Annotated in this window: 48 protein-coding genes (2 of these 48 cut by a window edge); 22 read left to right on the forward strand and 26 right to left on the reverse strand. The window is 58.3% G+C overall.

What is annotated here, in order from left to right; translation table 11 throughout:
* The 4 genes in view from GGR28_RS02145 to GGR28_RS02160 are tightly spaced (at most 52 nt apart) and all read left to right on the forward strand, a layout consistent with a single transcriptional unit that may run on beyond the window.
* Positions 1–1277: the 3' portion of a glycerol-3-phosphate dehydrogenase/oxidase gene (locus tag GGR28_RS02145; RefSeq protein WP_183494065.1), read on the forward strand. 379 nt of this gene lie to the left of the window's left edge; the window shows 1277 of its 1656 coding nt (coding positions 380–1656); its start codon lies beyond the left edge, outside the window; it ends in the stop codon at positions 1275–1277.
* 33 nt (positions 1278–1310) lie between these two features.
* Positions 1311–1775: a hypothetical protein gene (locus GGR28_RS02150; RefSeq protein ID WP_183494066.1), complete on the forward strand. Its 465-nt coding sequence runs from the start codon at positions 1311–1313 to the stop codon at positions 1773–1775.
* Between the two features lie 52 nt (positions 1776–1827).
* A complete protein-coding gene (locus tag GGR28_RS02155) occupies positions 1828–4215 on the forward strand; it encodes an endonuclease MutS2 (RefSeq protein WP_183494067.1) in 2388 nt (795 codons plus the stop codon).
* A 20-nt stretch (positions 4216–4235) separates the two neighbouring features.
* A complete protein-coding gene (locus GGR28_RS02160) occupies positions 4236–5348 on the forward strand; it encodes an Mrp/NBP35 family ATP-binding protein (RefSeq protein WP_183494068.1) in 1113 nt (370 codons plus the stop codon).
* 3 nt (positions 5349–5351) lie between these two features.
* Here the strand turns inward: GGR28_RS02160 and GGR28_RS02165 are convergent, their stop codons facing one another.
* From GGR28_RS02165 to ilvA, 4 genes are read right to left on the reverse strand one after another with little or no spacing between them, the layout of a single operon-like run.
* Positions 5352–6032, reverse strand: coding sequence for a phosphorylase family protein (locus GGR28_RS02165; protein ID WP_183494069.1), 681 nt, complete (start codon positions 6030–6032; stop codon positions 5352–5354).
* Positions 6029–9259, reverse strand: coding sequence for a UvrD-helicase domain-containing protein (locus GGR28_RS02170; protein ID WP_183494070.1), 3231 nt, complete (start codon positions 9257–9259; stop codon positions 6029–6031). The genes GGR28_RS02165 and GGR28_RS02170 overlap by 4 nt, the downstream gene beginning before the upstream one ends.
* 24 nt (positions 9260–9283) lie before the next feature.
* Entirely contained in the window at positions 9284–9544 is a 261-nt protein-coding gene (locus GGR28_RS02175) for a hypothetical protein (protein ID WP_183494071.1), read from the reverse strand.
* A gap of 35 nt (positions 9545–9579) precedes the next feature.
* Positions 9580–10836, reverse strand: a complete 1257-nt coding sequence (gene ilvA / locus GGR28_RS02180) for a threonine ammonia-lyase (protein ID WP_183494072.1) — start codon at positions 10834–10836, stop codon at positions 9580–9582.
* Between the two features lie 58 nt (positions 10837–10894).
* Here ilvA and GGR28_RS02185 point away from each other — a divergent pair, with 58 nt between their 5' ends.
* The gene (locus GGR28_RS02185; RefSeq protein WP_183494073.1) at positions 10895–11830 is read left to right on the forward strand and encodes a carbohydrate kinase family protein; all 936 of its coding nucleotides are present in this window, start codon (positions 10895–10897) and stop codon (positions 11828–11830) included.
* 74 nt (positions 11831–11904) lie between these two features.
* Positions 11905–12411, forward strand: coding sequence for a ribosome maturation factor RimM (locus GGR28_RS02190; protein WP_183494074.1), 507 nt, complete (start codon positions 11905–11907; stop codon positions 12409–12411).
* Here the strand turns inward: GGR28_RS02190 and GGR28_RS02195 are convergent.
* The 6 genes from GGR28_RS02195 to GGR28_RS02220 all read right to left on the reverse strand — a co-directional run bounded on the left by GGR28_RS02195 (position 12408) and on the right by GGR28_RS02220 (position 20686).
* Positions 12408–13406, reverse strand: a complete 999-nt coding sequence (locus GGR28_RS02195) for a T9SS type A sorting domain-containing protein (RefSeq protein WP_183494075.1) — start codon at positions 13404–13406, stop codon at positions 12408–12410. The genes GGR28_RS02190 and GGR28_RS02195 overlap by 4 nt on opposite strands.
* Positions 13407–13500: 94 nt before the next feature.
* Positions 13501–14088: a riboflavin synthase gene (locus tag GGR28_RS02200; protein WP_183494076.1), complete on the reverse strand. Its 588-nt coding sequence runs from the start codon at positions 14086–14088 to the stop codon at positions 13501–13503.
* Between the two features lie 40 nt (positions 14089–14128).
* The gene (locus tag GGR28_RS02205) at positions 14129–16657 is read right to left on the reverse strand and encodes a glycoside hydrolase family 31 protein (RefSeq protein WP_183494077.1); all 2529 of its coding nucleotides are present in this window, start codon (positions 16655–16657) and stop codon (positions 14129–14131) included.
* A gap of 17 nt (positions 16658–16674) precedes the next feature.
* Complete coding sequence (locus GGR28_RS02210) at positions 16675–17532, reverse strand: DUF547 domain-containing protein (RefSeq protein WP_183494078.1); 858 nt, start codon at positions 17530–17532, stop codon at positions 16675–16677.
* 1471 nt (positions 17533–19003) lie between these two features.
* Positions 19004–19513 (reverse strand): thioredoxin family protein, encoded by a 510-nt coding sequence (locus tag GGR28_RS02215; RefSeq protein ID WP_183494079.1) that lies wholly within the window; start codon positions 19511–19513, stop codon positions 19004–19006.
* A gap of 117 nt (positions 19514–19630) precedes the next feature.
* Complete coding sequence (locus GGR28_RS02220; RefSeq protein ID WP_183494080.1) at positions 19631–20686, reverse strand: PorP/SprF family type IX secretion system membrane protein; 1056 nt, start codon at positions 20684–20686, stop codon at positions 19631–19633.
* 61 nt (positions 20687–20747) lie between these two features.
* On the opposite strand from GGR28_RS02220, the gene GGR28_RS02225 reads away from it, so the two are divergent.
* Together GGR28_RS02225 and GGR28_RS02230 are read left to right on the forward strand one after the other, a co-directional pair.
* Complete coding sequence (locus GGR28_RS02225; protein WP_183494081.1) at positions 20748–21608, forward strand: C40 family peptidase; 861 nt, start codon at positions 20748–20750, stop codon at positions 21606–21608.
* Positions 21609–21672: 64 nt separating this feature from the next.
* On the forward strand, positions 21673–23868 hold the full coding sequence (locus GGR28_RS02230; RefSeq protein WP_183494082.1) for a bifunctional alpha,alpha-trehalose-phosphate synthase (UDP-forming)/trehalose-phosphatase: 2196 nt from the start codon (positions 21673–21675) through the stop codon (positions 23866–23868).
* A gap of 9 nt (positions 23869–23877) precedes the next feature.
* Here the strand turns inward: GGR28_RS02230 and GGR28_RS02235 are convergent, their stop codons facing one another.
* Positions 23878–25275 carry a type III PLP-dependent enzyme domain-containing protein gene (locus tag GGR28_RS02235; protein WP_183494083.1) on the reverse strand — a complete coding sequence of 466 codons (1398 nt, stop codon included), beginning with the start codon at positions 25273–25275 and terminating at the stop codon, positions 23878–23880.
* A gap of 243 nt (positions 25276–25518) precedes the next feature.
* On the opposite strand from GGR28_RS02235, the gene GGR28_RS02240 reads away from it, so the two are divergent.
* From GGR28_RS02240 to GGR28_RS02255, 4 genes are all read left to right on the forward strand, one after another.
* A complete protein-coding gene (locus GGR28_RS02240) occupies positions 25519–27303 on the forward strand; it encodes an acyl-CoA dehydrogenase (RefSeq protein WP_183494084.1) in 1785 nt (594 codons plus the stop codon).
* A gap of 47 nt (positions 27304–27350) precedes the next feature.
* Positions 27351–27845, forward strand: coding sequence for a VOC family protein (locus GGR28_RS02245; protein WP_183494085.1), 495 nt, complete (start codon positions 27351–27353; stop codon positions 27843–27845).
* Positions 27846–27867: 22 nt separating this feature from the next.
* Positions 27868–28281: an OsmC family protein gene (locus GGR28_RS02250; RefSeq protein WP_183494086.1), complete on the forward strand. Its 414-nt coding sequence runs from the start codon at positions 27868–27870 to the stop codon at positions 28279–28281.
* Between the two features lie 140 nt (positions 28282–28421).
* A complete protein-coding gene (locus GGR28_RS02255) occupies positions 28422–28769 on the forward strand; it encodes a hypothetical protein (protein WP_183494087.1) in 348 nt (115 codons plus the stop codon).
* Positions 28770–28809: 40 nt separating this feature from the next.
* On the opposite strand, the gene GGR28_RS02260 is transcribed toward GGR28_RS02255, so the two are convergent.
* Both GGR28_RS02260 and GGR28_RS02265 read right to left on the reverse strand, forming a co-directional pair.
* Entirely contained in the window at positions 28810–29652 is an 843-nt protein-coding gene (locus GGR28_RS02260) for a S24 family peptidase (RefSeq protein ID WP_183494088.1), read from the reverse strand.
* Between the two features lie 87 nt (positions 29653–29739).
* Complete coding sequence (locus tag GGR28_RS02265) at positions 29740–30840, reverse strand: endonuclease/exonuclease/phosphatase family protein (RefSeq protein WP_183494089.1); 1101 nt, start codon at positions 30838–30840, stop codon at positions 29740–29742.
* A 168-nt stretch (positions 30841–31008) separates the two neighbouring features.
* Between GGR28_RS02265 and GGR28_RS02270 the strand changes: the two genes are divergently transcribed.
* Positions 31009–33969 (forward strand): PEP/pyruvate-binding domain-containing protein, encoded by a 2961-nt coding sequence (locus GGR28_RS02270; protein WP_183494090.1) that lies wholly within the window; start codon positions 31009–31011, stop codon positions 33967–33969.
* A 17-nt stretch (positions 33970–33986) separates the two neighbouring features.
* Here GGR28_RS02270 and GGR28_RS02275 read toward each other — a convergent pair whose 3' ends face one another.
* Both GGR28_RS02275 and GGR28_RS02280 read right to left on the reverse strand, forming a co-directional pair.
* Positions 33987–34634: a deoxynucleoside kinase gene (locus GGR28_RS02275; RefSeq protein ID WP_183494091.1), complete on the reverse strand. Its 648-nt coding sequence runs from the start codon at positions 34632–34634 to the stop codon at positions 33987–33989.
* A gap of 45 nt (positions 34635–34679) precedes the next feature.
* Positions 34680–35318, reverse strand: coding sequence for a hypothetical protein (locus GGR28_RS02280; RefSeq protein WP_183494092.1), 639 nt, complete (start codon positions 35316–35318; stop codon positions 34680–34682).
* Between the two features lie 189 nt (positions 35319–35507).
* Between GGR28_RS02280 and GGR28_RS02285 the strand changes: the two genes are divergently transcribed.
* Entirely contained in the window at positions 35508–36851 is a 1344-nt protein-coding gene (locus GGR28_RS02285) for a dihydroorotase (RefSeq protein ID WP_183494093.1), read from the forward strand.
* A 235-nt stretch (positions 36852–37086) separates the two neighbouring features.
* On the opposite strand, the gene GGR28_RS02290 is transcribed toward GGR28_RS02285, so the two are convergent.
* Complete coding sequence (locus GGR28_RS02290; RefSeq protein WP_183494094.1) at positions 37087–38487, reverse strand: S8 family serine peptidase; 1401 nt, start codon at positions 38485–38487, stop codon at positions 37087–37089.
* Positions 38488–38490: 3 nt separating this feature from the next.
* Positions 38491–39006, reverse strand: a complete 516-nt coding sequence (locus GGR28_RS02295) for a shikimate kinase (RefSeq protein ID WP_183494095.1) — start codon at positions 39004–39006, stop codon at positions 38491–38493.
* Positions 39007–39124: 118 nt separating this feature from the next.
* On the opposite strand from GGR28_RS02295, the gene GGR28_RS02300 reads away from it, so the two are divergent.
* From GGR28_RS02300 to GGR28_RS02310, 3 genes are read left to right on the forward strand one after another with little or no spacing between them, the layout of a single operon-like run.
* Positions 39125–39601 carry a DUF1573 domain-containing protein gene (locus GGR28_RS02300; RefSeq protein WP_183494096.1) on the forward strand — a complete coding sequence of 159 codons (477 nt, stop codon included), beginning with the start codon at positions 39125–39127 and terminating at the stop codon, positions 39599–39601.
* Between the two features lie 11 nt (positions 39602–39612).
* Positions 39613–39921, forward strand: a complete 309-nt coding sequence (yajC, locus tag GGR28_RS02305; protein WP_183494097.1) for a preprotein translocase subunit YajC — start codon at positions 39613–39615, stop codon at positions 39919–39921.
* A gap of 16 nt (positions 39922–39937) precedes the next feature.
* Entirely contained in the window at positions 39938–40870 is a 933-nt protein-coding gene (locus GGR28_RS02310; RefSeq protein ID WP_183494098.1) for a CdaR family protein, read from the forward strand.
* A gap of 4 nt (positions 40871–40874) precedes the next feature.
* Here GGR28_RS02310 and GGR28_RS02315 read toward each other — a convergent pair whose 3' ends face one another.
* Complete coding sequence (locus GGR28_RS02315; RefSeq protein WP_183494099.1) at positions 40875–42512, reverse strand: caspase family protein; 1638 nt, start codon at positions 42510–42512, stop codon at positions 40875–40877.
* A gap of 380 nt (positions 42513–42892) precedes the next feature.
* Between GGR28_RS02315 and GGR28_RS02320 the strand changes: the two genes are divergently transcribed.
* A complete protein-coding gene (locus GGR28_RS02320; RefSeq protein ID WP_183494100.1) occupies positions 42893–45523 on the forward strand; it encodes a M14 family metallopeptidase in 2631 nt (876 codons plus the stop codon).
* 5 nt (positions 45524–45528) lie between these two features.
* Here GGR28_RS02320 and GGR28_RS02325 read toward each other — a convergent pair whose 3' ends face one another.
* Complete coding sequence (locus GGR28_RS02325; RefSeq protein ID WP_183494101.1) at positions 45529–46227, reverse strand: DUF2490 domain-containing protein; 699 nt, start codon at positions 46225–46227, stop codon at positions 45529–45531.
* Positions 46228–46324: 97 nt separating this feature from the next.
* On the opposite strand from GGR28_RS02325, the gene GGR28_RS02330 reads away from it, so the two are divergent.
* A complete protein-coding gene (locus tag GGR28_RS02330) occupies positions 46325–47113 on the forward strand; it encodes an MBL fold metallo-hydrolase (RefSeq protein ID WP_183494102.1) in 789 nt (262 codons plus the stop codon).
* Position 47114: 1 nt separating this feature from the next.
* Here the strand turns inward: GGR28_RS02330 and GGR28_RS02335 are convergent, their stop codons facing one another.
* Together GGR28_RS02335 and GGR28_RS02340 are read right to left on the reverse strand one after the other, a co-directional pair.
* Entirely contained in the window at positions 47115–47774 is a 660-nt protein-coding gene (locus GGR28_RS02335; protein WP_183494103.1) for a hypothetical protein, read from the reverse strand.
* Positions 47771–48688 carry a hydroxypyruvate isomerase family protein gene (locus tag GGR28_RS02340; RefSeq protein ID WP_183494104.1) on the reverse strand — a complete coding sequence of 306 codons (918 nt, stop codon included), beginning with the start codon at positions 48686–48688 and terminating at the stop codon, positions 47771–47773. The genes GGR28_RS02335 and GGR28_RS02340 overlap by 4 nt, the downstream gene beginning before the upstream one ends.
* Positions 48689–48787: 99 nt before the next feature.
* Here GGR28_RS02340 and GGR28_RS02345 point away from each other — a divergent pair, with 99 nt between their 5' ends.
* Both GGR28_RS02345 and GGR28_RS02350 read left to right on the forward strand, forming a co-directional pair.
* Positions 48788–50500, forward strand: a complete 1713-nt coding sequence (locus GGR28_RS02345; protein WP_183494105.1) for a PA14 domain-containing protein — start codon at positions 48788–48790, stop codon at positions 50498–50500.
* Positions 50501–50557: 57 nt separating this feature from the next.
* Positions 50558–52480 carry a plastocyanin/azurin family copper-binding protein gene (locus tag GGR28_RS02350; protein ID WP_183494106.1) on the forward strand — a complete coding sequence of 641 codons (1923 nt, stop codon included), beginning with the start codon at positions 50558–50560 and terminating at the stop codon, positions 52478–52480.
* 1 nt (position 52481) lies between these two features.
* On the opposite strand, the gene GGR28_RS02355 is transcribed toward GGR28_RS02350, so the two are convergent.
* From GGR28_RS02355 to GGR28_RS02370, 4 genes are read right to left on the reverse strand one after another with little or no spacing between them, the layout of a single operon-like run.
* On the reverse strand, positions 52482–53597 hold the full coding sequence (locus GGR28_RS02355; protein WP_183494107.1) for a beta-ketoacyl synthase N-terminal-like domain-containing protein: 1116 nt from the start codon (positions 53595–53597) through the stop codon (positions 52482–52484).
* Positions 53597–54718: an aminotransferase class I/II-fold pyridoxal phosphate-dependent enzyme gene (locus GGR28_RS02360; protein WP_183494108.1), complete on the reverse strand. Its 1122-nt coding sequence runs from the start codon at positions 54716–54718 to the stop codon at positions 53597–53599. The genes GGR28_RS02355 and GGR28_RS02360 overlap by 1 nt, the downstream gene beginning before the upstream one ends.
* 2 nt (positions 54719–54720) lie before the next feature.
* The gene (locus GGR28_RS02365; protein WP_183494109.1) at positions 54721–56325 is read right to left on the reverse strand and encodes a S26 family signal peptidase; all 1605 of its coding nucleotides are present in this window, start codon (positions 56323–56325) and stop codon (positions 54721–54723) included.
* Between the two features lie 48 nt (positions 56326–56373).
* Positions 56374–56733, reverse strand: coding sequence for a DUF1573 domain-containing protein (locus GGR28_RS02370; RefSeq protein ID WP_183494110.1), 360 nt, complete (start codon positions 56731–56733; stop codon positions 56374–56376).
* 114 nt (positions 56734–56847) lie between these two features.
* Here GGR28_RS02370 and GGR28_RS02375 point away from each other — a divergent pair, with 114 nt between their 5' ends.
* A complete protein-coding gene (locus GGR28_RS02375) occupies positions 56848–57234 on the forward strand; it encodes a hypothetical protein (RefSeq protein ID WP_183494111.1) in 387 nt (128 codons plus the stop codon).
* 221 nt (positions 57235–57455) lie between these two features.
* Here the strand turns inward: GGR28_RS02375 and GGR28_RS02380 are convergent, their stop codons facing one another.
* Positions 57456–57671: the final stretch of an alpha-1,4-glucan--maltose-1-phosphate maltosyltransferase gene (locus GGR28_RS02380; protein ID WP_183494112.1), read on the reverse strand. The gene runs 1713 nt beyond the window's last position; only the last 216 of its 1929 coding nucleotides appear in the window; its start codon lies off the right edge, out of view; it ends in the stop codon at positions 57456–57458.

Below are 57671 nucleotides of genomic sequence, written 5' to 3' on the forward strand. Positions count from 1 at the left end.
TGGCCGACGTAGAGGGGGACGACAAGCGGGTCATGCTGACTAAGGAGGAAACCCGCGAAATGGAGCCCCTGCTCCGCGACGATATCCTCACCGGTGGCGGATTCTATGCGGAATACCGTACGGATGACGCCCGGCTCACCATCGAGAACATCAAGACCGCCGAACAACACGGCGCCCTGGCCGCGAACTACGTGGAGGCGACCGACTTCGAGTACGACGAAGACCACCAGATTAGTGCCGTACGCTGCCGCGACCGGTTCTCGGACCGGGAGTTGACGATCAATTGCGACCACGTGATCAGCTCCGCCGGGCCGTGGGTCGACGACCTGCGCAAGATCGACAAGAGCATGAACAACAAGCGCCTCTTTCTTTCGAAGGGGGTGCACATCGTCGTTGCCCGGGAGCGTCTTCCCCTCGCCCACGCTTGTTACTTCGACGTGGACGACGGCCGGATGCTTTTTGCCATTCCCCGCCTTCGCTGCACGTACATCGGCACTACCGATACCCCGTACAAAGGCGACCCGAATGCCGTGCCCGTCCACCTCGAGGACGTGGAATATTTGCTGCGGGCCACCAACCAGATTTTTCCTACCGTCGACCTGAAGGTTGAGGACGTGGAATCCAGCTGGGCGGGCGTGCGGCCCCTGATCTTCGAGGAGGGGAAGAAGGCAGGAGAGATGTCGCGAAAGGATGAAATATTCGAGAGCGACTCCGGTCTGTTGAGCATCGCCGGTGGCAAACTCACCGGGTACCGAAAAATGGCCGAACGGGTGGTAGACCGCCTGGGCAAGCAACTGCACGACGAGGGGGAGGACCTTGAAAAGAACACCACACGGGCCATTATTCTGACCGGCGGGCCATTTAAGGATTTTGAGGAGGTGCTGACTTACGAAAAGACCATTGCCGGAATGCTGGAGGCGGTAAGTTTAGCCCCCGACCGTGCTGGCTATCTCGTTGCGAATTACGGGAAGCAAAGTCCGGAAATTATCGAGCTGGCCGCCGGGCGAAGTGAGTCTACTGATGTGGGCAGACTGGCTGCTGCGGAGGCGGAGTGGTGCATTAAAAACGAACTGGCCGTGTATCCGCTCGACTGGGTCGAACGCCGGTCGGGCCGTTTGTACTTCGACATGCCCAGCATTGCGCCCATCCTCGACGACGTACTCAACGTGTTTGCCGATGCTTACGGATACACGGAGGCGGATCGGGAGCGGGAACGTCGGCGGGTAACGGAAGCGATCGATTGGGTGAGTACATTCAGTTCGGCAGATAACAATTAGTGGCCCTTCTTGTTAGGCGGTAAAAGCCGTCCTATGACTTCGGAGGTATCGATTTTTGCGCGCCGGGTGGACCCGGTCCTGCAGGCGGGGGTGATCCTGGGGATCGTATTGGTAGTGGATGTTTTTAGTCTCATTATCTCCGGTACGAACACGGTGGGGGTGAGCAATCGCTTCCCCTGGTTGTGTGCCGCCAGCTTCATGCTTTTCTTCGCCCTCTTCAACGCGGTACTTAGTGCGTCCGCTCCGAATACCGCCAGGTACTGGGGCCGGAGTTTGTACAGCTTCATGGGACTTGCCCTGGGGGCGGGGCTGCTGGCCTGGGCCTTTAGTGGACTCACTATCTCCGAGGCCGGGTCTTACCGGTGGATCTACCTCGTTGTCACGGTGGGTTACCTGGTATTTCTGGGGATGATTTCCCTGATCAAGAACGTCGTGAATTTCGCCCAGCGGGAAGAATGGAACAAACCCCGCCTGAAGAACCGTCAGCGGGAGGATTAACCAACCATCGCCCGTTCTGAACGGTTATCTTTCCTTAGTCGCGTTATATTCTATGCAGTTACTCCCCGAGGATACGTTCGAGAAGCTTGAATTTGATAAGGTGCTCACGCTGCTGGAGCGGCAGTGCAACGGCGAGATTGGGCGACAGGCCGCACGGGACCTTATGCCCTCCGTCAAGGTCACCGAGGTTAACCGCTGGCTCGACGAAGTTACCGAGTACCGTCAGGGTACCGATGAGCGAAATATGTTTACGATCGGTGCGTACGACGACATCAGCGAGGAACTTCGTGCCCTCCGCGTGGAGGGCTACGTACTGGTAGAAAGCGGTCTGGCCAAGCTGAACGTACTGCTCCTGCAGGCGAAGCAAATCTTTACCTTTTTCGGTCCCGCCGGTCGGCAATCGGCCTACGAGAATCTATATGCGGTCGTGCGGCAGGTGGATTACGTCCCGGAGCTTTCCGCCGCTATTGAGGCGGTCATCGATGCGGAAGGCAACATCCGGTCGGATGCATCGGAGGAATTATCGCGCATACGGCGGCTCATCGGCAGCAAACAGCGGGAAGTGGAGAAGGCTTTCCGGTCGGTTATCGAGAAGTACCGCCGAGCCGGATACCTGAGTGATACCGTGGAGAGTTTCCGCAACGGGCGCCGGGTGCTTACGGTACCGAGCGAGCACAAGCGGCAGATCAGGGGCATCATCCACGATGAGTCGGCCACCGGTAAAACCGCCTACATCGAGCCCGACGAGGTTATCGGGATCAACAACGACATCTTCGACTTTCAACAGGAAGAGCGCCGGGAAATCTACCGAATCCTACGGGAGTTATCCGCATCCCTGCGGCCCTACGTTGACCAGATAACCGCTTACCGTGACCTGATCGCCTACTTCGACCTCGTGCAGGCCAAGGCCGCACTAGCGCGCCAGATGAAGGCCGAGCGCCCGCGGGTAGGCCACCAGCCGAGTATCGGGATACTCGAAGGTCGTCACCCCCTGCTTTATCTTAAGAACAAACAGTTCGGAAAAAAGACCGTTCCCTTCGACCTTAAACTCAGGGGAAAGAACCGCATCCTGATGTTATCCGGGCCGAATGCCGGGGGAAAATCCATATCGATGAAATCCGTCGGGCTCATTCAATTGATGGTGCAATCGGGGATGCTGGTGCCGGTAAATGAAGAAAGCGAGCTCGGAATTTTTCATAAGGTGTTTGCCGACATCGGCGACCAGCAGAGCATCGAGGATGACCTGTCAACCTATTCCAGTCGCCTCAAGAACGCCCGGGAATTTATCGGTGCGGCGGACGATCGTACCCTCGTGCTGATTGACGAATTCGGATCCGGTACCGATCCGGCCCTGGGCGGCGCGATTGCGGAGGGCGTGCTACAGGGACTCAACGCGCGTGCAGTGTACGGCGTGATTACTACGCACTACAGCAACCTGAAAATCTTTGCCTACAACACCCCCGGCATTGTCAACGGCGGCATGAACTTCAATAAGGATTCGCTGTCGCCCACCTACGAGCTCAAGGTCGGTCGGCCCGGCTCGAGCTACGCCTTCGAAATCGCACAGAAGAGCGGACTCCCGGGCGAGGTGCTCGCTTACGCCAAAAAACGCGCCGGCAAAAACGAACGGGCGGTAGACCAACTGCTCGTAGACCTACAGCGGGAAAAACAGGAAACTGAGGAACACCTACGTGCCCTGGAGCAAAAACAGAAAACGCTGGATGCCCTTACCCGGACGTACGAAGAACTTCACCGCGACATCGAAGTCAGGCGCAAGCGCCTGAAGCTGGAAGCGAAGGAACAATCCCTCGCGGAAACCGCCAAGTACAACAAGGAGATGGAAAACCTCATCCGCAACCTGCGGGAGGAAAAGAAGATCGACGAGGCGAAGGAGCAGGCGAAGGCCCTCCGCGAGGAACGGGAGAAGATCAGCGAACAGGTCACCGACCTAAGGGAAAACATCTACTACCAACCCCGGAGCGGCAAGAAGCAACGGACCGAATTCCGTGAGGGGGATTACGTAAAACTGCGCACGGGCGGTGCGAGCGGGACCATCGAATCAGTAGACAAGAAGCGAGCCATCCTCATCGTGGGTGACCTGCGCCTTACGGCCAATTTGCGCGACCTCGAGCCGGCGGATAATCCCATGACGCTGCGCAAGGAGCGTAGTGTTTCGAGTGACCTGAATGGGGTAGCGGCGTTCAGCAACAAGCTGGACGTAAGGGGGATGCGCTACGAAGAAGTGCTGAATACTACCCAGGCGTTTGTCGACCAGGCCCTGATGTCCAATGCGAGTCAGCTGCGTATCGTACACGGAAAGGGGAGTGGTGCCCTTCGCAGGGCCGTGCGCCAAAAACTTAAAGAATACAACCACGAATTTAGCCTGAGCACCCCACCGCGGGAGCAGGGCGGAGACGGAGTCACGATTGTCGACCTCTAGCCCCGGCCAAAAACTCACCCATGGAATTAAGTAAAATTGCGGCCGCACTCGCGACGGTCATGGACCCGAAGACCGGCCAGGACATCATCACCGCCAACATGGTCCTTCACCTGAAGGTCGAACCGCCGAACGTGTCGTTCACGCTTCAGTTGCCCAAGTTGGATCCGGAATACAAGCAGCAATTGAACTTCGCCTGTCAGGAAGCCGTACTGAACGTCTACCCCGATGCCCAGGTACACGTCCACATGCAAAACCCCGTCGCGGCACCCGGTGCCGGTCAGGCGGGTGGCCCCCAGAAGGCCAATCCGCTGCCCCACGTCAAAAACGTGATCGCCGTTGCCAGTGGCAAGGGTGGGGTAGGAAAGAGCACGGTGGCGATCAACCTGGCACTCGGACTACAGGAGCTCGGTGCGGCCGTAGGACTGCTGGATGCGGATGTTTACGGCCCTTCCGCACCGACGATGCTCGGTCTCCAGGGACAGAAGCCGAAGGTGGAAAGCATTTACGGAAAGCCTAAAATCAAACCGCTGTACGCTTTTGGACTTCCGGTAATGAGCACTGGTTTCGTAGTGGATCCGGAACAGGCAATCGTACTACGTGGGCCCCGACTGGCCGGAATCATTAAGCAGTTCATCGAGGAAACCATCTGGCCCCCGCTGGATTACCTCATCGTCGATCTTCCCCCCGGAACCGGCGATGTTCAGCTCACCTTGGTGCAGGTTGTGAGCGTGACCGGAGCCGTGCTGGTCACCACGCCCCAGGAAGTCGCTCTGGCCGATGCCGTAAAGGCCATGAATATGTTTTTCCTGGAGAACGTAAGCGTACCCGTACTCGGCGTAGTGGAGAACATGGCCTACTTCACCCCGGCGGAGCTTCCCGAAAACAAGTACTACATCTTCGGAAAGGGCGGGGGAAAAACTCTGGCCAAAAAGAGCAACAGTATGCTGCTGGGCCAGATTCCGCTGGTGCAGTCCATCCGGGAGGGCGGCGATAGCGGAGAGCCGGCCATCCTGAACAAAGCCGATGAACTTACCCGGGAAGCCTGGCTTACCGTGGCCCGCAACGTCGCCCGACAGACCGCGCTGCGTAACGAGATGATGGGACCCACACCAATGGTAACCGTGAAGTCGTAACCCCTACTGAATAAAGGGAGCCAGCACCCGTTGGACGGCCTCGTTCAGGTTGGCGATGGCAAGGGGCATATTCCAGGCATCGCGATTACGCGGTTCGACGTAGTTGCTAATGGATCGCAGTTGCAGGGCGGCCACTTCGCACGATATACAGGCATAGAAAAATGCCGCACCTTCCATACTCTCTACCTGTACGTCGGGAAAGTCGGTTTTGATGCGCTGTAGCGAAGTGGCACTCCCCGTTGTGCGATTGACCGTTCCCCCGGCCACGGTAGGATAGGGCAGGATCGCCGAGGGACCAGCTGGAATCAGTACACCGTCCTCACGGAACGGATGGGCGGGAGGAAATCCGAAGGCGGCGGGCTGCAGCAGGGCGCCGTCCCTGTCCTCCGCTCCGAGGTCCATCGTTCGATCACTAACGACATTCACTACCTGCCCCAACTGAAGCGACCGGTCGAGTGCCCCCCCCACGCCGGCCTGAATAGCAAGGTTTACGGGAGCATCGGGCCGAAAGATTTGCCCGAGCGTAAAGGCCGTCGTCATGCTCCCGATTCCTCCGAAGGCTACCGCTACCTCGCAACGGGGAAAGGAGAGCACGTTCTCGCGCGAGCCGGTGGAGCGTTGTCGCAACCACTGGACCGTTGGGAGCACCTCGGGCGGGGTGGCGGCCAGGAGCAGGATCCTCAAAGTACGACTTCGTTCAGGCAGCCGGTGGCTGGAAGGTGCAGGAATGCGGCCGCTACCTTGCCGCCGTGAATGCGTTCAATGAGCTCTGACTGCAGGCGAAGTTCGGCCATTCTAGCGCCCATTTGGGCCTGGTACTGCTTGGGTCCTAGGCAGACGTCCTGGATCAGGACGCACGCTCCACCGGGCATTTCACCGAGAAAGTCGATGGTGCCGCGGTACCGGCGTCCGCCAAGTTCACCCCGCAGGGGCCAATTGCGTACGATGTTGGCGTCCGGCCAATTGCCATCCGTAAACTGTTGAAACGAATTCGCCGCGGCGATCAGCTGGTCGGGGGCCACTTCACCCCCGGGCCTGAAGTTGGCAAGCAGTCCGTAAGCCAATTCTTCCCGAACGGCATCACCCGACCGAGGTCCCGGATCACCGGCGATAAAGCTGCTGATGCACCTGGCATACAGTCGGAGATCGGTTGCCGGGTCGGGTTCTGCAGGATGAAAATAGGCGTAGGTCTCTCCGGCAGTTGAGGAGCCGTAACGCATCACCAAAAACTCTTCGTCGACCAACTGCGAGGTGTACGTCCTGCGCCCCGGCCGCTCCCCTACGAGAAACGGAATGGGCGAATGCACCATGGGCGATCGGGGTTGGCTGGTCGGTTCGGTGTAGTGGCGATTCGTCTTATCCACGTCGTGGCCCGCCCAGCTGAAGGGGGTTTCCGTAGTCGCCGGTTCCAGCACGGTGGTGGTCTTTCCGCCCCGCCCGTACACGCGATCTACCCAGGGAGCTCCCGGTTTGCCGGTCGGCAGGATCAGGTAGTCCCGGGCTCTGGTGAAGCCAACATAGAGCAACCTGGCCTCTTCGGCCAGCGCTTCGGTAACGGCTTGGTCCTTGTATTCACTCTCATCCAGGGCATCCACCCAGGGAATGCCTCCCGACAGTCGGTCGTAGGGATTAACCCAGTAGCGCAACCACCGATCGGCCAGCGGATTGGAGAGGTCCACGGCGGCCTGAGGGTCATCGGGAATTACGGCCCGGCCCCACACGCCGGCCCGAAGGCTCTGGTCGAGGTTGAAGCAAATTACCGCCGGCCATTCCAGTCCTTTACTGCGGTGGTACGTCATTACGTTGACGGCCTCCGGACGTTCCCCGGCGCCCTGTTTGTCCTCCCGCTCGCGCAGGAGTTGGTTGAGGTACAGCAGGTAGCCCCCGAGGGAAGCGGCCCGGTGCTGCCGGTGACAGTTGTCTTCGTACGCCACCGCCAGTCTCCGCAGTTCGTCGATGTTGCTCAGTCGCTGTTCCCCGTCGCCCCAGGCTACCGCGATGCGACGCAGGTCAATCCGCTCGAGCACGATATTAAGAATTTCACTGGTGGAATACTCGGCGGTAATGGCCCGCAAATCCTCTAACCGTTCGAGCAATTCCAGTTCACTTCCCCAGGTGCTTTCGTGCTGTTCCGATTCCAGGTGGGCCAGTCGGTGATCGATGATGTCGGTAAGGCTGTGGCGGCAGCCGAAGAGCATGATCTCAGCTACCGACAGGCTGTCGCCGCCGTTCAGCATATACTTTAGGCAGGCAAGCAGGAGCGTTGCTTCCGCCGTTTCGAGCAATCCGGTGCGGGCGATCGCGGCGGGGATTCCCTGTCCGGACAGTGCCTCCGCAACGGCTACGCAGCCGTAGTTGGAACGGCAGAGAATTGCAATGTCTCCGGCGCGAAGTGGACGTTCCTCGGCACTTCCCTTGGGCAAGATGAGTGGAGGATTTGCCAGCAATTCACGAATGGCCTTTGCGAGCGTAGCCTGCATAAAGGCAATGCTGTGCCTGCCTTTTCCCTCGACCTCGAAGTGCCAGTGTACAAGCCCCGCACGACCCCGCAGTCCGCAACTTTCGGGCGGTGCGAACTTTGACCCCTCCCGTTTTCTGACTGGCTCCAGGGCAACCTCCTCGGGTTTAAATTCCGGAAAGGCATTGACGAACAGGCTGTTGCAGGAGTATACGATGTCTTCCCGACTGCGCCAGCTCTGCGTCTGAATGTTGGCCGGGTCGATCGGTCCGTTGGCATTCATCACGGCGGCCATCAGCCGGGGTTCCGCACCCCGGAATCCGTAGATGGATTGTTTCGGGTCACCGACCCAGATACTTCGCTTGGCGAGCTGGCTTAGCCGTAGAAAGATTGCCAACTGGATCGGTGAAGTATCCTGAAATTCATCGACCATCAGTAGGTCCAATTCGCGGGATAAGGCGGCCCGAACGCTCGGATGGTCGAGCAACTGCAAAACCAGCACTTCCATGTCGGTGTAGTCTATCCGACCCCGGTTCTTCTTGTACCGGTCGTACTCCTCGATGGATGCTCGGGCACAGTCGAACAGCAGATCCTGGTAGTCCTTCAGGTCATCCTGAAAGGCACCGAGCGCGGCGTGTTGTGCCCCGATTTCGACGAGTTCGGCGACCAGGCTGCGGCTCTTCGCGCCGACCTCCCGCTCGTAACGACCCATCTTGGCGTAGTCCAACCACGGCAGGTAGTCGCGGTGCTTCAGGGTCTGGAGGGCGGTGCGAAGGGAAACGGCCGCCGATTCACTCTTTTTCGTTCCGTCGGCCTCATTCGCAAAAATGGCCTCGTAGGTTTCCTTCAGTACCCGCTGTATCCGGGTGTTGTACTGCGCGAGGGTGAGGGTAGGGTGGCGATCGGGCAGGAACTCGGCCAGTTTCTCCCAACTGTTGCGTTTGCTGCGTTCGATGTCCTCCGGGCTGAAGTTGTTTCCCCGAATGATCTCTACCAGTCCCAGGACGTCCTTGCGCCAATTGTATTTTTCGCCATTGCGGCTCAGGGACAGCTTATCGCACAGCAGTTCGATGTGGCGGATCTGTTCGAGGCTGATCACCGCGGCCATGCTCAGGTTGAACAGCCGCTGGTCGTCGCCGTCGGCAATGATGTCGACTTTGGGGCTTACCCCGGCTTCGTAGGCAAATCTCCGTAACAACTTTACTCCCAGTCCGTGAACGGTGCCGATGAGGGCGTTGGTCAGCTCGTTCGCCTCGCGCGTCATTCCCTCGCGAAGCAGTTTTACGCGCACACGTTCCTTCAGTTCCGCAGCGGCCCGTTTCGTAAAGGTGGTGGCGATGATGCCGCTGGGGCGGATGGCTCCGCTGGTCAGCAGATCGGCCATTTCCTGGGTAAGGCGGTAGGTTTTTCCACTGCCGGCACCGGCGGAGATAAGTTTGAGGTTATTCAGCAAGGGAAGTCTGTTGTTCCGGTTTTGTTATTCGGTATCCGCTAAGATGCGTTCCCTAATTTTGGCGAGCTGCTCCATCAGCCAGTCGTCCAGGTTACGGTACCAATCCAGGTGAGGGGAGAGCTTGGTACAGGAAATGCATTCCGTGTCTTTGAACTGTTTTTTGCAACTGGGGCAAATACCGGTGGTTTCGAAGGTGTCGAAGACGGTGCTGCAATTATCGCAGATCCAGTGCTTGTGTCCATCCGGTTCCCAGTCGCACTTAGGGCAGGCTATTTTCACTTCCATACGGTAAGTACAATTTTTGGGGGGCTTCGGGTCGATCAGATCAGCATCTCAAACAAGATTGGTTGATCGTTGAGGTGCTCGTACCGGAGTTTACGGTTCTCCATCCGCTCCAGCAATTTTTCGAAATCCCCCCGTTTACCGAGTTGTATTCCCACCAGGGCGGGCCCCATGGCCCGGTTGTGTTTTTTGGTGTACTCGAAGTGGGTGATGTCGTCCTCCGGGCCGAGGACGTCGAGAAAATCGCGCAGGGCACCAGACCGCTGTGGAAACTCCACGATAAAATAATGCTTGAGCCCCGCGTACATGAGTGCCCGTTCCTGGATTTCCGGCGTACGAGTGATGTCGTTGTTGCCCCCGCTGACCACGCACACGATGTGCTTGCCGGTCAGGTCGCCGAGCTGGTCGAGTACGGCAATGGAGAGCGCGCCGGCGGGTTCCACCACCAAGCCGTCTTCGTTGTACAGGTCGAGCATGACGCCGCATACCTTGCCTTCGTCCACCAACTCTATTTTCTCGAAGGTCTCCCTTACAATGGGAAAATTGTGGGTCCCGACGCGCCGTACCGCCGCGCCGTCTACGAAACTGTCGATCTTGTCGAGGGTGACGATCCTGCCCAGCCGGATGCTGTCGTACATGGCGGGAGCACCGGTTGGTTCCACTCCAATGAGCGTAGTGCGCGGACTCAACTGCCGAAACACGCTGCCCACTCCGGCACTCAGTCCGCCACCTCCGACGGCCATTACCACCATGTCGATGGGCTTGGTGGCCGCATCCAGGATCTCCAGGCCTACGGTGCCCTGTCCGGCAATTGTCTTAGGGTCGTCGAAGGGGTGCACGTAGGTCAGGCCGCGCTCCTCCGCTACCCGCATCGATTCGGAGTAGGCGTCGTCGTAGGTGTCGCCGATGAGCACGACCTCCACGTAGTCTCCACCGAACATGCGCACCTTGCGGACTTTCTGGGAGGGGGTGACGACGGGCATGAAGATGACCCCGTTGACCTGCATGGCGTTGCAGGCGTAGGCAAGGCCCTGGGCGTGGTTTCCTGCGCTCGCACAGACGACGCCGCGTTCTTTCTCCTCGCTACTCAGGGAGGCCATTTTGTTGTAGCTCCCCCGGATTTTGTAGCTGCGCACTTCCTGCAAGTCTTCCCGCTTCAGGTAGATGTCGGCGTTGTACTGCTTGCTCAGCCGGGTGCTGCGCATCAGGGGCGTTTCCAGGGCTACTCCCCGCAGCTGGTGCCGCGCTTTAATCACCTCTTCTACACTGATGAGTTTGACGTCGGTATCTGTCATACGGTAAAGGTACTCAACGCCAAATACTAGTATGGCGGACGCGTATTACCTTCCGGTCATGAATCATCCGGAAATTATTTGCGCGGGCGAGCTGCTTGTCGACCTCATCAGCACCGAATACGCCGTTGATTTTCGATCAGCGGACACCTACCGGCGCTACGCTGGCGGCAGTCCGGCCAACCTGGCCATGAACCTGGCCCGTCTCGGACAGGATGTCGGGTTGGTCGCGAGCGTCGGGACTGACGATGCGGGCGAGCTCTTGCGGCAGGCGGTGGCCGACACCGGCTGCGATACCTCCCAGGTAGCCGCCACCTCCGAACCGACTACGCTGATCATGGTCACCAAATCGCGGCAAGTGAGCAACTTCGAAGCCTACCGGGCCGCCGATAAGGAAATCACCGACGACCAGTTTCCCGCCGAGTACCTGAGCCACTGTAAGGTATTCCACACCACCGCTTTCGCCCTCAGTCGGGAGCCGGCCCGCAGCGCAATTACCGCAGCGGCAACTGCCGTAGTGGCAAACGGAGGGCGGTTGAGCATCGACATCAATTACGCCGAGAAGATCTGGCCCAACCGCCTGGAAGCTCTCTGGGTGATCAGCAACTATGTCGGCCTGAATTCAGACGGCGGCCCCAGCACCCTGGTCAAGTGCAGCGACGTTGACTTCATGCGCTTGTTCGACGAGCCGGTGGAGAGCAACGAAATGGCGGGCGAACGCCTAATGGACCTGGGGGCCGGGGTTGTTTGCCTCACACTCGGGGAGGAGGGCAGCTATCTTTTAGTCGACGGACAGGCCATAGTAACGAAATCTCGCCCCGTCGAGGTCAAGGACACCACCGGTGCCGGAGACGCCTTTTGGTCGGGCTTTCTGGCCGGTCACGTAACGGGGCTCGACTGGGAGGCCTGCGCGCTTACCGGTCGTGGTATGGCCGAACGAAAACTGGTCACCGTCGGTCCACTTTCTGGACCGGTCAAGCTGGAAGACCTTCGGTGATCGCCACCTACCTTTGCGGCCGCAGGCCCCTGAATTGCCCAGCACCCGCGACCCCGCCGCCTAAACAGTAGCTTATGGAAATGGTACAAATCGGCACCACCGGCCGGCCCCACGGCACCCGGGGTGAACTTTCCCTCTTCGTCGATGAAGCATACGAGGACGACCTGGTTGTGGTCAAAGCCGTGCTGATCGGGGAGCCGCCGATCCCGTACTTCGTGGAGCGCTTCCGGCAGGGGGGGAAGCTCACGGTAAAACTCGAAAACTTCGACACCCGCGAACAGGTGGCCCTGCTCTCCAATAAACCACTGTTGCTACCCGCGGACCAGGTAAGTGAGGTCACCGAGGTAGAGGATACGCCGTGGGATGCCATCCTCGGCTACACCATCGAAGCCGACGGGTATCCGCCGCTCGGACCCATCGAGGACATCATGGATCTACCGGAGCACTACCTCGCCGAAGTAACCTACGAAGGAAAAACGGTTTACATCCCGCTGCACGAAAACCTGGTGGTCGGGGTACGTGAAGCGGACTCGGTCCTGGTCATGGAATTGCCGCTGGGGCTGCTCGAGCTGAACGCCTAACGTTTAACCAGCTTGCCGGATTGGCGCCCCTCGGGACCGTCGACGTAGTACACGTAAATGCCGCTCGGCAGGTCGCCCAGCTGCCACTCGACTCTCGTTTTTCCGGAGCTGAGGCGGTAGTCTGCCTTGCGCAACCGCCGCCCCGTGAGGTCGGTGAGGTAGACGAAGTAGTCTCCCGCTACCTGCGCTTCGAAGGTTATCCGGACCTGGGAGCTGACCGGATTGGGTGCCGCCTGGGTGCCGTAATCCGCCGTTAGCGTGTTGCGTAGGGAGGTTGTCACATCCTCAACAGCGACGAATACCGGTATTTCCAGATCGGCACCGTAGAACTGAGCGAAGGTGCCGAAAGCCAGACCCTCATTGGTAAAGAAACCCTGAACCAGGTTGTTGCCGTCCCCGCAACCGACCTGGGTGCCGTAAAGTCCGACGAAATGAATGGTCGAATCGGTGTACGCATTGAAAAATTCAATTCCAATCAGGAAGGAATCGTTGTCTACCGTTACCGGTTCCGAAAAATCGAATAGGGTGAAGTTGATCAACCCGCCGGTCGTATCGCGGTTCAGATCCCTCACCTGCATGGAGTCGCTTTCACCGAGAAAGCCGGTGGGTGTACCTTCCGCATCCACCTCGGAAAACACCACCGCGCGCAGGTAGACATCGAAGGCGGAGCTGTCGGCCAGCACGAAGGGGAACTCGGCGGAGGTAATTTGGAAGGAGGAGGAAGAAGGGTGAACCACCCGTTGCAACTGCAGCAAGTCGCCGAAAATATTGCTCCCGATGATATACCCCGTGTCGGGAATGAAGTAGGGAGATATTCGGCTATAGCAGTCGTCAAGTAAGATGGCCGGAAAAATCGTGTCTGGAACCGCCGCCTTAGTCAGTTGGGGGTGCCGGGCCGGGGTCATGAGTTCTCCCTCGTCGAGGTGCATCGAGCGCTGGGAAAATAAGAGGACGGGAAGGAAAAGAACGAGGTAGAAAAGTAGCGTTTTCATCATGGCGTTTGTTTGCGGGGTTCGGATGAGTTTTTTGGAAGGTCGGCCGTTTATTTTTGCCCGCAAAGCCTTTATTGCCCGTTAAGAAAACTTTTTGCTATTTCCGGTAGGCCGCCATTTGTCGGGCAATGTACTTGCCGATGATGTCGAACTCAAGATTGACCTGGCTGCCGGGGCGCAAATCCCGAAAGTTGGTGTGCTCATAGGTGTACGGAATGATGGCTACGCGAAAGGTGTCGTCGGTAGGTTCCACAACGGTAAGGCTAACCCCATTGACGCATACGCTGCCCTTGTCCACTAGTAAGTCTTCGGTCGCGTACCGAAAGGTAAAGTACCAGCTTCCTCCACTTTCCTTTACCTCGGTACACTCCCCGACGGTATCCACGTGGCCCTGAACGATGTGACCGTCGAGCCGCGCACCCGCCTGCATGGCGCGTTCCAGATTGACGGTACCTCCCACTTGCCAGTCTCCCAGTCGGGTGCGTTGCAGGGTCTCCTGGATGGCTGTCACGGTGTGGGTGTCCTCACCGAGTGCTACGACCGTAAGGCATACGCCATCGTGGGCCAGGCTCTGGTCGATCTTCAACTCGCCGCTGATCGGGCTACGTACCGTGAAGTGGACGTTGTTGCGGTCGTGTTCGATGGCGGTGATCTCTCCCGCCGCTTCAATAATTCCTGTAAACATGCAGTTGATTCTGGCGACTATCCCCTAGGCTGTCGGGCACTTACTCGATGATAATAGTACTGAACTCGCTAGACACAACAACCGAAGCCCCGCGGCGGTCGAATCGGAGGGAGTGGGGGAGTAGTGTTCCGTTTACTTTGACGCTACCCGGCGCATGCGTCAGACCGACCAGGTGCACGGTGACGTTGCGGAAGCTGGCGTTGAATTCCCCCGTAATTTCCTGTTCGATGGTGATGCGGTTTCCCTCCCGGCGGAAGCGGTAATCGCGTTCCGTAAACTGCCCCATTTGGTAACCGTATCCTTCTCCGGCATCCCAGAAGAGCTTCCCGTTCCCTTCGTCGGCAAGGTAGACGGTCAGGTGAAAGGTGTCGAGTTTCTGAATTTCGGCCGTATGCTGCACGGCATCGACGGTGGGCAATACGGCACCGGCGCGGACGAAAATGGGCATGCGGTCCGGGCGTAATTTCACCCGAATTTTGCGCCGACCCTCGTAGTGGTTTCCCGTCCAGTAACTGTACCAGTTGCCGCGGGGCAGGTAGACCTGCTGAGACTTCAGCCCCGGCTCGACCACCGGGCAAACCAACAGATCCCCACCGGCCATGAATTGATCGCCGAATTTCCGGCACAGGGGATCGAGTTGGTCGTAAAAAAAGAGGTTACGCAGCACGGGTTCTCCCGTAGAGACGTGATTGCGAAAGGCGGTGTACAGGTAGGGAATCAGCCGGTACCGCAGCTCGATCGCTTTGCGGTTGTTGTCGGTGTGTTTGCCGCCGTGCACCCAGGGTTCCTGGTCCTGCCGATCGGTCTGTTCGGCCTTTTTTACCTCCTCCGATTCCGTTTCGGCCGCGCCGTCGGTATTGTTGCCCATACTGTGCACGCGCATCAACGGGTGAAAGACCGCCAACTGCAGCCAGCGGGTGAGCAATTCTGGACTGGGGTCGTCGACGAACCCGCCGATGTCGGTACCCACGAAGCTGAATCCGCTGATGGCCAGCCTGAGGCACTGTCGGTTCGCCAGCGCGAGGTGTTCCCAACTGGCAATGTTGTCGCCGGTCCACAGGGACGCGTAGCGCTGCCCCCCGCTGAAACTGGCGCGCGCCAGCAGGAAGGGCCGCTTGGCCGGCAACAGCGACTTCAATCCGTCGAAGGTCGCCCGGGTCATCTGCATTCCGTAGATGTTGTGGGCCTTCTTGTGGTCGCCGGTCAGCCCATCGTAATCGTGGCGGACATCAAGGGGAAACGTTAGGGCGTTCACCTTGAACATTGCCGGCTCGTTCATGTCGTTCCAGAACCCGCTTACGCCCTGCTCCACGTACAATTCCCGGTAAAGGGTGCCCCACCAATCCCTCACGCGGGGGTTGGTGTAATCGGGCCAGACGCACTCCGCGGGCCACACGGGGCCCACCATCTGTTCGCCCGTACTGCGCCGGCAGAAGGCATCGCGCTCGACACCCTGTTGGTAAACAAAGTAGTCGTCGTCCACCCGAATGCCCGGATCGATCATGACCACGGTATGAAAGCCGTCCTGCCGCAGCGCCGCGATCATCTCCTTGGGATTCGGGAAGTAATCCTTGTTCCAGGTAAAACACCGGTATTCGTCCATATAGTCGATGTCCAGGTAGATGGCATCGCACGGGATCCGCTTTTCTCTGAAGGTGGCGGCCAGTTCCTTTACCCGCGACTCGGGGTAGTAGCTCCAGCGGCACTGGTGGTACCCCAGCGTCCAGACGGCCGGTAGTTCCGGTACACCGGTGAGTTCCGTGTACCGGCTGGCTACCTTATCCAGCCGCGGGCCGTTGATGAAGTAGTAGTCGAACTCCCCACCGTCGGTCCATACGGTCACGAGTCCGTCGCGGTTGCTGTTGAAGTCGAAGTGACTGCGGTAACTGTTGTCCACGAATATGCCGTAGCCGTGGCCCTCACGTAGTCCGTAAAAGAACGGGATGGTCCGGTACAGCGCATCCCGCTCCCGCCCGTAGGCGAAGGAATCACTGTTCCAGTTCTCCAGGCAACGTCCGTTCAGATCGGTATCCCACGCTTTGTCGCCCAGTCCGTAAAAGCCCTCGTTCCGGTCGGTGGTAAACTGCAACCGCATTTGGTCCAGTCCCTGCATGAGGGTGTAACGCGCGTAGAAGGGGGCGGCATACTCGTGCAGCACCAGTCCGCTTTCCCGGTCGCTGACCCGTACCGAGGCATCCGCGTGCGCCACCCGCACAGCGAGCGTAGCCGTCCGAATGGTGGAGGCCTCTTCCCCGCGTTCGAGGGTAACCGTAGCATCGTGGGGCCGGGCGCCGGTGGTGCGGGCGTAACTAAAGTTAGTCGGCGTCGCTCCGTAAGTATAGACAAATCGGACCACGTTCTCGCTCCACACCTCGATGCGTAGGGCTACTTCCCCGTCTCCCGGTATGGTGAATGTCTGGGCGGTGTGTTCAGTTACCCCACAGAGCTTGCCGACGTGTTTTACCGCGAAGACGTCGTCGTAGCGTAGCGTATTGAGTGCATCACCTTCGTACACGACATTGGGGTCGGACTCGTACGGCAAGCGTACTTCCTGCTTAATCTTAGCCATGGGCCGCAAGTTATAGACTAGTCGTTCAAAGACCAGTCGTAATCGAGAAAGTGAATTTCCTTTCCGGGCGGTATTTCCGTCGTTAAGTACCGGTTCAGGTAATTCCTGATGTCACCGAAATCCTGGCCGTACCAGTCGAAGAGGGGAGAAACCCGTACGACCGCTTCCTGGGTAACGTTAAATTTTTCGTCGTTGATGAAGTTGCGCGCCCGTTCTTCCAGCATCCTTTCAAGCGCTGGGGCGGTGAACGCCTTGTTGGCAAGTGGAGGGCAGCTCTCGGCAGCACACACCAGGGCAAAGTGAATCCGCGGTTCCCGGAAGGTAGGACGTACGATGTCGTGCTCGATCTGGTCGAGGCTGTATTGCTTGTCCGCAAGCTCGATCCACTTTTTCTCCCACGGGCGATCGATTTGGCGAATACTCTCCACCGGCCAATTGTTCAGGATCAACTTGATGGTGTAAGCGTTATAGGCGTTGATCCAGTAGGCCAGTGCCTCACTCTTCGACCACTTGTCGTCCGGTATCTTCCGTGCCAGCGTCGCGAGATACTCGTTCAACAGGGCTTCGTCTTGCCGAAAGCCCGCGTAATTGACGTTGCCGGCGGCAGAAACGTGGCGCTGCAGGAGCGTGGTCCACGATTTATGGTCGGGGGCGTCACTTTTTTGGGGAGGCTCGACGGCTGCGGTAGGACCGGGGGGCGGGGACGCGGGTGCGGGGTTGGTTGGCGCCGGAGGAGCAACGGGTTTTGGCTTAGGCACCGGGGTACTCACCGCTGTAGCGACCGACTCCAACGGCGCTTCGGCAACGGGAGCTTCCGGCGTATGGTTGCGGGTGTGGTCGATCTGATCCCTAACCACCGTGTCGGGTGGTGCCATCGGCTCCGGGGAAGCTGGCCGGGGGGGCGAATTCGGCGGTCCGTCCGCACAGGCGAACATTGAGATCAAGAGGACATACAGCAGTGGGTTAGGCATGGGGCGCGGGGAAGGTTCGCCGTATGAACGTCAGCGGCGGGGTGGGGGGTTCACCGTTTCCGCCGTGGGGCCTTACCCGCCAGAGAAGGCCACAAAAAAAAGGCCCGCGCCGAAGGCGCGGACCATACAATAAAGCTTTCTAACTACCATAATAACAAAAAGTTACGGCGCAAATTGCCGTTAAAAAACTATGCAATGATTACAATTGCCGCATATTGCAGTCAATTGAATGAATCACTAATCGTGGGGTTAAGGAAGGAATCTGGAGAAAGGTTTCTTTGGCTTCAGGTGTATAAAAGGATAACGTGGAGGGGAGGGGGTGAATTCCCACATGGACGTGGGGTGTAGGGCGATTAGTGAAAGAAAAAAGGCCCCCGCAAATATGCGAGGGCCAAATATTACACTTTCTAACTACCGAAAAAAAGTCTGCGGAAATCACTTCCGCTATAGTCCTTATATTAATACGGTCGAAGGATGATTCGAAATGCCGCATTAATCGTAAAATTAGGTTGTTGTGAGAGACGTAAATTCAATATATACTCCGCTATCAAAGCGATGATACAAAGATAGGGCAGGGCCCTGCCTGCGCTACCCCACGACCGTGGGGGTTAGAAAAATTTAAGCGAAATAGTGGAGATTCACCTTACCGGTTCACCTACCTCGCTAGTCCCTACGGGGTAGTGAAGCATTAGGTATCCATGCTCACACCTACGATTTTTTCCGCGAGTACCTAATGGTAGGTATACTAGGAATATCCGGTAAGGACACAAAAAAAAGACCCACACGTTGCACCGTGTAGGTCTTAAGTCTTATCTTATCTACTGAGAAACTATTAACCGAGGCGAATAGCGCCAAACAAACACTTCAGAAAAAAATTGGCGTAGGAACAAATCAAATTCCTACTCCCGTTAATAATAGGTTTAAAAATGAGAGACACGTCGACGAAAAAAACGAATTCCCTTCGTCGTTGATACAAATGTAACACATTGCGTCATTAGAAACACCCCACGAGCGTGGGGGGCGCAGTTACCAGAGCAATTTTATTTGGCGCATTTTGGCACGACTTGGAAAATTTGGTCAACCAATTTACCCGCCCGGTTTTGCGCGTCTGTCGGTCAAATTGGTTACGAACCTTCGCATACCGGCAAATAAGCGGCGAATTAGCGGTGCCCAAAAAAAATTGCAGGTGTTGACCTGACAACTGATTGCACACCAATTTTTTTTCAGAGATCGGCCGAAAAAAAATTTCAAAATATTTGGAATTTTTTCCGAGGCCCACAAAATTTTCTACTGACCCCCCAATCACCCCCTGGTCGATCCACTAGGCCAGACCGACGCCGGTGCTATTATCGCAAGCCGCCTATCCAGGCTGATTCTACTGACCCAGGGATTTGAGGTAGTCCTCGTAAGAATACTCACGGAAGCGGCCCTCGGCAATGTACCGCAACTCCTTGAGGTAACTGGCGGCGGGTTTAAAGCCCGGACTGATGGTGATTCGCCTGCGGTCCTTGTCGAGATAGACCACACTAGGATAGCTCATCCTCCCATCCAGTAGAGCAACGGCAAGCGCGTGAATTCCCCGGCGACCGGTCCCGGGATCGTAGCGAAACACGTGACCGTCGTAGGTGATGTCCTCCCGCTGCTCGGCGTTGAGCTTCACGGCGTAAAAATTTTCGCTGATGTAGGCGGCAATTTCCGGTGCGACAAATACCGACTTATCCATCTTTTTGCACCACCCGCACCAGTCGGTGTACACATCGACCAGGATATTTCGCGGAGCGGATTCATTGCGGCTGATGGCATCTTCCCAACTTAACCATTCCACCTGGGCGGACAATGGGACGGAGGCGGCCAGAAAAAGTAGGAGGGCAAGGAAGTTCTTCATGTATTGGGGCGTTTCGCTTGGTCCGTTCTCAACGACCGGCGGGCGGTCCAAAATTGCCACCGGCCGTATATAAGGTCCCAACGGTCATCTCTACAACGGTCTGCATACCGACCAGGATTAAAACTTCGGGCAGGGGACGGCACCATCGTCATCTCCCAGACCGATGTACGAGACGCTCAACTCGAACGCGCTGCGGTAACGGGGGCGCACGACCTGTGGGTTGATTCCAATGTCGTAACTGAGGCCGAAGAGAAAATCAGCTACTTCCACGCCCACCAGTCCTACTACGCTGTCTGGACCGAATCCCTCGTCGCCACCCGCCATTCGCAGCCAGGTGCCCAGGTGTAGGGAGGTGCCCGTTACGTAATTGATCAGCAGACGTACGTTGGAACCCGCATGGAGGGTCGCGTGGGGGCCCTGGGTAAGGTAGTACACCCGCGGTGAAACCTCGGTACTTGCACCGGCACGAAGCCGCAGGTTCACGTAGCCGCTGTACCGACGGTGCAACTTGTTGCTTACTTCGATCTCTTCCCCGGCCGTGGCATCCGCAAAGAAACTCACTTCCGGTTCGCCGATGTGATGGATGGCCACCCCGGCAAACAGGCCGGTGCCCCGGCTGGGTAAGGAGCTGTAGTTAAGCCCCAACTGGTAGTCGGCAAAGGCGATGTTGTTTTCCGGAAGTTCTTCGCCACCGATCCCCGCCACGTAGCCGGTCGTGCCGTCAAACTCATCCTCGAAGGTGAGCTCTCCGTAACCGACGTTGCGCTGTACGACACCGATCTGCCCCCCGAGACTGAGGGTGCGCTCTCCCCGGCGATCCAGCACCTTGTGGTACGCGCCCGAAAGCATGACCTGATTGCTCGCAAACCCGATTTCTGCAAGTCGGTCGTTAAGGAATGCGACTCCCGCCCCGAAGCTGTCCGTCCCGCGCCGCTTCGGATTGAGGGCGTAATGAAAATCAGCGGCAAAGGCCGAGGTGCTGTACGGGGTTTCCAGCAGCTGGGGCCACTGGCTGCGGTGATTGAGGGCGATCCGGTACCGGCCGGGGAACAGTCCGGTCAGCGCCGGGTTAAGGGTCGTCGGGGAGGAGAAGAACTGAGCGAATACCGGATCCTGGGCGCTGACCGCCGCGGAGAGTACCATTACAACAAGTCCTATTAATATCTGCCTCATCACCGGTTGCTTAGGGAGCAAAGCTAACAAAGATCGGAGTAGCCGCTCTATCTTGCCGCCGATGAAAGCAGGCTTTGCAACGGGTAAATACACCGCCGCCGCCATCCGGGCCCGGCCCCGGGAGCGGAGCGTCATGGTCTCACAACTGCTACTGGGAGAACCCGTCCGGATTTCCGAGTCCGTGGGAAAATTCCACAAGGTAGTTCGGGCCGAAGACGGGCTGGAGGGATTCGTCCGCATCGATCAATTGCTACCCGTATCCCAACAGGTGTTTACTCACCAGACGGAAGCGCCCGCCTTTGCCCTCGAATTGTTCGCCTCTATGATGAGCGACCGTTTCGGCATGCCGGTCACCTTCGGCGCGCGACTGCCCGCCTACGACGGAATTCAGGCCAGACACGGGGAGGAGCGATTCGTCTACTCCGGACAGGCCGTGCTCAGCGCTGACCTCCGCCCCGATGCCGAACTGATGATCCGCCTGGCCCGCAAGTGGTTGCACGTCCCCGAGCTCAGTGGCGGAAGAACCCCGACCGGCATCGCGGGAAGCGCACTGGTCCAACTCCTCACGCGGATGGTCGGTGTCCGGCTTCCGTATAGCATCGAGGACATCTCCCGACAGGGACGACCGGTTGACTTCATGGTGCAGTGCCAGGAAGGTGATCTGGCTTTCTTCGGCGACGATCGGGGAAGGATCACTCACCTCGGCATTTTACTTACTGGGGGCACCGTACTGCACGTGTCGGAACGGGTAAGGATTGACGGTATCGATCATTTTGGTATTTTCAATCACACCTACCGCCGGTACACCCACCGACTACGGGTGGTGAAGCGCTTTTTTCCTGACCGGTCGGATCATGGACTTAGCCTGGAAAAACGGCAGTCCGAAGTGGTCCGCGATGCCAAACAGATGTTCATATTTTAGTTACCTTCCCCACCTACGTCAACCGCCCCTACGGGACTGAACAACCCAAAACATTTAACAACACATGTCGCGACTAGTCATAATTTCCAACCGCCTGCCCATTACGGTAAATCGTACCGATGGTGAACTGCATTATCACCCCAGTGCCGGCGGTCTGGCGACGGGACTCAACTCCCTCGACGATTCCTACAACAAGATCTGGATTGGGTGGCCCGGAGAGGACATCACGAACGAATGGGAACGGGAAGCCATTCGCAACGATTTAATGAAGCGCAGCCTGATTCCCGTATTCCTTACGGAACGGGAAATCGATCTCTACTACGAAGGCTTTAGCAATAAGACCATCTGGCCCCACTTTCACTACTTCACGGAGTATACGGTCTACAACGACGAGATGTGGGCCGCCTACGAAGAGGTCAATTTTAAATTTTTCCAGGCGGTAGAGGACCAGTTGCGGGAAGACGATATGGTGTGGGTCCACGATTACCAGCTCATGCTCCTCCCGGCCATGATCCGGGCAAAGTTTCCCAAAATCAGCATCGGCTTTTTCCTGCACATCCCCTTTCCCAGTTATGAGGTGTTCCGAATCCTTCCCTGGCGCAAGGAAATTTTGGACGGAATTCTCGGTTCCGATCAGGTCGGTTTCCACACCTTCGGATACATGCGGCACTTCCTCTCGGCCGCCTATCGCATTACGGGCTACGAGCACGAGTTCGGCCGCCTCACCATCGGCGACCGACAGGTGAACGTGGACGTCTTCCCCATGGGCATCGAATACGAAAAGTACGCCCACCCCGACGTAGATGCCGGCAACGATCAAAGCAGCGGGGAGATCCGCAAACTGCACGCCAGTCGAAAAATCATCCTGAGCGTAGACCGACTGGACTACACCAAAGGAATCCCGCACCGGATCAGGGCTTTCGCCCAGTTTATTCGCAACAATCCGGAGTACACGGGCAAGGTCAACCTCATCATGATCGTAGTGCCCAGCCGCGCCAACGTCGACCAGTACCAGAGCCTAAAGCACGAAGTGGATGTGCTCGTCAGTCGCGTCAACTCCGAATACGGCACCTTCGACTGGATGCCCATTCACTACTACTACCGCTCACTCAACTTCGCCGCCCTCACTACACTGTATAAGGAAGCGGACATCGCTCTCATTACGCCCCTTCGCGACGGAATGAACCTGGTCGCCAAGGAATACGTAGCGGCCAAGGAAGACTCGAAGCGTGGTGTCCTGATCCTCAGCGAGATGGCGGGAGCGGTCTACGAACTCAACGACGGTGCCCTCACGGTCAATCCACAGAGCAGCAAGGACATCGAGGATGCCCTGATCGAAGCGCTGGAAATGCCGGTCGAAGAGCAGGAACGTCGCATGGAAATGATGCAGGAAAAACTACGGCAGTACGACGTCAAGCACTGGGCCGCCACCTTTATCAAGGAACAACTAAAACTGAAAGAGAAGAATAAAATGCACAACACCACCCACCTTCGCGGAGAGGCCCTGGACGCCGTGACTCAGAGTTACGAGCAAGCCGGAAACCGCCTCCTCTTCATCGACTACGACGGCACCCTCATGGACTTCAACCCCGATCCCCAGGCAGTCAGCCCGGATGATGCGGTCCTGAACGTTCTGACCACCCTCGCCGCCGATCCCAAGAACACGGTAGTCGTAAACAGTGGCCGCGACCGCGGTACCCTGCAGAAGTGGCTTGGCCACATCGATACCCATATGGCGGCCGAACACGGCGTCTGGATGAAGGAGAACGGTGAGTGGTCCCTTAACCCGAACGTAGTAGACGGCTGGAAACCCAAAGTGCGTGAACTCCTCGAAAACCTCGTATCCCGCACCCCCGGCTCCTTCATCGAAGAGAAGGACTACAGCCTCGCCTGGCACTACCGCAACATCGACCGCGACCTGGGCAACAAGCGCGTCCGTGAATTCCGCGATATGCTTACCTACCTGATTCAGAATCAGGATCTCCAGGTCCTGGAAGGCAACAAGGTAGTCGAAATCAAGAACGCCGGCGTCAATAAGGGCAAGGCCACCCAGTACTGGGTCGGCAAGCAAAAATGGGACTTCGTCCTGGGCATCGGCGACGACAGCACCGACGAAGACATCTTCCGCGCGCTACCGGAGTGGGGCGTAAGCATTAAGGTAGGACCCGGACGCACCGCCGCCCGCTACTCCCTCACCGGCGTAACCGAGGTAAGGGCGTTCTTCTCTAAACTGGCGCAAATCGCGGAAAAAGCCTCCTAAGCGCCGGTCCTAGTATCCCAGTATTTGCAGCATGCTCTCCGGTGACTGCTTACCGGCAAGCAGGCGGTCGGTCAGGTTGCCTTCATCATCCAGGTCGATGATGATGTGCTGCGGACTGGGGATCATACAGTGCTTGATTCCGCCGTATCCGCTAATACTGTCCTGGTAGGCACCGGTGTGAAAGAAGCCGAGGTAGAGCGGCTCCTCGTCCCCCTCCTTATCTACGGGCAGGTAAACCTGGCTCTCGTGGATTTCGGAGTTGTAGTAGTCGGAGTTGTCGCAACTGAGTCCGCCGATGTTGACCCGGCGGTAGTCGCGATCCCACTTGTTGATGGGCAGCAGGATAAACCGCTCTCCAATCCCCCAGGCATCCGGTAGGGTAGTCATGAGGGAGTTGTCGATCATGTACCACATCTCGCTGTCGTTCTGCTGCTTACGCGCCAGGACCGAGAATATGGTTGCGCCACTCTCTCCCACGGTGTACTTGCCGAATTCGGTGAAAATGTCCGGTTCCGGTACCTCATCTTCTTCGCAGGCGTCGAGGATATTCTTAACGATCTCCCGCACCATGTATTTATAGTCGAACTCAAAGCCGAGGCTGTTGCGAATGGGCATGCCGCCCCCGATGTTGAGTGCGTGCAGGTTGGCGCTCTCCTTTTTTAGCTCTCCGTAGAGTCGTACAGCTTTCTTCAGCTCACCCCAGTAGTAGAGCGTATCCTTAATTCCAGTATCGACGAAGAAGTGGAGCATGTGGAGCTCCAGCTTTTCGCTGTTCTTGATCCGCTCCCGGAAGAGGGGCAGTACATCGGCGTGGCGGAGTCCGAGCCGGCTGGTGTAAAACTCGAAGTTGGGTTCCTCCTCCGTAGCCATACGGATACCGATCTTAGCAACACCCTCCACGTGCGTCTCGTAGTAGTCCAGCTCGTGGCTGTTATCGACTACGGTGATCACGTTTTCGAAACCGTCGTTCATCAACCCGACGATCCCTTCCAGGTAATTTTCCGGCTTGAACCCGTTACAGACGATCTTGATCTTCTTGTCCAGTCGCTTGCGCGCGTATAGGCGGCGGATCAGGTCCACGTCGTAGGCCGAACTGATCTCAAGCTGCACATCGTGCTCCAGCGCCTCCTCCACGACGTGGGCAAAGTGGCTGCTCTTGGTGCAGTAACAATAGTGGTACTGCCCGGCGTAACCCTGACCGCGCATCGCGCGACGGAACAGGTTACGGGCCTCTTTGATCTTGCGGCCGATACTCGGTAGGTACGTCAATTTCAGCGGGGTGCCGTACTTCCGAATGAGGTGGATAAGGGGGATACGATTGAAGGTCAGGTACCCATTGTCCATGTCGAATCCTTCCTGGGGGAAGTAAAACGTCTGGTCAATCAGGTCGAAATACTTGTTAGCCACGGGCTGGGGTTATTTTGGCGGGCGAAGATACGGCGGGGACGCGGGTGCGAAGTATTTTATCTAAAGCCGGGCTTCCCTGGCTACATTAGCGGTGCTTTCCCTCACCCGTCCGACGGGGTCAGGCCGTCCGACGGGGTCAGGCCGTCCGACGGGGTCAGGCCGTCCGACGGGGTCAGGCCGTCCGACGGGGTCAGGCCGTCCGACGGGTGCGATGTTTTTATTAGGTGCTTAACCATTTCGATCATGCAATTCATTTCCCTCCGCAACCTGCGCTTCATGCTTCACGAAGTCCTCGACCTCAGCGAACTGCGCAATAGCGAGCGATTCAAGGATTTCGACCAGGAGGCCATCGACTTCAGTCTGGATGCCGCCCAGCAACTGGCCGATCAGTACCTGTGGCCCGTGTACCGCGAAATGGACCGCAACAAAGCCTACTTCAAGGATGGCGAAGTACACGTCCTGCCGGCCGTAGGGGAGGGTATGCGGGCCCTCGGCGAAAGCGGATGGCTGAGTGCCGCCTGGGGCTTCGAGCACCAGGGTCAACAAATGCCCCTCACCGTGCACAATGCGGGCAGCCTCATCTTCCAGGCCGCCAACGGCAACCTGGCCGCCTATGGATTCCTCACTACCGGTGCAGCCAACCTGATCCGGGAATTCGGCAGCGAAGAACTAAAACAAACGTACCTGCAAAAAATGGCCAGCGGACGCTGGCAGGGTACCATGGCACTCACCGAACCGCAGGCCGGTAGTTCTCTGAGCGACATCACTACCTATTACGAGCCCCAGGCCGATGGCACCTACCTGATCTACGGCCAGAAAATTTACATCAGCGGTGGCGACCACAACAGCGTCGAAAACGTGGTCCACCTCCTGCTGGCCCGCCAAAAGGATGGGCCGAAGGGAGTGCGCGGCGTCAGCCTGTTCGTGGTACCCAAGCACCTGCCGGGACCGGACGGACTCACCGACAACAACGTCACCACCGCCGGCATCTACGGAAAAATGGGGCAGCGCGGCTACGTGGCCGCCCACCTCATGTACGGCGAGCAGGGACCCACCCGGGGATTCTTAGTCGGAGAGGAATTCAACGGCCTTAAGAACATGTTCCTTATGATGAACGAGGCCCGCATCGGCACGGGTATGATGGCGACCGGTTCGGCCTCGGCCGCCTACTACGCAAGCCTCACCTACGCCCGGGAACGTCCCCAGGGCAGGCACCCGGGCAACAAGGACATCAATGCTCCCCAGGTACGCATCATCGAGCACGCCGACGTGCGCCGCATGCTGTTGTTCCAGAAGGCCGTGGTAGAAGGTAGCATCGCGCTCCTGCTGCAGTGCAGTCTGTACGAGGATACCTACCGGGTTACCCAGGACGACCGCAGCCGGCTCCTGCTGGAACTGCTGACCCCGATTGCCAAAAGCTTTCCCAGTGAATACGGCAACGAAGCGGTCAGTCTCGGCATGCAGGTGCTCGGCGGCGCAGGCTATACGGACGACTTCCCCCTGGAGCAAATTTTCCGCGACATTCGGGTCAACTCCATCTATGAGGGTACTACTACCATCCATGGGCTGGACCTGCTCGGTCGAAAGGTGATGATGGAAGAGGGCAAGGCGGTACAGTTCCTCGCCACGGAAATGCAACAGGAGATCAACAACGCGGAGCAGACGGAGGCAACCCGGGAGATTGCGGCAGCCCTTGCCCTCGGGATGGAGTCCATGCAACAGGTACTCGGAACACTCCTGCAACTGGCCCAACGGGATGATCCGCGGGTGTTTCTGGCCGACGCCACGGTTTTTCTCGACTACTTCGGACTGCACGTTATTGGTTGGATGTGGCTGAAGCAGGCCAATGCTGCCGTCCGGGCCTTGCCTAATGCAGAAGGAGACGACGAGACGGCATTTTACCAATCCAAAATTCAAACGGCACGGTACTTCTTTACCTACGTGTTTGCCCGTACGGCAGGACTTCGTCGCACCCTCCTCGCCGAAACGCGCATCACCCTGAATACCGACGAAGCTTGGTTGCTTTAATAATTATGTCACGCGACTGGGTATATTGCCGAATCCAAATTTTTACGATGCGCTACCTGCTACTTTTCTCTCTCCTGCTACCACTATTATCCTGTTCGCCACGGCTCGACCCCTTCGGTACCGAAACGGGCGACTACCTCGCCAGCTTCGACCACTACGCGATCAACGTGGAAAATTTAAACCGGAGCATTGATTTCTACCAGCAGGTGTTCGGCCTCGACGAGGTACACAACGGAACGGGAAAGGAGAACATCCGCTGGCTCTCCCTGGGCGCCGGTATGGCACTGCACGTGATCGAGACGGACCGCAGTCAGCTCAGACTCCAAAAGGGGGTACACATGGCGATTTCCGTCGGCCGCTTCGATGAGTTCGTGGAACACCTGCGCGATATCGAGTTGCCCTTCGAAACGTGGCAGGGCGTAGCGCTGGAGTCAAACGACCGCCCCGACGGCGTTCGCCAAGTCTATTTTCAGGATCCTGATGGCTACTGGATAGAAGTCAACAACGGTCGCATCCTATTCGGCAAACCCGCCCTCCCCTAATTAAACCCTACAATCCAACCCCATGACGGTCGAACTTAACCGCATCGACGATGCCTTCCTCTTCGAAACCACCAACGATGAGGGCCTGAGCGTCCGTACCGACGGCAGCCCCGATATCGGCGGACAGGGAGCCGGCATGCGTCCCATGCAACTCGTGCTCTCGGCCGTGGCCAGCTGCTCGAGTATCGACATCGTGCTATTGCTGAAAAAGCTGCGGCAGGACCTAACGGACATTAAAGTAAGGGTGGAGGGCCAGCGGGTCGATACCGAACCACGGGTGTTTACCGACATTCACGTCCACTACGAACTGTACGGTGAGTTAGACGACAAAAAGGTCGAGCGGGCCTGCCGGCTCAGCATGGAAAAACTGTGCAGCGTATCTCTAATGCTAAAGGCCGGCGGGGTAAATATCACCTGGGATTACGAGATTAAGTAGGCGCACGCAATATGTCGGACGGGCCATCAATTATATAGGTGATTTTGATGGTTACTTTTTAGTACAATCCCGTTTAGATTATGCTTTCCGCACCCAACTATCGTTTATTAACGATTGGGGGACTTTTGCTTTGCGTATGCATGCTCTCATCCGCCCGGGTCACCGCCCAACAGAACCTGCCCGTTCCGGCGGGACTTCTCGTCGCCGATGAGCAGAATGAGTTGCCGCAATACGAATCCCCCGAATTTGAATTGTATCCCGACGACCTGAGTGGCCGTGATCGGATGGAAACCTGGCTGGCCGACCACTGGTCACTGGAAGATCTTCACATCGAATTGCTCGATACCAAGGGCCGTCCGGTCAGACAACAAATGATTATGAACGGCAATCACCTGCTGCTCTTCACGCGTCGGCTCGCACCCGGTGCATACACCATCAGGCTGAACGACGGAAAAAGACGGGCGGCAGATGTTTTGGTGGTGCTTTAAGGGAATCACCTTGCTCCCGCGTTCCCGCCCAAACGTTACGCTACTCCCGATTCCTGTTGCTAAGTGCCTTTTCTACGGAAACACCAAGCCGGCTGATCAGCTTTCCCTGCTGGGCGATGGTGGCCTTGAGCTCGCTCATTTCGTCGTGGACGTAGCGCTGAATGTTCTGGGGGGAGGGTAGGAATGGCGTGATGCGGGCGCGAACGTACCAAATCTCCCGCAAATCGGAAAGGGGGATGTGGTATGTCTCGTAAAAGCTGTTGTCCGAGATGACCTCAAGCGTTTTAGCGTCGGCAATGTGATTGCGGACCCGCTTGACCACCACGTCGCTGCGGGTAACGATCACGTAGGCGTAGTTGTCTTTAATCCCGCTCTGCCAGAGGGTAGGTTCGAGAAAAGCGCAGACCACTTTGTCTCCTTCGAAGAGGGTGGGCTCCATGCTGTTGCCGGGAACGTCGAAGCTGCGGTGGGTGCCTACCTTGTACTTGTAATCGGGCAGACTGTAGGTGGGCAGGCTCTCGACGAAACTCGGATCGCCGAGCTCGGCGGCATAGACCGACTGGGCCGGAAGGGGCACGTGCACAATTAGTTCGTCGGCATCGGGGGTGGTGATGGTCGTGAGTACCCGAAAATTCTGGTCGCTTTCCTCGGTCATGAACATCGGGCCGTCGCCGGTGAAAAGGTAGACCGGGTTGAGCTTATACTTCGCGATCGATTGCCGCAGCAGTTCAATGGTCACATCCCGGCGGCCCTTCAGTATTTCGCTGAGCGACTGGGGCAGGTAATCCAGCGACATCGCGAAGGCCCGGCTTGATCTGATCCGTTTCTCCGCCTTGAGCTTATCGTGACACTTGATGAAGCGCTGAGAAACGACGTTTTTCATAGGTAAGTATAATTGGGCAGGGCGAAGATAAACGAGGTGGTGTCGGTGCGTAGGATGGTGCGACTAAAACTAACACCTTTTTGCGAATCAATCCTGCCCCTTAATCACCGCGTCGTCCTCGTGCCGTTTCCCCTTTTTGATTGTTTCGGTCGCCTCCTCCATGTCGTTGCCTTCGGGGTTTTCGCCCTGGTTGTCGTCCTGTTCCGGCTCGTAGCTGAGGCTGATGAGTACCGGAAAGTGATCCGATCCCACGTACGGGAGGCGTTGTAGATCCAGTACGGCGAGGTCAGAGGAGTGGAACACGTGGTCCAGCGGCCACCGCAGCATGCGGTACTCGGCGTGGAAGGTCGAAAAGAAGCCGCGACCGCGCCGTGGGTCCAGCAAGCCGCTTAGGCGTTGGAAGAGTCGGGAGGAGTGGGACCACGCCACATCGTTCATATCCCCCGCTACGATCACGGTGGCGTCCGGCTTCTTTTGCACTTCCAGGCCGACGAGCGCCAGTTCGGCATCGCGCCCGGTACTGGCGTACGCCTCGGTCGGGCTCGGGGGCATGGGATGGACAAAGTGCAAGTCGATCAGTCGACCGTTGGGCAATTCGATCTGGGTATCGATGCCCGGTATATCGTCCTTGATGCGATACTTGACCTCCGGGTCGATCAGCTCGATCTTGCTCCAGAGGTGCATGCCGTACAGGTTTTCCAGGGGGACGGACACCTGGTGGGGGTATTTTTCCCCCAGCCCTTCCCGGAGTTTTTCTTCCCACCAGCCGTTGCTTTCTACCGTGAGCAGGATGTCGGGGTCCATTTTTAGTGCGAGGTCGATCACCAAGTCGGTCCGCTTGTTGGTCTGCAGTACGTTGCTCATCATCAGGGTGAGGTGACCGTCGGTATTTTCCGTGCGTTCGGCATTGCGGGCGTCGCGCCCGTGCAGCGGCGTATAGGGGTAGATGCGGTAGGCCTGGTAGAGGGTTGCCAGCATGAGCACGATGCCGACGGTTAGGTTGAGGGTGTCGTTGGTCGATCTGGAAAAGAACCACAACACCGCCGAAAGGCCGAGCAGGAACAAAAGTTGCTGACGGGGGTAGTCGAAGCCGCGAATCCACCAGTCGTCGTACTTAAGAAATGGCATCACAGTGCCGATGATGCCAAAGGCCCCCAGTACGTAGGCTAAAATTCGTAGAATGATCACTTCAGCATATAGATTTAAGGTAAAAGTAGTTGCTCAGTAAGATGTTCACGTGTTTTCGCTGCGCAGTATGCGCGGTAAAGTAACGTGTAGCAACGGTAAATCGCCGCTATAACTGCTTCACGTGTGCCCGACGTACTTTTACACTCTCTCATTCTAATCCGCCCGCCAATGTTTTTTCCTTTTTCCCGCAACCGCAACGTGTACACCTTCGGCCTGGCAGTGACGTTTTTGCTGCTTCCAAGCCTGCTGCCGTCGCAACTTGCCGACCAGCGCATCGCCGCGTTGATCGAGGAGTTTCGCAACGATCCGCGCGGACCGTATAGTGGCATTTTCTGGTTCTGCTCCGACGGAAGTAAGCGGGCGGCCCGCGATCCCTGCCCGGACGACGACAAGGCCCACCAGCACGCCGACTACAAACCCGTGGTGAAGGAACTCATGCGCGATAACGGCCTCTACTTCGGTCAGATCCTCGCCGATACGGACTTCGCACCCTTCTGGGATGCCGCCAACGACCACAGCCGCCTCAAGCAGTACCAACTCAACAACTACCTGGTCACGAACGACAACGGCTGGATCCTGGAGCGGGCCCGCTACTACCGCGGTGCCTTTCAGGTGGAGGATGAGGAAGAATGGGGGCGTAAGTTTTTTCAGTGGCTGCTGGCGCGGGAGGGCGTACTGCGGGAAGATTTTTATCTCGTGGTACAGGCGGCGCGCGACATTCCCCACCGGGGCGACACCGATCTGAACCAGCGCATCCGGGCCCTGAGCAAGGAAATTGCCGACCGCTACCCGGCCTTCATGGACTTGCGCATCAAAATTCACGGAAGGCCATCGGGCGGGGACGCAGGAGCCGTGGAAGAATTCATGAAGCAGCACGAGCGGGAACTGAAGGAAAAACGGCTGTACGAATCGTCGGCCCAACTCGTGGAGGACATCCGCACCGCCTACGGCGGCAGCGACCTCAACAACATCAGCGACCTGGTAGCGGGGCTGCCCGCCCAGGATTCCCTGCGCCGGCGTATCGAACGCTTCGTAACGCTGCAGACCCGAACCGAAGGGGTGGACAACGACCTGGACCGACTGACGGCGGCCACCGGCCTGATGCTCCAAATACGGCGGTCGCTGGTGTCCGAAGACCGCAGGGCAGCGGATAAGCTGCGACTGGTCGACATCACGAACGAACTGAGCGACCTGGTCTTCCGGGCCGCTCCGGAATGGGTGCCCGTTACCGCGCGCGAGCAAATGGAAAAGATCTGCTACCTGGGAGAAGCCGCCACCGGTGCCGGCTTCATCGAACTCTGGGAATACGAAACCGGCGGCCCCAATATCGCCGATCCCAACTATCAGTACATCAGGCCCGACATGCTGACCGCCTACCTGGACAACGCACGCCGCTTCGTCGAGTGGGGAACGGCCACCAACCGAGCTACTTACGGAGAAATAGCCGAGCGCTACGCACGCTTCGAGCCCAAAGCCCTCTCCTTCCTCGACGACCGCATCCGGGGTTCCGTGCTGCTGCCGTTGGGGCAGGCCGTGGGAGAACTCGGCGACTGGCTGGCCCGCAACAGCGAATCGGGCAATGCACTGATGGACATCAAAACTCAGGCACAGGCACGGGGATTAAATCCCGGCTACGCCCGTGGTGTACTCCACCTTATTGAGGGAACGCCCGATGAAGTGGTGGTCGACGGAAAGGACATCTATGTCTTTAGTCGCCCGCCCGCCGACCTCAAACCCGTGGGTGGAATCCTTACCGTGAGTGAGGGCAATATGGTCAGCCACGTCCAACTGCTGGCCCGCAACCTCGGTATTCCCAATGCCGTACTGACCGACCGGCAATTCGAGGAGCTCAAACCCTACGACGGCGAGGAAGTATTCTTTGCCGTGTCCAACGCCGGTACCGTGCTGATGAAGCCGGCCGACGACATGAACGAAGTGGAACGGGAGCTCTTTGCCGTCCGCGAGCGAAGCCAGGAGCGGATCCGCGTACCCGTTGACCGGATCGACCTGAGCACCCGCGATGTTCTGAACCTACGCAACGTAAACAGTGAAGACAGCGGCGTACGGTGTGGGCCCAAAGCGGCCAACCTCGGTCAGCTCAAGCAATTGTTCCCCGAAAACGTGGTGGAGGGACTGGTGATCCCCTTCGGGATTTTCCGCGAGCACCTGGATCAACAGATGCCCGGTCAGCCCGATGGCGTGTCCTACTGGGAGTTTTTGAACGAACGCTTTGCCCGGGCGGCCGCTATGGAGAAGAACGGCAGCACGGCTGAGGAAGTGGAACAATACACCCTGGCCCAACTGGCCACCCTGCGTGAGGCGATCGCCGAGATCAAGATCGAGGGCAAGCTGATCGCCCAGTTGCGTAGCGGCTTTGCGGAGGTGCTCGGCGGAAAGTTTGGCAGCGTTCCCGTTTTTTTACGCTCCGATACCAACATGGAGGACCTGGCCGACTTCACCGGCGCGGGGCTGAATAAGACCGTCTTCAACGTGGTCGGTGAAACGGCCATCCTCAACGGGATCAAGGAAGTTTGGGCCAGCCCCTACACCGACCGCAGCTACGAGTGGCGGCAGCGCTATTTGCTCAATCCGGAAAACGTTTTTCCGAGTATCCTGATCATTCCGAGCGTCGACGTGGATTACTCCGGCGTCATGATCACGAAGGGCGTGACCAGTGGAGAGCAGGACGACATCACCGTTGCCTTCAGCCGGGGTGCCGGTGGCGCCGTCGACGGTCAGGCTGCGGAATCCTACCTGCTTGATCGCTTCGGCCGATTTATCCTCCAGGCACCGGCCAGGGAGCGGATGCACCGCCGGCTTCCCGCTACGGGGGGCAGCGTAATGGTGGCGGCGCCCTTCAATCGTCCGGTGCTTAGTTACGAAAACCTGGTCGATCTATACCAGCTCGGACAGCGCGTCGAAGAGGTTATGCCCAAAGTGCCCGGGGTTGAGACCGACGGACCCTTCGATGTCGAACTGGGATTCCAGGACGATAAGATCTGGCTGTTTCAAATTCGGCCGTTCGTGGAAAACAGCAAGGCCCAGAGTTCGGATTACCTCCAGAGCATATCACCCGCCAAGCGGGAGGGCGTGTACATCGACCTGAATTCCCCATTGCGGGAGGAGTAGCGTGCCGTGACCGATCGCTAGACCTCGTTGAACAGGCCGTGGAGCTTTGCGCTGACCATATTGATCACCCGGCCGAGATCTTCCTTTTTATTGGCGAAGTCTACCTCGTCGACGTTGATGATCAGGATGTTCCCGTCGGTGTACGTCGAGATCCAGTCTTCGTACCGGCGGTTGAGTTGCTTGAGGTAATCCAGGCTCATGCTGCCTTCGTAATCGCGGCCGCGGCTTTCGATGTGGGCCACCAGGGTGCCGATCCCAGCCCGTAGGTAAATGAGCAGATCGGGCGCTTTGATGCGACTGGTCATGGTATCGAAGAGCTCGGTGTAGCTCTTGAAGTCCCGTTCGGTCATCAGCCCCATTCCGTGTAGGTTGGGCGCGAAGATGTTGGCGTCCTCGTAGATGGTGCGGTCCTGGATGACCGTCTCATTTCCATCCTGGATGTCGAGAATCTGCTTGTAGCGATTGTGGAGGAAGTACACCTGAAGGTTGAAACTCCACCGCTTCATGTCGTTGTAAAAATCGCTCAGGTAGGGATTGTTGTCGGCACTTTCGTAGTGTACCGTCCACCCAAAGTGCTGGCCGAGCTGGCGACAGAGGGTCGTTTTACCGGCGCCGATGTTTCCGGCAATGGCGATGTGCTTGATGGGATTGGGGCTGTTTTCCATGGACCGCCAAAGGTCGTAAATTTTGCCACACTGCCACCGCTTCCGTTACCGGCCACTCCACCCAAAGCGCGCTTCAATCTGCACGACGGCTCCGCTGACGTCCTTCGAGGTTACGAAGTCGGAATCGACGCCGCTGGCAAAGCGGTATCCGCCCTCCAGTCCGAGCCGGAACCACTGAAACAGGTTGATCTCCGCTCCTGCCATCAGCTGGCCGATGAGCATCCGGTCGCGGTCTTCCCCTTTGACGTCGATCCGGCCGGGACCGACGATGGCAGTAAAGCGGGGGTGCACGATATTTTCCGCCCCCGGCGAAACGGCGATGATGAAACCACCGTGGCGGAAGTCGTATTCCGGGCGGATGCCGGTGAGCGGCGCGTCGTCGGTAGTGAACGATTCCCGCGCCTTCCAGCCGCCGTAGCCCAGGAAGACGGACTTGCCGAACTCGAGGCCGCCGAAGCCACCCCGTACCAGTGACCAGTCGTCGCCGGTAGATGAATAGTTGTAGGTAGGTCCGCCCCAGACCCCGGTAAGGTCTAAATCACCGAGGAGGGTTTTGTCGCGCCGGGAAGAAAAGTCCCGGTAGCTGTCCTTGCGTTCGGAGTGGGAAACCAGGGTGGTGGTGTAGTCCTGGCCCACTAACGTTCCGGTAAAGAAGAGGGCGATAATTAGGGTAAAGCTTCTCATGGGTAACTGCTTTTGCTGAATGAATAAACGCGGCACCTGCGTCCCCGCCAAATCCGGTTGCGCGTATGCCACAACGGCTGCACCGCTGAAATAAAGGTTGCACGTTTGATTCTTAAATTATCTCAAGCAAATACTAATGCGGTATTAATGTCGGCCGGGGGAGCCTTACTTTGCCGCAAAAATCGACCAATGGCAACAGGCAGTATCCTAATTAAGGACGGAACGATTGTGAATCGGGGAGAACGTTCGGTGGGCGACCTGCTCATCCGCGATGGCCTCATCGAACGGGTGGGCGGTACGATTGACGTGAGCGCAGACCGGGAAATCGATGCGAGCGGCTGCATCGTTATGCCCGGGATCATCGACGATCAGGTGCACTTTCGCGAGCCCGGACTGACCCATAAGGCCACCATACGTACCGAAGCGCGGGCGGCCGTTGCCGGAGGGACCACCACTTTCATGGAGATGCCCAACACCAAACCGGCGGCGCTGAACCAGTTGTTGCTCGAAGAAAAATACCGCATCGGGGCGGAGACCAGCGTCGCAAACTACAGCTTCTACATGGGGGCGGCGAACGACAACCTCGATGAAGCACTGCGCACGGACCCCCGACGGGTGTGTGGACTGAAAATCTTCATGGGCAGCAGCACCGGTAACATGCTGGTTGACAACGAAAAAACACTGGACGCGCTGTTCGCGCAGAGCCCCCTGCTCATCGCTACCCACTGCGAGGACGAAGCGACGATCAGACACAATGCGGCGGTGGCGCGGGAGCAATGGGGAACCGATATACCCGTGCGCGAACACCCCAATATTCGGTCGGCTGAGGGATGTCTTAAAAGCAGCACGCTGGCGATAGAGCTGGCCAAACGGCACAACACCCGGTTGCACATTCTCCACATCAGTACCGCCGACGAGGTTTCGCTGTTCCGCAACGACATTCCCCTCGCCGAAAAGCGGATCACGGCGGAAGTGTGCGTCCACCACCTCACCTTTAACGCGGACGACTACGCGCGGCTGGGCAACGGCATCAAGTGCAATCCCGCCATCAAGGCCGAGCACCACCGGGCCGCACTACTGCCTGCCCTGCTCGACGACCGCTTCGATGTGATCGCTACCGACCACGCACCCCATACCATCGAAGAAAAAGCGCAACGGGATTACTTTAAGGCCCCCGGCGGATTACCCCTGGTTCAGCACAGCCTGGACATGATGATGCGCATGGAACAGGACGGCAAGATCAGCCTGGAGAAGATCGTGGAAAAAATGTGTCACGCGCCGGCCGAGTGCTTCCGGGTCGATCGCCGGGGATACCTCGACGAGGGCATGTGGGCCGACGTGGTCATCTACGATCCGCAAACCGAATGGACGGTGGCCAAGGAAAATATTCTGTACAAGGCCGGCTGGTCGCCCCTCGAGGGAACCACCTTCCGCGGCCGGGTACGGCAAACCATCGTGAGCGGAAATATTGCCTACGAAAACCTGCGCATAAACGATGCGGTCCGGGGTGAGCGGGTGCTGTTCGACCGGTAGGGCTGAGGGAGCATGATCGTTCCGTCGGGTTCGGTAAGCAAAGAACCCCGGTCATCCTTGCGGTGCCGGGGCTCGTTCCAACTTACTGATACCAAATAAAAAAATCGGTGGCGGGGGGAGCCCGCCGATTCTGTGAAGCTAACGCGACCAGGGTAGCTTGGTTCTCGTCAGACCTTTCCCAAAAATAAGCAAGCCCTACCGGTACCGCAAGGCCGCAGCCAAAAAAGGCCGAATTCTACTGCTCGGCCCGCAGGAGGTAACGGTAGGCAGCGGTAAAATCGGGCTTGCCGTATCCAATCGCCGCATTCGGTTCGGTGGCGTGGGAGGCCGTCATGCGGACCGCTTCGAGGATCTGCTCGTTCGTGGCTTCGGGCATGGCCTCCATTAGGCAGGCGATCAACCCGGTGATGAGGGGCGCGCTCAGGCTGGTGCCATTGGCTCCGGTCAACCCTTTTCCGTTGGCGGCGACGGCGGCAACCATTACGCCGGGTCCGCTGACGTCGGGCTTCACCCGCCCGTCCGCCGTGGGACCGAAACTGCTGAAGTACGCCCGTTCGTCCAGGTCGTCCAGCGCACCAATGCTGAAGGCCTTGCGGGCATCGGCGGGGGTGCCGATGTGCTTCCATTCGTCCGCCCCGCTGTTGCCGGCGCTGGTTACGATGATCATTCCCCGGTCGAACGCCCGGTCGATGGCAACGGATGCCGGACTACGGGTACCGTCGAGGTCGGCGTAACCGTAATTCATTGAGGAATCGGTAAAGGTGGTGTAGCCCAGGCTGCTGTTGACCAGGTCCACCCCCGCGCTATCCGCCATTTCGAGGGCGATGGCGTAGTTGATTTCCTCTAAGCGGTGCTCTCCCCGCGAGTTTTCGGTTTTAAACAGCAGATAGCGTGCTTCCGGAGCGGTGCCGATGAAGAAGAAGGGGTGGTGTGCGGCCATCGTGCTCAGCACCGTAGCGCCGTGGGTAGACCCATCGAGCGCCGTGCTGTCCTGCTCCACCAGATCGTAGTTTCCGGGGACCGCATCGGGCTGGTCGTAACCGAGAAAGTCTTTGTAGCCGACGTTCGGAAAACCACCGTCGAAAACGCCCACGAGTACGCCCTTACCGCGGAAACCGAGGCGGTGCAGGCTATCGCCGTTCATTCGCTGTAGTATCGTCCAGCCGTAGCCGTAGAAGGATTCGGTTACCGGGACGCTTGCTACTACCGGCGCGGGCTGATCGAAGCGGGTGGGGCGGGGGACATCCGTTGACCGCTCGTACTGTAGGGGGGCCACGTAATAGGTAGTGTCGGTGAAGGATAGTGCCTTGATCGAACCAAGTTCGGTATCGGTTGCGGCAACTACGACTCCGTTCATCCACTTACTCCTGAGCCAGATGCGGGCACCGGTTTGCAGTACGGCGGTTTCGTAGTCGGGGCTGATGGGCAAATCAAGTTCGGTGATCGCGGCCGCGTGGCGCTGACGCCGGTCGAGCGCCCGCTCACTCAGGAAGCTGGCGGGTTCGTTCACCGTATAGGGCGTTCCCAACTTATCCTGGAAGCCAACGAAGTAAAGTCTTTCGGTTTCCGCGGTAGCCTGACTGAAGGCCGTGAGGGTGAAAAACAAGCAAAGCGGGAGGAGTAGGAAGCGGGGCATTGATCAGGATAAGGACTGTTCGGAAAGTCGTTCGAATAACAAACGTGCCACATCCCCGCTTTGGTTGTCGAAGCGGAGGTGGATATGCGCCCGCTCGTAGCACGGACGACGTTGCCGCAACTTTTCCGTAACCGTGTCCGTGAGCGACTCGCTTGCGGACAGCAGGGGCCGGTGGTTGGTTTCCGACTGAAGGCGGCTGACGAGCAGCTCCACCGGAGGGTCTAAAAAAACCGTGGTGCCGATTCGATTCAGGTGGCCGATCTGGTCCTGGTAGCAGGGGGTGCCGCCGCCGGTTGCCATCACGAAAGAGGGTAGGGGGGCGATACTCATCAGAACGTCGCGCTCCAGTTCGCGGAAGTAAGTCTCGTCGTGGTTGGCGAAGATTTGCGAGATCGGAGTGCCGGCCCTGGCTTCCACGTAATCATCCAGATCGATGAAGGGCATCCCGAGTAATTTGGCCAACTCCCGTCCACAGTAGCTCTTTCCGGAGCCCATGAAACCAATCAAAAAAACGCGCATACGTTAGTGGTTTATTCGCGGGCTAGGTGTAGACCGCACCAAGTTACTACGTGCCGGGGAAAGTGGTGGCAAGTATCGGCTGCTTATCTTTGCATCCGCTAAGCTCGCACCCACGGTTATGAAGTCTGTTATCGTCCTACTTATCCCCCTTTTTGCCCTCTTCGGTTGCGGAAACGATGGTGTGGTAGCCCCGGCTCAGTCGACAACCGACGCGCCCAGCAATGCCGATATCATTCGTAATCCGGTCGCGGCGAACGCGGTGACGCCGGCCGATACGGCCCGCGTAGCCCGGATTCACTTCGATGAGCCGGAAGCTCACTTTGGTGAAGTTCGTGCCGGCCAGCGGGTCCGGCGGGAGTTTACCTTCAAGAATTCGGGTGATCTGCCCCTCCTGATCACCGACGCCCGCTCCACCTGTGGATGTACGGTGCCGGTTTACCCCAAGCGGCCGATCCAACCGGGCGAACACGGTGCGATATCCGTCGTATTTGATACCAGCAACAAACTCGGCCGACAGCGAAAACCCGTAACGCTGACCGCCAATACCTACCCCGCTCAGACCACGGTCTACCTGGAAGGGACCGTAATCGAATAAACTATACAGTCATGACCTTACTCCTACAGTCCGGCGACATTTTCACCAACGGATTCTTTATGATCGCCATGTTGGCGGTACTCGTCTTTACGATGATCATCCCCCAGCGTCGCCGCAGCAAACAACAGAAGACCTTCATGGCGAGCCTGGCTAAGGGCCAACGGGTCGTGACCGCCAGCGGCATCCTGGGGATCATCGACAAGGTGGAGGACAACATCATCACCCTGAACGTGGGCAACAAGACCTACCTGCAAATTACCAAGAACGCCATTTCGAAGGAGCTTACTGATGCCATCTATCCCCCAAAGGCTGAAGCGTAGGTTACCCCTACGAAATATGGCCACGACCGACCGGCAGATTCTGCTCATCTGTATCGGACTGGCCTTCGTCTTCTGGTTGATCCTCAACCTGTCGCAAGATTATGAGATCAACAAGGAGGTCGACATCAGCTACGTGGTCAGCCCTGACCGGGTCGTCGCCGGTACGCCCCCACGGACCGTTGGCGTGCAGGTGCGGGGCAGGGGGTGGAACCTGATTTGGGAAACCCTCCGGGGAAGGCGGATCGGCGTAGATATTGACCTGCAGAACCAAACCGAGCTACTGCTCACCGGCAATTTACTGCAGCAACAAATTTCCCGGCAGCTAAGTAGCGGGGATCTGGAGGTCGATAACCTGAACTACGATGCTCAACGTATTTTGACTACGCCACGCGACGGAAAGCGGGTACCCGTGGTGTCGAAAATTAAGGTCAACTTCAGACCGGGGTACTTTGCCTCGGGGAATGTGCTCATTGAGCCCGACAGCATCACGGTAAGCGGTTCTACCGACGACCTCATGGAGATCTCTAGCTGGCCAACGGAAGCATTGGTCCTTGAAAACGTCGAGCAGGACCAACTCGTAAGCGTGCCGCTGCAAACTCCGGAGGAAGGATTGACCATCAATTACGGCGAAGTGAGCGTCGCCGTCCCGGTCGATGCATTCATCGAACAGCAGATTGAGGTGCCGGTGATGTTACGCAACGCCCCACCGGCCGATTCCTCCCGCGTGTTTCCGAACGTAGTCACGGTCACCGTTACCATTCCCCAGAGTCAGTACGGCCTGTACAATGCATCCGATTTCCGGGTGGAAGCTGACCTTACGGGTATCCGAATATCGGAGAACCACAACTCCCTGCCCCTGACCCTGACGCGGGTACCGGAGTCCATCCGGGGGGTGAATTTCGCGCCCAAAGCCGTGGAGTACTACGTGTACCGGCGCGAGCAGCAGTAGAACGTTACCGGCCGCGCACCGCCGAGATGGGCATCAGTTCGTCGAAGCTTCCGGTCAGGGTGGGCGTCTGGATGTTGCCGGTGTAGCCCCTTACTTCGCGGTGGACGTAGGCAAACAATTCCTGTATCGAAACGAGGCGGTCGTGGTTGGCATCCGCTTCCCCCTTTAGCCCGCGGATGAGGTAGTGGCTGAAGACCCCGGAGCGAAGCCCTCCGTCTTCCATGCTGATTTCTTCCCCCTTGCTGGACATCATCAGGGCCGTGGAGGCCTGGGCGTTCGTTAGGGCGGAATAGAATGCGGAGAGCGTTTCGGTATTGCCGCCGCCACTGCGTGCCGCGAGGCTGCCGCTGTGACAGGCGTCGGCGATGACCAGCTTATGGCGGGACCGGCTGCCCTTCAGGGCTTCGTGCACATCTTCGTGGCGGAGCGCGTTTTGCTGTCCGTCGTAATCTACCGGAAGAAAAGCGCCGGGCAGTCCGTGACCCGAGAAGTAGAACAGGATCACGTCGTTCTCGTCGGCCTGGCGGTAGGTTTCCCGCATTGCGGCCAGGATGTTGTCGTGGGTTGCGTCCTCGTCGATGAGCACCTTTACCTGGTCGTCGCTCAGGGCGCCCCCTTCGATGCTCTTCAGGAACGCGTATACCTGGTAGGCATCATCGTCCGTGTAGCGGAGGGTCTTCATGTGCTGGTAAAAGGCGCAACCGACGACCACGGCCCAAACCTTGACCTTCGGGTCGAAGGCGGTTGCTACCGTCTCCGCGGGTTGGCCCACTGCGGAGTACAGCCGGCGGAACAGTTGTCCGTCCTCCCATATACCACCCTCGATCTGGCCATCGGCGTAATGCATCACCCCGAGCCCACTGGGACGGTGGTTGCTGAAGTTGCCGAGGTAGATGTTTCCTCCGGGAAAAGTAACCGTACCCCGTCCTTCGGGTATGCCCATGGCGATCTCGCCGTAGAAGACCGTACCGTCGGCGTAGGTGTACCGGCCGGGGCCGTCGGGGCAGCCTTCATCGCAGGATTGCAACTCCGCGGTGTTTCCGATGAACCCGAGTGCGGACCAATTGGATTGTAGTTCGCCCCGGTCCCAGGTACCGGTTACGGTAGTGCCGTTGGCGAACGACATTACTCCTTCACCGTGGCGTTGGTTTGCGGACCACTGGCCGCGGTAGCTGTCCCCATTGGCGTATTGCATGTGTCCGTAACCACTCATTAGGTTGTCGGACATATTTCCTTCGTAGTAATCACGGTTAGCGAAGGTGAATTGAACCTTTCCTTCAAGCTTGTCCGCCGACCAATTTCCCAGGATCTTACCGCCATCGGTGTAATCAACCCGTCCACGGCCGTCGCGCTTTCCTTCCCGCCAATTTCCGGTATAGGTATTGCCGTTGCCGTCGGTGAGTCGGCCCTCCCCGTTCTGTAATTGCTGCCGGAAGCTGCCCGTGTACACGGATCCGTCGGGGTAAGTAAGGGTGCCGCTGCCGTCGAATTTGCCGGCGCGGAAACTTCCGGAGTATAGCGCTCCGTCAGCGAATCGGAGAATGCCCTGGCCGTCGTGGCAGTTGCCGCGCTGACAGCGGCCCTGAGCCAGGGTGACCGTCGCGCTGAGCAGCAGCAACGGAAGGAATGTGTATTTAAACATGCTTGACGTGTAAAAGAGTGTTGGTATCAGTGCAAACTCGAATCGCTCTGGCAACGCCCCGCGGGGCCGAAGTCCGTATTTCTAGCCTGGTCGGACAAAACCAAAAACCAAAGTAAAATTGCAAGAGAATTCTTAGAAAGAAGTTCGTTTGGAGAGAGACGCTGAGTACCTAATATAAGTGAGAGACGCCTCTAAAGCAGTCGGAACCCTTCTAAAATTGTACTTAGGATTCGATATAACAAGCGCCTTCTACGGAACGGTACCTTATGCCTGCTTACCGGTAGCACCCTAGTGTTTTAGGGTTCATTCCCGAGTCACCAACGAAGTACCCCTCCATTCCATTTCTCTGAAACCATTACTTTGCACGAAATTTTCACCGAATGCCCTTACGCCTTTTCTCTACACTATTTATTCTCCTGGTTTTCAGTCAGGTCCGGGGGCAGACCGACGTTTACGAACGCTTAGATTTTCCCGATAACTTAAGTTCGAATATACTCAGCCCCCGGCAATTTCTGGGCTATCGCCTGGGCGAGCGCTTTACGGAATACGCCCGCTCGGTAAACTACTTTGATTACCTGGCCGAGCAGAGCCCCCGCATAAAAGCGGAGCGCTACGGCACCACCTACGAAGGACGGCCGCTGCTGCTACTGACCATCACTTCGGAAGATAACATGCGCAACTTGGAGGCCATCCGCCAGACGCAGCTTCGCCTCGTCAACGGATACCGGGAGGCGGGGGCGCAGGTGCAAGGTCTACTGGCAACGCAACCCGTGATCAACAGTTACAGCTACAACATCCACGGAAACGAAGCCAGCAGCACCGAGGCGGCCATGCAGGTAGCCTACGAACTCGCTACGAGCGAGGATGCCCAAACGGTTGAATCCCTTGACCTTAGCGTAGTGTTGATGTTCGTCTGCATTAACCCGGACGGCCGCGACCGCTACGTGTACTGGTACAACGGCATGGCCCGCGCCACGGGGGGCGAAGAGCCCGACGATCTGGAACACCACGCACCCTGGCCAAACGGCCGCACCAACCACTACTGGTTCGACCTGAACCGCGACTGGATCTGGGGAGTACATCCCGAGAGCCGGGGCCATACCCGCGCCTACCAGCGCTGGATGCCCAACGTGCACACCGACTACCACGAACAGGGCTATGATGCGAACTACTTCGCGGTGCCGGGTACCACCCCGCGAAACCTCCTGCTGCCCGACGCCTACGAAACGTGGGCCGATACCTTCGGCCGGGCCAACATTCGCCAGTTCGACCGCATGGGCATCAGCTACTTCACCCGCGACCGCTTCGATTTCTACTACCCGAGCTACGGCAGCAGCTATCCTTCCGTAATGGGGGCGATCGGTATGCTGACCGAACAGGGTGGCATCGCTGCCGGCCGGGCCGTGGAAACCGAGGACGGATACGTGCTTACCCTGCGCCAGCGCGTGTGGGATCACTACACCACCAGCATCGCCCAGATCAAAACCGCGGCGGCCAACCGGGAAGCGCTGCTGCAATACAGCCTCGACGCCTGGAACCCCATCAACAGCAAACAGGGCACCACTGCCTACCTCATCGAGGACGACGGCAGCGACTACCTCGACGATTTCCTGCAAGTAATGCTCATGAACGGGGTGGAAGTGGAACGCACCACCGAGGAACTCGATGCGCAAGGAAGCAGCTTCCGCGACGGGACCCTATCCGAGCGCACGCATCCTGCCGGTAGCCTCATCATCGCTACCGAACAGCCACGCCACCTGTTTCTCAACAGCATCATGACCAATGACCTGCAAATTGAAGACAGCGTGATGTACGATATGTCGACCTGGTCGGCCGTACTTGCCTACAACCTCGAAGCCTACGCCTTCGCAGCTCCCGTACAGGTGGACACCGAACCGGTGACCGTGATCGAACGATCCGGCGCGGTAGTCGGACCCGCAGCGGGCGAAACCTACGCCTACGTGATCGACTGGGGACAGCGACAGGCACCGCGGGCCCTGGCCCAGCTCTGGGAAGCGGGCCTGCGGGTGCGGTCGTCGCTGGAACCCTTCACCACCGACGCGGGGGAGGAATTTTCGGCCGGTAGCCTCATCGTGCTCCGTGGCCGCAATCTCGAACACGAGGATGCACTACCCGAGCTAATGTCCTCCCTCGCCGACGATCTGGGGTTACGCATTAACCGGTTCACTACCGGCCGAATGCAGCAGGGCAACGACCTGGCGAGCACACGCAACTTCCCCGTCCGCCAACCAAAGGTTGCTCTCCTCGTCGATCAGCCCTTTGATACCTACACCAGCGGCCAGATCTACTTCCTGTTCGATTGGGAAACCCGACTTGCCGTCACCCGCATCCGCACGTCCCAGCTGAGACAGACGGCCGTACCCAAGTTCGGTAGCCGCTACGGGTACGCTGACCTGGACGATTACGACGTGCTCATTCTGCCCGATGCCAATCAACTCGGCGCGGTCTTTGGCAAAGAGGAGCTGGAAGTCCTGGAAAACTGGATCTCCGGCGGAGGCACCCTGGTTACAGTGGGCTCTTCGGCGGAATTTTTCACCGCGGAATCGAAATTTACCGATCAGCAAGTCAACACTTCCGATCGCGATACCTCGGCGGCCGCCGCCGCACTCTCCTTCGCCGAACGAACCGCGTACTACGGCAAGCAACATATCCCCGGAAGCGCCCTGAATGCTACCCTCGATACGACGCACCCCCTGGCATTCGGCATAAAGCCAGATGTGTACACCCTCAAATTCGGAGCGAACTCCCTGGTCCCCAGCGCTGATTTACAGAGTGTAGGACGGTACGCCAGCGACTCCACGGCACTGCTAGCTTCCGGCTACGCAAGCCAGGAAAACCTGGACCGCCTTGCCGGAAATACCTGGGCCGGCGTTCGGACGATCGGACGGGGGAAGGTGGTCTACTTGCTCGACAACCCCCACTACCGCATGTTCTGGCGGGGGCCAAGTCGACTGATGCAGAATGCCGTGATGATCGTGCCGGGGATGTAGCCCGGTTACCACAACAAGCTGCGACCGAAGGGGCGGCGGTACTCCCTTTCCCGGTCGCGGGCGTTGGGCAACAAGTAGTTGAGGTAAATCGCCATGGTCGGTTGCGAACTGGGGTCGGTCACGTTCACTTTTCGTTCGAGACGGATGAAGGAAACGATGCTGATGCGGGTGGAAACTTTCTGCGATACGCCCAGGGTATAGCGGTGGCGGCTAAATTGGCCATTCCGGTCCAGACGAAAACGGGCTTCGTACTCCGCAACTAACTCCGTGAACGGAAGTACCTCGTACGCCAATCCGGCCCTCGGTCGAATGGCCGCCCGGTGACGGGTTGCGTTCTCGTGGATGTCGCGCTCGTGCTGTAGCCTTAGCCGGCCTTCGAGGGTGAAAGGACCTTTGCCCAGGGGCAGAGCATAGTTCAGGTCGGCGAACGTACGCAGTTCGGTCTTGACGTCGGGATCGTAGCGCGGAGTCAGCCGTAAGCCCGGCGTAATGCTAAGCACATCACTGATCTTTCGGTTGACGGCCAGCAGCAACAGCACCCGGTTGTCGCGACCGGTGTTTATCGTTTGTCGGTGCTCGACCTCCAATTCGTACGCCCACTTCGTGTCTAGCTCGCGTTCGAAGGAGAATCCGGAAAAAAGCTGCAGCTGGGCGGTGAGGTTGGTTGCCCCCAGCAGGGTTAGGAGAGATAAAATAAGTCGCATAATCACTCATGAAGTCCCCGGGCGTCGCTTTTGTTTCCTGCCGCATCAACACCCCGCCGTTCCCCGGGTTTCAGGAGTAGCCAACACCTACACTACCATGAGACTCAGCTTTTACCTTTTACTCTGCTCCTGCGTCCTCGCCACCTCCTGCAACTCCGGCGATGGTGACGCCAACTACCGCGCATCGGAGGAAGTACCCGTCGTCGAGGCCGATTCTGCCCCCGCGGAGGTTGAGGTGCATCCCATCTTTCACGGATCAGTGGTCCTCACCCAGGGAGAGCGTACCATCTTCGTCGACCCATACAACGGGGCGGAACGCTATACGGAATTCGGTGCCCCCGATCTGGTACTGATCACCCACACCCACCCGGATCACCTCGACACGGCAACCCTCAGCGGACTCGATCTCAGCGAAGCGACGCTGGTAGCGCCCCAGGCCGTTATGGACGCCATGAGGATGAACCCATTCGCCGCTAGCCACGTCCTGGCCAACGGAGAAAACTGGACTTGGGAAGACGTAATCGTCACTGCCGTACCGGCTTACAACGATCCACCGAAGGACAACTTTCACCCGAAGGGTAAATTCAACGGCTACGTCGTGGACCTGAACGGCGAACGCTACTACTTCAGCGGCGACACGGAGGGCGTAACGGAAATGCGCGCCCTGGAGGACATCGATGTTGCCTTCGTGTGCATGAACCTGCCCTACACCATGGACATCGACCAGGCCGCAAGTGCCGTTCTGGATTTCGCGCCCGCGGTCGTATATCCCTACCACTACCGCAACCAGGACGAGACAAAAAGCGACGTGGAGGCCTTCAAGCAGATGGTGAACGAGCAGAACTCGGACATCGAAGTACGCCTGGAGAACTGGTACCCCGGATAAATTAGTCGCAGTCGAACTCCCGGCTGCGCGCTATTTCCAGCATCTGATCCCCCGATACCTGAGCGGAAACCCCCGTGCCCGTCTGCGTATTGGGAAGGGTGCTGGGGTCGGGTGACTCCTTCCACGATTCGACCTGATAATCTTTGTAGAGGCGGTCGATCATGTTGCCGTTGTAGAAATAGCGGCGTTCCTCGTTCACTTCGTCCACGGTGTAAGTACCGTCGTCCTGATCCGGCGGGGAGGCGAAGCGCCAGGACGACTGGGTAAGGTGAGCAAAATATAGGTCCTCCTCGTCGAAGTAGTACGTCTCACTGCCGCCGCCGTGGTCGCCCAGATAGAATTCGTGGCTGGCCCGCACCAGATCATCCGCGACGTAACAGAATGTGAAGGAGCCTCCGCCGGACTCTTCGTCGCAGTTGTACGACAGCGTGTCACAGCGCAGGGTGCCGGCTGCTTCCATTTCCTGTACGCGATCAAAGCGTTTGCGGACGAAGGCAATTTCAGATTCGGTGTTGGTGGTTACGTCCGGATCGGGGACGTTTGCGTCTTCCGTGACCGGTGAGGCATCCACCATTTCGCCGGAGTCTTCGGAGCCGGGGGTGTTATCGCAGGCGACAAGAAAAATCGTGAGCGCAGCTGCAGATAAAAGTTGCTTGATCATGCCTTGACGTCCACTTTGCGGTACGCTTCCACGACGGCCATTTCGCCCGCTTCTCCGTCCTGGCTGTTGCCGTGTTCCATGCCGTAGACGCCTTCGAAGCCCTTACCGTGGATGTGGCTCAGGACTTTCTCGTAGTTGATTTCCCCGGTGGTGGGCTCCTTGCGGCCCGGATTGTCGCCGATCTGGAAGTAGGCGATTTCCTCCCAGGCGGCATCGATGTTCGGGATGAGGTTGCCCTCCTGAATTTGTTGGTGGTAGATGTCGAAAAGGATCTTGCAGGACGGGCTGCCTACGGCCTGGCAGATGGCGTATCCCTGGGCGGCTTTGGTGAGGAAGAGTCCGGGGTGGTCGCGGTAGTTGAGCGGTTCGAGCACCATCGTGATGTCGTGGGGTTCCAGGATGGCCGCCCCCTGCTTCAGGGTTTCCACCACGTTGGCCATCTGGTAGAAAGGCTCGAGGCGCATCTGCACGAAGCCCGGAACAACCGTGACCCACTTGGCATTACACCGTTTAGCGATCTCAACGGAGTCTTTGATGTCCTGCAGAAAGGCATCGCGGTGCTCCCCGGCACCATTCGTCAGGGTGGGTTCCTTCCAGTTGATCTTGTTGGCAACGAAGACGCCCATCGTCATCCCTTTTTCGGCCAGTAGGGCACCGATCTTTTCCTGCTGACTCACCTCGCGCCGGGGCATCTGATTGTCTTCCCAGGCAGTAAACCCCATGTCGGCCGCCCAGCGGATCTGGTCGAGTACGTCCTCACCCGCTACGGCCTTGAACATTCCGTCGTGCGGCGCGAATTTAAGGGTGAACTTTTGGGCGGGGAACGCAGGAGCGGAGGAATTGGCGGAAGCGGTGGCCAGGGAAGACAGGCCAATGGCTGCGGAGGCGAGCTTAAGGGCTTTACGACGGTGCATGGGGTGAATTTGTGGCCTGAATATACATACCGCTTCCAATTATAACCGATACAGGTAGGTACGGGACGCCAGAATCAGAAAGGGTGATTACTTTTAACCATGGCGAAGTACGTTCTTTTTCTGGCGGCCATTTGGGTCACCGCTTGCACCACGGACCCCCTCGAAGTAAGGGAAATTGAAACCCGGGAAACTGCTCCGACGGATGATCTCGAAGCGGTAGAGGTTAACCCATCCACGGAGGGGTGGACCACTGCGGAAGACGGTCTTACGGCCAGCGCGCCCGCGACGCTGGAACTGCTGCCGGCTCAGGAAGCGCTGACGGTGTCCTTTTCCTACCGCGCCGGTGCGGATACCCGAGCGACGCTGCTACTCGGTAACCGGTTTCCACTGGAACTCACGACCATGGACCTCCCTGGCGCGGAAGAAAAGCGCAGCACGGTCACGAGTGCTCCCGGCGTATGGCGGGACGTGGAAATCGCTTACTTGCCCGCAAGGGGAGAGGAACCACCGCTGCTGGTTTCGGCCTACCTCAACAACAACCTCGTGTATTACCAACAACCCCTTGCCGGCGAAACAGGAGGAACGGAAGGGCCGCTCACCCTCGAAGTCACGGAGGGGACCATTTCGATCGCTAACCTGCGGTCTTCGGAGAGGGCCGGCCGTGGATCGTCCATCACCAGCACCGGCGAAGTTGCGCTTAACCTGCCCCTGATTCGGTACGCGTATTACCACATCAACGGCAACCCGGACCGGATCGACAACTGGGCCACCCTCACCCCGGAGAAAGAAGGCTACATCTCCCGCTTCGACTTAGACGGAATCCGGGAAAAAGGAAACGCATACGCAATACGCTTTGCGGCCGAGGTGGATATTCCGAAGGCTGGCGAATATCGTTTTCGGATTGCAAGTCCCAGCAGCACCCGGCTGTACATTGACGATCAGGTAGTGGTCGATATGGAAAGCCGCGATTCGGGCAACAACGGAGAAGGTAAGATTCAACTCTCCGAAGGGCCCCACCGGGTCCGCCTCGATCACTACCAGTTCAGTAACTGGAATCACCTTAAGGTGAGATATGCCTTCGAAGACGGAGCGTTCAACAGTTTTAGCGACATCCCCGAAGACCGGGCGGTGGCCACGCCAATGTCCGGCACGGTGCGGGAGATCGCTACGGACGACCGTCCCTACTTACTGCGCAGTTTTATGAACTTTCCTCCGGTGCGCGTATACGACTTCACCGAAAAGCGGACCCACGTCATCAGCGTAGGGGAGGCCGACGGTCCGCACTATTCCTACGACCTGCACAACGGCAGCCTGCTGCAGATGTGGCGCGGAAAGTTTGTGGACGTCAGCGACATGTGGAACGGGCGGGGTGAACCGCAGGTCGCACGCGCGCTGGGGGCGGTAGTAGCCTTCGACGGACATCCCCAGTGGAGTACGGATACGGACGAGTGGCCCGATAGCATTGCCGAATTGCGGCACTTGCGCTACGATCTCGATGAAAGCGGCCGTCCTACCTTCCACTACGACTTGGAAGGAAGCGCGGTGAGCGATCGGATCGTACCGGATGCGACGGGACTCACGCGTACCCTGACAAATACCGGCGAGGGCACCAGTCTGCTGACCCAACTGGCTTCGGGCAGGGACATCCGTGAAACCGGACCCGGCACCTTCGAGGTACAGGGACCTGGGGTAAGCCTGGAGGTGACCGAACTGGCCGCCGGTGGGCTGAGAATTTATCGCGGGGAGGGCGTTTCCCGGCTCGTCGCGGAACTGCCCGCCGGAGAGCAACTGACCTACCACATCAACTTCTAGAGCCAGCGTACCCAAATTTATCCATCCGTACCCCAGGGTATTGACAATCAATCGATCATGCGACGTTTCATCATTTGCGCTCTGAGCTGTCTTGCCGCCACCCTCGGTGCGCAGCAGGAGGCCGACTTTTATGCCATCGAGCAGGTAAATATTCCCGACGACATCAAATTAGAGGTGGGGGGCATGGACTTTTTGCCCGATGGCCGACTGGCCGTTTGTACCCGCCGCGGTGAGGTGTGGATGATCGAAAATCCCGGCGGGGAAGCAACCTATTCCCTGTACGCACGGGGACTGCACGAGCCGCTCGGCCTTACGGCCCACGACGGCGCGATCTACATTGCGCAGCGGGGGGAAGTTACCCGACTCGAAGACCGCGACAACGACGGCTGGGCCGACGTCTACGAAACCGTATACGAGGTGCCGCTGACCGGCAACTACCATGAATATCACTACGGGCCACTTTTTCAACCCGACGGCAACATGATCACCACCCTCAACGTCGGTTGGGAAGGACGCGGGGTGAGCCACGTGCCCTGGCGCGGCTGGATGATGCAATTCGATCCTTCCCAAAAGAAACTGATCCCCTATGCGGCCGGTATGCGGAGCCCGGCCGGATTTGGGACCAACGAAGCGGGGGATCTCTTCGTGGCTGAAAACCAGGGCGACTGGATCGGATCCGGTCGAATTACCCACCTGGCCAAGGGAGATTTTGCGGGCCACCCGGCCAGTCTGAAGTGGGCCGATCACGAAGCCTCCGAAGTAGAGCTCCGGGTCGACGACCTCAACGACAGCTACAAAACGATGTACAACGCCAGTAAGGAATTGGAGGGACTGAAGCTTCCGGCCGTATGGTTTCCGCACGGCATCCTCGGTATTTCCACGGCCGACATCCTGACCGACCGTACGGATGGGGCATTTGGTCCCTTTGCCGGTCAGCTGCTGGTGAGCGATCAGGGACAGAGTAAGATCATGCGGGTCGCGCTGGAAAAAGTAGATGGTGAGTACCAGGGCGCGGTTTTTCCTTTCCGGGAAGGATTTGGTTCGGGCCTGCTGCGCATGAAGTTCAGCAACGATAACGCGCTCTACGCGGGACAAACCGCCCGCGGCTGGTCCGCCACTGGGGGTAAGGAGTTTGCCCTGGAGCGGCTGAAGTGGACGGGGAAAACCCCCTTCGAGATGTACGCGGTGCGCGCGACCTCCGATGGATTCGAGGTGGAGTTTACCAAGCCGGTTGCCGCCGCAAACGTGAAGCCGTCCGCCTTTGCTATCCAAAACTTTACTTACATCTACCACCACAATTACGGCAGCCCGGTAATGGAAATTCAGGACAATCCAGTCACCTCCGCCGAGCTCCAGGCCGACGGCAAGACGGTCCGCCTAACGCTGGATGGCTTTCGCCCCGGCTACATCTACGAAATCAAGGTCAACGGATTAAGGAGTTCGGAAAACGATAACCTCCTGCACGACTTCGGATACTACACGCTTAATGCAATCCCCGGAGGAGGCACGGGCGAAGCACTGGCCCAGGCCGATAGCGAGAACACGGAAAACTCAGCCAAAAACCCTACGGCCATGCCCGCCGATTGGGATGGAACGTTCGACGAGGAAATCCTGCTGGAATCCGCGCTCGGCATGAAGTTCAAGCAACAGTACCTCACCACTACACCCGGGGCCAAGGTCAAATTCACTTTCCGAAATCCCGACGACATGGAGCACAATTTCGTGCTCACGAGCGGGAAGATGGGGGACAAGGTCGGCGTAGCCGCCTCCAAACTCGGACTGAAGGGCGCCGCGACCGCCTACATTCCGGACATGCCGGAAGTGCTGGTGCACACCCAGCTCGTCGCGCCGGAAACGGAAGAGGTGATCTACTTCACCGCTCCCACCAAGCCGGGGACCTACGAATATGTGTGTACCGTGCCCGGTCACTATACCGTGATGCGGGGCGTGCTGGTGGTGAAGGGTGCCGCTTCGAGGTAGTTCAACCGATCATTACGCTGACCGCATTTCCGCCAAAACCGGTAGCGTTGACTAAGATGCGGTGCAACTCAGCGGGTTCGGAAAGCTGTGCGTAAGGAAGGAGGATCGACCGTTGCTTCCGCAGCATTTCGACGGCTGCAACCAGCGCAAGCGGACCGCTTGCCCCGAAGGTATGCCCGGTGGCCCACTTCATGGAAGTGGTCACCGGCGACTGATTACCGAAAACTTGCTGTATTGCTAACTGTTCGGCCGCGTCACCGCGACGGGTGCCCGGGGCGTGCGCTACGATCAAATCGGGTGGACCAACGGCGGCAGCGGCTTGTCGCATACTGGACTGCAGTGCCATTCCCTCGCGGCTGATTCCGGTAGCGCTCCGGCAGCGCTCCCGACTAAACCCTAAGCCCTGAATCGTCGGTCCGTCCGGCTCGGTTACGGCTTCGAGTGCGAGGAATGCCGCCCCCTCACCGACCACCATGCCCGTTGCGGGATCATCCATTGGCCGACAGGCGTAGTTGTCCTGCGGGGTGGGTGTAGCGACAATGCGCAACCGCTCCATTTGCCGGAGGGTAAAGAGCGTAAGGGCCGCCTCGGTACCACCGACCAGTACCCTTTCGGCCATGCCCGATCGCAATAGCGCGACGCCGTGGACCAGGGCGTGGAAGCCGGATGAGCAGGCTACGCTGAGTCCGTCCGAAAGCTCACCTACCCCGAAGTAATCGGCGAGGGCAAAACCTACGCTACCTAGCGTCGTATTCGGTGAAGTGCGCACGGGCAGGGTTTGTCCGGTTCGGTGCGTTTCGTAGGCGGTTTCCCAGGCCTCGGTGGGGCCACGCGAGCAACCAACCAGAATTGCGAAGTCGCGTCCTTCCCACTTCGCGGCACCTACCGCCTCCGCCGCGGCGGGCAGCGCCAGGGCAACCGTGCGATCAACTTCCCGGTCGTGGATGTACTCCGCAATGGGCCCGGTTTTGGGTAGGGCGCCAACGGGGTACACGGGCAGGCCGGTCGCAGGGTCGGGTTGCCAGCTGCGGTTTTCCGTCAGTAAGGTGTTCCAGGTGGTCGGTACCGTGTTGCCCGCGGCCGAGATCATGCCCGTACCGGCGATTTGGATGTTCATTAGCTAGAGAATATAAGGCTTCGCTGGAGAGTCGAAACCAGACGGTCGATCTCCTCCCGGGTATTGAAGGCGTGTAGGCAAATTCTCACTCTTTCCTCCCCCCGGGCAACGCTAGGTGGACGTATGCCCTTGACGAGTAACCCGGCGGAGAGCAACGCCCGCTCGGCGGCAATTACGTCTTGTCCTTCGGCGGGGCGGATGATCTGGACGGGCCCCGTTAATTCCGGGCTACGGTCACCGAATCCGACTTCCACAATCCGCTGGCGGAAGAAAGAGATGTTGCGCTCCAGGATTTGACGAACTGCGGGTTGTCGGTCGGATAGGAGGTCGTAGGCCGACTCGATGTGGGCCAGCTGTTCGGGGCGGGGAGCAGTAGTAAATATAAACGGCCGGCTGAAGTTGATCAGGTAGTCACGGAGCGCCGTGCTCCCGAGTACGGCCGCACCACTGGCACCGGGCGCTTTTCCGTAGGTCATCACCGCAGCAAATATGCTGTCCTGCAGGCCGAGTTCGGCGGTTAGGCCGGCACCGTTCGGACCGTCGATTCCGATGCTGTGGGCTTCGTCGACAATGAGGTGGGCACCGTACTGCCGGCACAGGGCAGCCAGCTCGTTCAGCGGGGCGGGAGTTCCGCCCATACTGAAACGCGCTTCGGTTACGAAGAACAGGTTGCCGGATGATGGGGTGGAGCTAAGTACCCGTTCGGCCTGCTTTAGGTCGTTGTGTTTGCACCTGCGCGCCGCCGCCCCGCTGAGCCGTATGCCGTCGCGGATGCTGGCGTGAATGAGGGCGTCGTAAACGATGGTGTCGGTGCGGCGGGCGATGCAGCTGAGCAGACCGAGGTTGGCCGTGTAGCCGCTTCCGAAGAGGAGGGCGGAGTCGAAGCCGTGGAATGTGGCGATGCGCTGCTCCAATTGCGTGATCGCCTCACTGTCGCCGGAGATCAATCGGCTGCCGGGAGCGGTATTATATGACGCTGCTGCGGAGGTTAGACAACGCGAAAAGCCCAGGTAGTCGTTGGACCAAAAATCGATTCCCTCCCGGCTACCGGGCAGTTCGCGGTAGGTGCCGGATTCGTGCAACCCGGCGAGTCGCTGTTGCAGAAAATCCGGGCCCGACATCGCTATTCCCCCTGCTTGGTGGCGGAGCGGAAGATGCGGTCCCAGTTGACGCCATTGAACAGGCTGCCCTCCTTGATGGAGAACCAGATGAAGAGGGGCTTGCCGAGGATGTGGTCTTCCGGTACGAAGCCCCAGACCCGACTGTCTTCGGAGTTGTGACGGTTGTCGCCCATCATCCAGTAGTAGTCCTGCTTAAAGGTGTACTCGGTAATCTCCTGGCCGTTGAGGTAGAATTTGCCGCCGCGGCGCACGAAGTCCGGGTTTTCCTCGTACACTTTGATTGGTCTCCAGTAGAGCTCGTAGTTGCGTTCGTCCAGGGCGACGGTCATTCCGCGGGCCGGGATCTTGATTGGGCCGTAGTTGTCCACCGTCCAGTTGCCGAAGTACTTTTCGCTGTGGGGGTAGAGCCGGACGCCGTTGGGGGCGGTCTGGTCGAAAAAGTCGAAGGTGCCGTTGGGGTCTCCCGCCTGGAGGGCTGCGAGTTGCTTGTTGCTGAGGAACATGACGAAGCTCTCGCTGGAGCGCTGCTGGACGTCGTCGGTACTGATGCCCATGTCGGCCCAGTTTGAGCGGTTGGGGGTGCCGCTGAAGGTGATGTCGTAGAGAAACTGAATGCCTTCCGGATCTTCGACGCGGGTGCCGTCGATGAACAGTTCGCGGTCCTTGATCTCCAGGGTTTCGCCGGGTAGTCCGACGGCGCGTTTGACGTAGTGGTCTTTCTTGTCGCGCGGGCGGGTGACCAGTTCGGCACGACCGGTCTGGATGGCCCGCTGGGCGTTCGCGTCGATGTTGCCCATCTCGTAGTCGTTGCTCGAGTAAGTGCGGTAGGGGAAAATGTAGACGCTGTCGCCCGAGGGAACGTTAAATACGACGGGGTCGTAGCGGTCAATTTCTTCCAGAGCGGGCAGGCGGCGGTAGGGTAGGCCGGCCCCGTCGATATAACTCTCGCCACCGACGACCGGCGCGCGGTTGTGCACGAGGGGGAGCATGAGGATGGTTTCCGGCAGGCGAAGGCCGTAGTTGATCTTGGACACGAAGAGAAAGTCGCCTACATTGAGGTTATTCTCCATCGACGGGGTGGGGATGATGTAGCTCTCGATCAACAACAACCGGATGAGCGCTGCAGCGAAGATGGCGAAGATGGCCGCTTCGGCCCAGTCGCGCACCACCGGCTTAGCGAAGGGAGGCTGATTGCGCAGTTTGCGTACCTCGCGGTCGTCCTTTGCTTTTTCCGCGGCGGCGAGTTTGGCCTGCCATTCCCGTTCCTCTACCAGGATGGGACCGCGGTAAACGGGCTCGGTCGTGCCTAACCACCCGAAGTACCCCCAGCTGGCGACGACGGCCAGGACGTGCTCGAAGAAATTAAAGCGGTTGAAGGAGCGGGCCAGATCGACCATCAGGCCGGCAAACCAGATCATGTTGAAGTAGGGGATGAGCAGCAGCAGGCTGTAGCTGCCCTTGCGGCCCACGAGTTCCGATACCACCCACATATTGTAGCCGGGGATCAGGGCAGCGGTAGCCTTCCTTCCCGCGCGGGGAAACAAGCGGTAAAGGGCCAGGCTAAGTCCGATGTAACCGAGCAAAAGCACCCAGGTCAACCAAGTCATAGGTAATCATTATGGTAAGAGCGGCGAAGGTACACCATCGCGGGGCCTTTAGGGGGCCGATTCGACGAAACCCTCCAGCCACAGCTTGTGTCCGCCCCGCTGCCCACGAAAATACACCTTGACGTACTTCCGGTAAAAACCGGCGTCGGCCGCGTCGTAGGTGACGTTGATCGATCCAATCTCCCCGGGGGCTACGGGTGTTTCTTCCCATTCGGTGGCCGTACAGCCGCAGCCGATCCGCACGTTTTCGACCACGAGGGGAGCGTCGGTCAGGTTTCGGTAGCGAAAGGAATAGGTCACGGGCTCGTCCTGAAAGGTGTCAGCGGCCTGCACGGTGTTGGGTTGCAGCCACTCGACCGGGTCAGAGAGGGTGCCCACCATACTGAGGAGGATGATTAAGTGCATCATAGGGAGCTAACGTCCGCCGGCCGTCCCTATTTTGTTAAGGAACTCCTATACTTGTTCCGGGCCGTATCCGTCCGCTCTTCACGCACATTATATATTCACACAAATCGAATGAAAATGAAAAAGCTCTTTCTTGCCCTCGCACTCGTTTTTGGCACCGCCACCGCCGCCTTTTCCCAGGTCGTGGTCGACGGAGTAAACATCAACAACCTCGATGAGGTGCAAATGGTCCGGATGATCGCTCAGGAGCGGTTTCTCTCCAACAAGGTGACGATCTTCATCGACTACGGACAAAGCATCAACGGCGGCTCCCGCAACCGCATGGAAGTTATAGACCCCTCCTCCGGCGACCGCATCAAGTTCAATAGCGTGATGCACGCCGTAAATTACCTGATCGCCAATGGATGGGCTTACGTCGAAGCGATGGTTCTGCCTAGTGAGGGCAACGCCAGCACCACGGGCGGCAGCACCCAGTACCTGTTTGTGCGGAATATGACGCGCTAATTCTCGTCCGCCGAATTCTTCCGGTAGCGCTAGGTGCGCTACCGGAAGTTCGTCGGCCGAGTAAGCCACTGATTATCCTCACTCGGCCGACGAACTTTAGCGATTTTCTTTACTGGCTTACTCGGCCGACGAACTTTTTTCCTGGCCTTTGCGGCCAGGAAAAAAGGATTCGGCGGACGAGTGGGCCAGGTAAAAAGGATTCGGCGGACGAGGCGGACGAGTTAGACCCGTGATATTTCGAAGACGTGGGCGGGCCAGTAGCCCGGGTCGAGCCGCACGTAGTTGGCGTTTGAGTTCCACCAGTAGGTGGCGCCGGTGAGCAGGTCGGTGACGCGGAAACCCTGTTCCCCCAGTAGTTTTTTCGGTACGGCGCAGTAGCCGTCCTGCGGATTGTGGGGGTCGAAGTTGACAATGGTCCAGATCAGGCTGCTGCGGTC

Origin of the sequence: Neolewinella aquimaris (genome assembly GCF_014197245.1) — a bacterium.
Lineage (GTDB): Bacteria > Bacteroidota > Bacteroidia > Chitinophagales > Saprospiraceae > Neolewinella > Neolewinella aquimaris.

What these genes read in the sequence shown, in the direction of transcription:
- GGR28_RS02150 (WP_183494066.1), top strand. Translation starts at nt 1,311, where the DNA reads ATGACTTCGGAGGTATCGATTTTTGCGCGCCGGGTGGACCCGGTCCTG.
- GGR28_RS02155 (WP_183494067.1), top strand. Translation starts at nt 1,828, where the DNA reads ATGCAGTTACTCCCCGAGGATACGTTCGAGAAGCTTGAATTTGATAAG.
- GGR28_RS02160 (WP_183494068.1), top strand. Translation starts at nt 4,236, where the DNA reads ATGGAATTAAGTAAAATTGCGGCCGCACTCGCGACGGTCATGGACCCG.
- GGR28_RS02175 (WP_183494071.1), bottom strand. Translation starts at nt 9,544, where the DNA reads ATGGAAGTGAAAATAGCCTGCCCTAAGTGCGACTGGGAACCGGATGGA.
- ilvA (WP_183494072.1), bottom strand. Translation starts at nt 10,836, where the DNA reads ATGACAGATACCGACGTCAAACTCATCAGTGTAGAAGAGGTGATTAAA.
- GGR28_RS02185 (WP_183494073.1), top strand. Translation starts at nt 10,895, where the DNA reads ATGAATCATCCGGAAATTATTTGCGCGGGCGAGCTGCTTGTCGACCTC.
- GGR28_RS02190 (WP_183494074.1), top strand. Translation starts at nt 11,905, where the DNA reads ATGGAAATGGTACAAATCGGCACCACCGGCCGGCCCCACGGCACCCGG.
- GGR28_RS02195 (WP_183494075.1), bottom strand. Translation starts at nt 13,406, where the DNA reads ATGATGAAAACGCTACTTTTCTACCTCGTTCTTTTCCTTCCCGTCCTC.
- GGR28_RS02200 (WP_183494076.1), bottom strand. Translation starts at nt 14,088, where the DNA reads ATGTTTACAGGAATTATTGAAGCGGCGGGAGAGATCACCGCCATCGAA.
- GGR28_RS02205 (WP_183494077.1), bottom strand. Translation starts at nt 16,657, where the DNA reads ATGGCTAAGATTAAGCAGGAAGTACGCTTGCCGTACGAGTCCGACCCC.
- GGR28_RS02210 (WP_183494078.1), bottom strand. Translation starts at nt 17,532, where the DNA reads ATGGCACCACCCGACACGGTGGTTAGGGATCAGATCGACCACACCCGC.
- GGR28_RS02215 (WP_183494079.1), bottom strand. Translation starts at nt 19,513, where the DNA reads ATGAAGAACTTCCTTGCCCTCCTACTTTTTCTGGCCGCCTCCGTCCCA.
- GGR28_RS02220 (WP_183494080.1), bottom strand. Translation starts at nt 20,686, where the DNA reads ATGAGGCAGATATTAATAGGACTTGTTGTAATGGTACTCTCCGCGGCG.
- GGR28_RS02225 (WP_183494081.1), top strand. Translation starts at nt 20,748, where the DNA reads ATGAAAGCAGGCTTTGCAACGGGTAAATACACCGCCGCCGCCATCCGG.
- GGR28_RS02230 (WP_183494082.1), top strand. Translation starts at nt 21,673, where the DNA reads ATGTCGCGACTAGTCATAATTTCCAACCGCCTGCCCATTACGGTAAAT.
- GGR28_RS02240 (WP_183494084.1), top strand. Translation starts at nt 25,519, where the DNA reads ATGCAATTCATTTCCCTCCGCAACCTGCGCTTCATGCTTCACGAAGTC.
- GGR28_RS02245 (WP_183494085.1), top strand. Translation starts at nt 27,351, where the DNA reads ATGCGCTACCTGCTACTTTTCTCTCTCCTGCTACCACTATTATCCTGT.
- GGR28_RS02250 (WP_183494086.1), top strand. Translation starts at nt 27,868, where the DNA reads ATGACGGTCGAACTTAACCGCATCGACGATGCCTTCCTCTTCGAAACC.
- GGR28_RS02255 (WP_183494087.1), top strand. Translation starts at nt 28,422, where the DNA reads ATGCTCTCATCCGCCCGGGTCACCGCCCAACAGAACCTGCCCGTTCCG.
- GGR28_RS02260 (WP_183494088.1), bottom strand. Translation starts at nt 29,652, where the DNA reads ATGAAAAACGTCGTTTCTCAGCGCTTCATCAAGTGTCACGATAAGCTC.
- GGR28_RS02270 (WP_183494090.1), top strand. Translation starts at nt 31,009, where the DNA reads ATGTTTTTTCCTTTTTCCCGCAACCGCAACGTGTACACCTTCGGCCTG.
- GGR28_RS02275 (WP_183494091.1), bottom strand. Translation starts at nt 34,634, where the DNA reads ATGGAAAACAGCCCCAATCCCATCAAGCACATCGCCATTGCCGGAAAC.
- GGR28_RS02280 (WP_183494092.1), bottom strand. Translation starts at nt 35,318, where the DNA reads ATGAGAAGCTTTACCCTAATTATCGCCCTCTTCTTTACCGGAACGTTA.
- GGR28_RS02285 (WP_183494093.1), top strand. Translation starts at nt 35,508, where the DNA reads ATGGCAACAGGCAGTATCCTAATTAAGGACGGAACGATTGTGAATCGG.
- GGR28_RS02290 (WP_183494094.1), bottom strand. Translation starts at nt 38,487, where the DNA reads ATGCCCCGCTTCCTACTCCTCCCGCTTTGCTTGTTTTTCACCCTCACG.
- GGR28_RS02295 (WP_183494095.1), bottom strand. Translation starts at nt 39,006, where the DNA reads ATGCGCGTTTTTTTGATTGGTTTCATGGGCTCCGGAAAGAGCTACTGT.
- GGR28_RS02300 (WP_183494096.1), top strand. Translation starts at nt 39,125, where the DNA reads ATGAAGTCTGTTATCGTCCTACTTATCCCCCTTTTTGCCCTCTTCGGT.
- yajC (WP_183494097.1), top strand. Translation starts at nt 39,613, where the DNA reads ATGACCTTACTCCTACAGTCCGGCGACATTTTCACCAACGGATTCTTT.
- GGR28_RS02310 (WP_183494098.1), top strand. Translation starts at nt 39,938, where the DNA reads ATGGCCACGACCGACCGGCAGATTCTGCTCATCTGTATCGGACTGGCC.
- GGR28_RS02315 (WP_183494099.1), bottom strand. Translation starts at nt 42,512, where the DNA reads ATGTTTAAATACACATTCCTTCCGTTGCTGCTGCTCAGCGCGACGGTC.
- GGR28_RS02320 (WP_183494100.1), top strand. Translation starts at nt 42,893, where the DNA reads ATGCCCTTACGCCTTTTCTCTACACTATTTATTCTCCTGGTTTTCAGT.
- GGR28_RS02325 (WP_183494101.1), bottom strand. Translation starts at nt 46,227, where the DNA reads ATGCGACTTATTTTATCTCTCCTAACCCTGCTGGGGGCAACCAACCTC.
- GGR28_RS02330 (WP_183494102.1), top strand. Translation starts at nt 46,325, where the DNA reads ATGAGACTCAGCTTTTACCTTTTACTCTGCTCCTGCGTCCTCGCCACC.
- GGR28_RS02335 (WP_183494103.1), bottom strand. Translation starts at nt 47,774, where the DNA reads ATGATCAAGCAACTTTTATCTGCAGCTGCGCTCACGATTTTTCTTGTC.
- GGR28_RS02340 (WP_183494104.1), bottom strand. Translation starts at nt 48,688, where the DNA reads ATGCACCGTCGTAAAGCCCTTAAGCTCGCCTCCGCAGCCATTGGCCTG.
- GGR28_RS02345 (WP_183494105.1), top strand. Translation starts at nt 48,788, where the DNA reads ATGGCGAAGTACGTTCTTTTTCTGGCGGCCATTTGGGTCACCGCTTGC.
- GGR28_RS02350 (WP_183494106.1), top strand. Translation starts at nt 50,558, where the DNA reads ATGCGACGTTTCATCATTTGCGCTCTGAGCTGTCTTGCCGCCACCCTC.
- GGR28_RS02355 (WP_183494107.1), bottom strand. Translation starts at nt 53,597, where the DNA reads ATGAACATCCAAATCGCCGGTACGGGCATGATCTCGGCCGCGGGCAAC.
- GGR28_RS02360 (WP_183494108.1), bottom strand. Translation starts at nt 54,718, where the DNA reads ATGTCGGGCCCGGATTTTCTGCAACAGCGACTCGCCGGGTTGCACGAA.
- GGR28_RS02365 (WP_183494109.1), bottom strand. Translation starts at nt 56,325, where the DNA reads ATGACTTGGTTGACCTGGGTGCTTTTGCTCGGTTACATCGGACTTAGC.
- GGR28_RS02370 (WP_183494110.1), bottom strand. Translation starts at nt 56,733, where the DNA reads ATGATGCACTTAATCATCCTCCTCAGTATGGTGGGCACCCTCTCTGAC.
- GGR28_RS02375 (WP_183494111.1), top strand. Translation starts at nt 56,848, where the DNA reads ATGAAAAAGCTCTTTCTTGCCCTCGCACTCGTTTTTGGCACCGCCACC.